The sequence below is a fragment of the Corynebacterium sp. HMSC064E07 genome, assembly GCF_001815745.1.
GTDB lineage: Bacteria > Actinomycetota > Actinomycetes > Mycobacteriales > Mycobacteriaceae > Corynebacterium > Corynebacterium jeikeium_D.
Genome location: NZ_KV821793.1, coordinates 172,754 through 219,507 on the forward strand (window position 1 = coordinate 172,754; position 46,754 = coordinate 219,507).

The window sequence follows — 46,754 nt, forward strand, 5'->3', positions numbered from 1 at the left end:
GTGACTTCGGCATGGCTGGCATAGCTGGTGGGGAAGATAAGGATGCCGCAGCTGCCAGGAATCTAGAGGACCTTGCTCCCGCGCATGTCGACGACCTCGTCGAAGCTAAGGAAACGCAATTCGTCGAGGATAATCCGCGCCCGGATTTCCAAGATTTTCGCAATACGTACCTACATCCGGCCTCCCGCGCAGCAAACAAGTTGCGTCAGAAAGTGAGGCCCCGCACGCGTTTCCTCCATGCGATTGACCGTGTGCGCTCCCGTTGGATGCTCATTGTCCAAGCCACGTTAGCCGCTGGGTTGGCCTACTGGTTCGCACTTGAGGTACTGGGGCACCCCAACCCGTTCTTCGCGCCGATGGCCGCTTTCATCAGCCTCAACGTGATGACCGCAGGTCCTCGCTTAAAGCACTCTGTGGAGTTGGTGCTCGGTGCCTCGTTGGGAGTCGGCATTGGTGATGTGATTATCTCCATCCTCGGCTCGGGTATCTGGCAGCTGACCGTCGGTGTGTTCGTCGCCATGGTCATCGGTGTGTTTGTCGGTCGAGGACCGCTTGTGGTCAACCAAGCGGCATCTTCAGCCGTGCTCATCGCCACCATTATTCCGCCGGGCACCGCTGGTTCTTATTACCGAATGATCGATGCTCTCGTCGGTGGTGTGGTGGGCATTATTGTGCTCATGATATTGCCGCGAAGCCCGCTGGCGGGTGCTCGCCGCAAGGTGGCCAAGGTCCTCGACATGGGTGCAGATGTACTTTATGACATCGGCATCGGCATGAAAGAGGGCGACACCGATCGCATCCGCACCGCACTGAGCGTGGTGCGCTCCATGCAGGCGCAAGTCTCGCTGATGGACCGCACTGTCGCCGACGCGGGCGAGCAGGTCCGTATCTCGCCGTTGCTCTGGCGCTCTCGGGATAGAATCCACTCGCTGTCGCGCATGGTACATCCCGTCGACAACGCCATGCGCAACATCCGTGTGCTCGCGCGTCGCGCTATCACCGCACGTGAGGATCACATCGACTTCTCGTCCGAACTGTGCGCACTTGTTCTCGGCGTGTCTGAAGGTACGCGCCTGGTCAGTCATGTGCTTGACGACGAAGCCGCCGTGCGCCGAATCCCAGAGTGGGGCGAGTTGCCTTTCGAATCCGGCGACATCGCTATCGCTCAGCTTTCCGAGGGATCCGGAGAGGTCAAGCTTGAAGACGTGGTTCGGTACTTGCGTCGTCTAGCGGCGAAAATGCACCCGCGCGTGATCGAGGACGCAACGCTGTCGGAACAGGTTGTGTTTGCGCAGTCCCGCTCCTTGGTGGTGGACCTGTTGCAGGTGTGTGGCCTGTCCAGACGTTCAGCTGTGGCAACGCTGCCGCCGACGACGCCGTTCCCAGCAATGCCGCCGGAGGTATGGGACGAGTAGCCGGTGAGACGTGGGCGAGTAGTGGCTCGCCAGGCGCACTTGCTACTGCAGCATGCTCTAGTGCGGTACGCGCTTGACCTCGACGCCACCGAAAGCGACGAAGCCGCGCACAATAATCTTCGGAGCCTGGCCTGCGCCAGGAGCTGGAAGGTGACGTCCCGGCTTTCCAGTAACATCCGTGCCGCCGAAGATGGGCAGCACGTCGACATCAACTTGGTAGTGGTCGGGGACAATGACGTCGACTCCACCGAAGGCGCAGCCAATGTTGACGACAGTGGTTTCCGCGGTCAGGATGGCCTCGCGGAAATCCAAGCCGGTCCCGCCGAAGGCCGCCACCGTGGTGTGCGTGGGAGCGCACGTCCAAGGGCCTCTCTTGTCGGTGCCGCCGAAGATGCCGATGGAGAGCTTCGAACCAGTTGCCGCGGCGGAGCTATCAATCCGAGCTGGTTGATGATTGTTGGCTGCATTCGGTGCCACCGAATGGTGCTCGTCCGGGACGCTGTGTAGGTTCGGGCGCAGGTTAGGGTTTGGGTGTGCATGTGGAGTCGGCTCGGCCAGGTTCGCGGGCAGCGACAAGTCTTGTGTCAATGCGGGCAACTCATCGATGTACGTCGCCTTTTGGGCTTTCTCGGTGCGCTCCTGCAATTCCGCAAAGTCAATCTGGCCATCGCGGAATGCCCATTCCAAGCGTTCCAGCGCAGTGTGGCGGGCTTGGTCGCCAGCGCGTAGCCGTGGGGTGTTGTCAGTCATGATGCTGTCCTATCGAGGCAGTGGCGGGCAGGGGCTTTAACACCCAAATGTTATCTGTACTCGAGCTATCGCGCAGGCCACTTTCGCGCAAGCCACTTTCTCACGGGCAGACCGTGGCTATTGCCCCGACGCAGTTAGTGCACAATCTGCAAGTCGCGAAGGTGTCGGTACAGAGTTGTTTTCTCGCGCGGCTTTCGCGACTCCACGCCATCGCGTACGTATCGAAAGCCCAGGCCACCAACTTGAACTGCCCGACCCGTCATCGGACGGTGCAGCTCGCGGGACGGGGCTTCTTTCGCTTTACGACGGCCACCGCGACCCAATCCGAGTCGGCTCAGCAGGCCTTTGTTGCCTCCATCCTCGTTACCGACTTCCGCGTCCGGCGCCGGAACTTCGGCCGCAACGATGCCCGGGGCGTCGGGGGTAGGGCGAATCTGCAGGCCGGTGGATGTGCCGGAGAACATCTGATGCTCGTCGACATAGACCTCGCCAGTAAACCCGTTTTCCGAGGACACTCCGGTAATTCCTGGCTCTGTCAGTAGGACGTAACCAACAATTGCGTGCCCGGTGTCATCGCGGATCAGCGGCACTGGCATCGTCGGGCGTGTGAGCGCGGCCGCCGCATCGAGCCCTTCTCCTCCTTCGATGCCCCAGTTTTTGGCCGCGGTCGAGGGTGCGGTGGGGACATGTGCCAGTTCAATCCACAGGAGGTTCTTGCGCATCAGGTAGGTTGCCACGGCAGCCAGTGCCGCGTCGGTGCCAACGACCACAATTCGCAACGGCTCGCTCGGCTTTTGCGGAGCGGGTTGCGGAGCACCTAAGTGGTCGACCTTTTTCTGCTTGGAGATTTCCTCCGGCGTCGGTGCTGTATCGACAGGCAGTACGTCCTTGGCCAGGTCATCGATGAAAGCCAGCTCCTTGCGGGCGGGGATCATCGCGACGTCGTGAAGCGCATAGGCGGGTGGTGCCGGAGTAGCCGGTGCTGATGGTGCGGACGGTGCTGATGTAGACCATGATTGGCGGAGCAATTGGGGAAACGCGGGTACATCGGGGCCACACTGCAGCACAACAATACGCATAGGACTACACTCTAATGCGTCGTCTGCAATCCCAGGAGTTGAAGTAGGACTATGGCCGCAATCATTATCGTCGGTGCCCAGTGGGGCGACGAGGGCAAGGGCAAAGCAACCGATATTCTCGGTGGCCGCGTCGACTACGTCGTCAAGCCCAACGGTGGCAATAACGCCGGCCACACCGTTGTCGTCGGCGGTGAGAAGTACGAGCTGAAGCTGCTTCCGGCGGGTGTGCTGTCGGAAAACGCTGTGCCGATTATCGGTAACGGCTGTGTGGTCAACCTCGAGGCGCTTTTCGACGAGATTGATGGCCTCGAAGCTCGCGGTGCAAAAGCCTCCCGCCTGCGCGTTTCCGGCAATGCCCACATGGTTGCTCCGTACCACCAGACGCTGGACCGCGTGACCGAGCGCTTCCTGGGTAAGCGCGCTATCGGCACCACTGGCCGCGGTATCGGCCCGACGTATGCCGACAAGGTCGGCCGTACGGGCTTGCGTGTCCAGGACATTCTGGATGAGTCGATTCTGCGCCAGAAGATTGAGTCTTCGCTGGCTCAGAAGAACCAGATTCTGGTCAAGCTGTACAACCGCCGCGCTATCGACCCGGATGAAGTCTTTGATTACTTCATGGGCTTCGCCGATCGTCTGCGCCCGATGATTATCGACTCGGAGTTTGAGCTCAATCAGGCTTTGGATGCCGGCAAGCACGTCCTCATGGAGGGCGGCCAGGCCACCATGCTCGACGTCGACCACGGCACCTACCCGTTCGTGACCTCCTCGAACCCAACCGCTGGTGGTGCCTGCGTGGGCACCGGCATCGGCCCGACGAAGATCACTTCGGTGCTGGGCATCATGAAGGCCTACACCACCCGCGTCGGTGCTGGCCCGTTCCCGACGGAGCTGTTCGACAAGTGGGGCGAGTACCTGCAGACCACCGGCGGTGAGGTCGGAGTCAACACCGGCCGTAAGCGCCGCTGTGGTTGGTACGACTCGGTGCTGGCTCGCTACGCCGCGCGCGTCAACGGTTTCACGGATCTGTTCATCACCAAGCTGGATGTCCTGACTGGTATCGGCGAGATTCCGATTTGTGTCGCTTACGACGTTGATGGCGTGCGTCACGACGAAATGCCACTCACCCAGTCGGAGTTCCACCACGCTGTCCCGATTTACGAGACCATGCCTGCATGGGACGAAGACATCACTGGCTGCCGCACCTTCGATGAGCTGCCGGACAAGGCCAAGGATTACCTGAACCGCCTGGAGGAGCTCTCCGGCGCTCGCATTTCCTACATCGGTGTTGGCCCGGGTCGTGACCAGACCATCGTTGTCCACGATGTGCTGGACAACTAGCGCTGGACACTTAGTCTGGGGACAGTGGCGAACTAGCCGGAAAATAGTCCGGCTTTCGACCCGACTTTATCGAACTGTTAGATAAAAAATCTTCGGTGTCGAAACCGCTGGCTGCTGTAAAAAAGAACATTTGCTAACCACGAGAAGGCTCTGGGAATTGTCAGTTGACACTGGCATCCCAGAGTCATTTTTGTATCGTAGGCCTCACCGCGTGGTCCAACGACAGAAGTCCAAACGACAGAAGGCGTGTGGTTTTCATGCAAAACACAGGACACCGAGTACAACGACTGGCAAGTTCCGCCGTACTTTCCGGCGCGATGATTTTCTCCGCAGTAGGTGGAGCCGTTGCAGCTCCTGCGGCTCAGGCGGAACCGGCCCCAGCACCGGCGCCGGCTCCGGCGAAGGCAGATAGCTGTACCCCGAACCCGGCAGCACCTGAAATCCAGGAGGCCCTGGATAAGGTCAACAGGGAGCGTCCGAACAACCATGATGGGTGGAAGTACACTGGCACCTCCAACTTCAGCCCGTGTAGCGATTTGAGCTTTGCTCTCGCAGATCAGGCCAAGCAGGGCAACGCTCAGTCCTCCACTGTGCTGTTGATGTTCCACAAGGGTGAGTTCATTGGTACGGACTCTGACCGGCCTCAGCACATCAACAAGGTGACGCCGACCCCTGATGGTAAGAACATCTCGGTCATCTACCACGACTGGGAGGCTCAGGAGGCCGCAGGTGCGCCGAACGCTGATGCGGCCAAATTCACCTCTAATGTTCACTTCTTCTGGAACGGAGATCACGTCGTCCACGAGGGCAAGATTCCCGGCGGCGCGAAGCCCGCTTCCTAAGGACTCCCGAGAATTTTCGAGAGCTTTCGAGAATTCTTGGACACTCTCGGGGGCTCTTGGGTTTTCCCAAGTAAACTCAATTCAGAGTCGGACATGAGAAAGTAATGCTCCGTCGTAGCGCAGTGCTTGAGAAAACTTGAGAGAACAGAAGAGGTTCCAGCCATGAGTGGTCATTCAGTTCGTCGCGGGTCGATGCTGGTTAGCGCGGCGGTCGCAGGTGTAGTGGCTTTGTCCGGTTGCTCCACTGATGAGACCGCAGCACCGACCTCTGCTTCTCAGGTAGATCAAGAAACGACGACCATCACTACGACCACCACTGTCGAGGATGACAGTGAAAGTGCAGATACCCCCAATCCGGATGTCGATGACAACGACCCCGATGGGGGTTCTTCTGCGCCAACCCAGGAAGAGGCTTTCGAAGAAGCGGTTGCCGACCTGAACTCAATGGAAGGTGGCAATGGCAGCGGTTGGACAGTCACGGACGATACGAACTGGGATACCACCAGCGAGTTGACCTTTGCCTCAGCAGTACAGAATGAAATTACGCATTCAACTACCGCTGGTGCAGTGCTGCTGTTTCATAAGGGCGAGTACGTGGGGACCGCCGGTGGTCCGCAGACAATCAACTCGGTCGAGGGTGATGGCAAAACTGTGACCGTCAATTTCTTCGATGTCAATAAAATGATCGAAGACGGCGGTGCCTTCGCCTTTAAAGACCAGTACAACGCTCCCGTTACGTACTCCTGGGATGGGGCAGAGGTTGCTCAAGAAGGCGAGATTCCAAAGGCAGAGGGGAATTAAACGCTCACCCCGCACTCTCTCCAGATGCGAGTGCTGTCAGGCCGTTTTAAAGTAGTGGCGCACCACACAGTTTTCACCCAGATTTCTGTGTTCCGTAAACCTCCGACGGTAGTTTGTCGACACTGTGTTGTCGGTACTATGCCGTCGCTATGAAGTCGCTAACACTACGCCCAAAGAGGAAAAATCACCGGCCATGTCTTCTCGCAACTCATCTGACTCCATGTTTGACGAACGGACCAAGCAGAGCGAGCAGCCTCAGAATTCACGCGTCCACGGCACGCGCCGCGCAATCGCGGCCATCGCTATGGGCGCGTTTGCTATTTCTCCTATTGCAGCCTGCAGCAATGATGCAGACAACGACGCGGCGTCGTCGTCAAGCAGTGCAAGCGCGGTCAGCACTACGTCGAGCGAAGAGAAGACCTTTGAAAAGCAGCAGGTCGCTGAGCTGAATGCGGCCGCGAATGTGCGGCCGGCTGCGATGGCTAAGCTGCCGGAGGGTTTTGATCTGCAGTCACACCGTGGTGGTCGCGGTGAGTGGACGGAGGAGTCCAAGCAGGCGATGATCAACTCGTTGGAGCTGGGCGTTACGACGTTGGAGCTGGACATCGTCCTGACGAAGGATGGCGTGCCTATGGTCTGGCACGATCCGGAAATCCAAGATGACAAGTGCTCGGACACCGAGCCAGTGACGGAGGGGGATCCGCAGTACCCGTACGTCGGCAAGCTCGTACATGATCTCACCTATGAGCAGGTACAAACCCTGGTCTGCGACAAGAAGCTCGAGGACTTCCCGGATGCGGAGCCAATCAAGGGCAATAGGATGATGACCCTGCCGGAGCTGTTCGAGCTGACTAAGGACAACCAGGACATCCACTTCAACATTGAGACCAAGATCGAGGGCGAAAAGCGCGCTGACTCGGCAGAACCGCAGGAGTTCGTCGATGTGATTCTCGACGAGATTGACCGCGCGGGTGTGGCTGATCGTGTGATGATTCAATCCTTCGATTGGCGCTCGTTGCCGCTGGTCGCGGAACGGAACCCGGAGATTCCGCTGGTCATGCTGTGGGACGAAACCACCTGGAAGAAGGATTCTCCTTGGATCGGCGATGTCAATTACGACGAGGTCGATGGCGACATCATCGAGGCCGCCAAGCAGCTCGGCGTGCAGGTGCTCTCACCGACGCACAGCATTCCTTACGGCAAGACACCGTCGGATTCTGACTACCACCCGGTCGCCACGCCGGAGCTGATTTCCCGCGCACACGAGGCCGGCATGAAGGTGGTGCCGTGGACGGTGAACGAAAAGGAGACCATGCGCGAGCAGATTGCCGCTGGTGTCGATGGCATCATCACCGACTACCCGACGCGACTGCGCGAGGTCTTGGCCGAGCTGAATATGCCGCTGCCAGAGCCCGCTCCGGTGGGTGATGCAGCGATGTCGACGAACTAGTAAACCCGGCTAGCACCAGCGAAAACTCGTCTGTATCCCTGTTTTGCCCGTGTTTAGCTCTGCGGGCTGAGCGTGTTTCGTGTCACACTTGACCTTATGACGCGTTTGAAAGTGCTTGCCGACGTTGACACGGGTATCGATGACAGTCTTGCTCTCGTCTACCTCGCAGGGTTACATACCGCAGGCGAGATCGAGCTGGTGGGTGTGACCTGCGCAGGTGGTAACACCACTGCGGCATGGTCCGCTCGCAACACCAAGTACATGTTGAATCTCTGCGGTTGCCCGGAGGTCCCGGTTGTCAGCGGTTTCGAGGGGCCCGCTGACCGTGAGCTGACTACCACGCCTGAGACTCATGGTCCGTACGGGCTGGGCTACAACCTGGCGCCACCGGCCGTCATCTACGAGCCGGGGCGCGGAGGGGCGGCGGATCCGCTGGCGCTGTGGCGCCAGGTCATCGAACAGGCGCGGTCGACGGGGGAGAAGGTGCACCTGCTGGTCACTGGCCCTATGACTACCTACGTGGCCGCTTTGAAGAAGTACCCAGAACTCATGCGGGAGCTCGACGGTGTGACCATTATGGGCGGTGCTGTGGAGTACCACGGTAACGTTACCGAGTTTGCGGAATGGAACTTCTGGGTCGACCCCACCGCGGTCACCGAGGTCTTCGGCACCGCGGGCGCTGTGGCCGTCGAGCGCCCGGAGGATGCCGTGCGCAGCATCGCCACCGCCGCAGGCGCGCCGGTGCCGACGCTGGTTCCGCTCAATGTCACCGAGACCATCACCATTAGTGATACTGAGATTGAATCCTGGCGAGATGCCGGTATGAACTCGGAGCTGCTGCGTGTTCTGCGCCGCTCGCTGAAGTTCTACTTTGAGTTCCACCAGGGAGTTGGAGTCGGTTACAAGGCGCAGGTTCATGACCTCTTCGCTGCGATGGTGGCCGTCGGTGCGGTGACCGGGGAAGTGGAGAAGATGCGCCTCGTGGGCGTCGATAGGCGAACTTTTGCAGATGAGCCTGCGCGGCGCGGACAGGTGGTGGAAGATCCTGCCGGTTCGGTGGCGAATGTTGTCCTGGCCGCTGACCGTGAGGTGGCGCTGGCTGAGTTCCAGCGGGTGTTCCCGCGCTAGGTTCCCCGCCCGTGCCCGCCGCGGTGAATCCGCTCGCTGTCGTATGCTGGAGACAATCAATTTCACAGCTGCTGGTTGTGCAGCGTACGTGCCGTAGACGAAAGCGAGTTTATCTCGATGTTCACCCCTGAAGTCACCGGAACCCCGTACCAGCCGGAAGCAACGCGAGTTCTGCTGCTCGGCTCTGGCGAGCTCGGCAAGGAGGTGACCATTGCTTTCCAACGTCTTGGCGTTGAGGTGCACGCTGCCGATCGCTACGAGCATGCACCGGCACACCAGGTCGCTCACCACGCCTACGTCTTGAATATGTCGGATTCCAGTGCACTGCGGGATCTGATTCTCCAGGTCAAGCCCCACTTCATCGTCCCCGAGATCGAGGCCCTGGCAACCGAGGTGCTGGAAGAGGTTGAGGAAGACGAGACGCTGGACGTCACCGTTATTCCAACCGCACGGGCGACTCAGCTGACCATGAACCGAGAGGGTATTCGCCGTCTGGCTGCGGAAGAGGTTGGGCTGCCGACTTCCCGCTATCACTTCGCCTCCAGCTTTGATGAATTCACCGCAGCTGTCGATGAGATTGGCTTCCCGTGTGTGGTCAAGCCGGTCATGAGTTCCTCGGGCAAGGGGCAGTCCACGCTGCGTTCGCCGGAGGATGTCCAGGCCGCGTGGGATTATGCCATGAGTGGCGGCCGCGTCGAGTCCGGCCGCGTCATTGTGGAGGGCTTCGTCGATTTCGACTACGAGATCACGCTGCTGACCGTGCGCTCCGTTGATCCGGAGACCGGCGAGGGGGCAACGTGGTTCTGTGAGCCCATTGGGCACCGTCAGCAGGACGGCGACTACGTTGAGTCATGGCAGCCGGCTGCCATGAGTGAAAACGCCCTGGACAATGCGCGCTCTGTCGCCGCGCGCATCACCAACGCGCTGGGCGGTCGCGGTATCTTCGGCGTCGAGCTGTTTGTCCGCGGCGATGAGGTGTGGTTCTCCGAGGTCAGCCCGCGTCCGCACGACACCGGCATGGTCACCATGGGCACCCAGCGTTTCTCTGAGTTCGAGCTGCACGCGCGTGCAGTGTTGGGTCTGCCTATCGACGTCACGCTGGTGTCCCCGGGAGCCTCCGCTGTGGTCTACGGCGGTGCTGACATCGAGCAGCCGGGTTACACCGGGCTGACGGAGGCCATGGCTATTCCGGAGACTGATATTCGTATCTTTGGTAAGCCGGTCGCTGGCCCGCGTCGCCGCATGGGCGTTGCTGTTTCAACCGCGGATTCTGTCGATGCTGCTCGTGAGCGTGCATCGGAGGCGGCATCAAAGATTAAGGTCGTCGAACTGGGCTAGTTCGACGACCTAGTGTGCGCTGCGGTACGGCCATAACCGGCCCCGCAGCGCACTTTTTTGTTTGCCCGCTATGGTGCGTAAGCTACTTGATCTACTTGGACTTCTGTACCGGTGGCTCGGCCGACCAGGGGAAGACGATCCAGTCATCGGTGTGCTTCCAGACATAGTCCGGTGCAATCTCCGAGCGGGACTTGCCGTAGAGCACAGCGGAGCGTACTTCCGCACCGTGGGTCTTAAGCAGATCGAGCACCAGGTGCAGCGTGCGACCGGAGTCTGCGACATCGTCAACGACCAGCAGACGGCGGTCGGAAATCGACTCGATGTCCAGCAGCGGTTCCAACAAAACCGGATCCGGTAGGGTCTCCGCCACGTCGGTGTAGAACTCGACGTTAATGGCGTCAGAGAGCTTGACGCCCATGGTGTAGCTGAGTGCACCTGCAGGTAGAAGACCACCGCGGGCCACGGCGATAATGATCTCCGGCTCGTAGCCCGAATCGACAATCTGCTGTGCCAGTTCACGGGAGGCGACGCCGAAGCCTTCCCAGGTCAGAACTTCCTTGACGTCCAGGTTGGATGAGTCTGCATGATAAGCCATGTATTAACTCTAATCCGAAGACCGACTGACGTGCACAATCAACTGCCCGGTTAGACCCGACGCGCTAGCTGGCGACAGTCTCCACAACCGCTTCGTGTACAGCTTCGGCCACGTCATCGGCATCTGGCTGCTTTGCGACGACCGTGGAGGCCGCAACCATGTCGGCCCACTCGACCAGCTTCTTGCGCTCGCGGCCTTCGGCTTCGCCCGCTGCACGTTCGGCGGCGTCGAGTGCGTGCCAGCCCTCCCAGGTGGTGACCTGGAGGCCCTTGTTGGCCAGGAACTCGTCGACGTCGTTATGCGTGGGCTTTGCAGGTGCGACCAGGCGGCCTGCCTCCCAGTCGGCGATGAGGTTGCCGACAGTTTCGTTGGCGTCGCCCTTGGTGTTACCGATTAGCCCGACCGGGCCACGGCGAATCCAGCCGGTGGTGTACAGACCCTGGATGTGGTTGCCGTCGACGTCGTCAAGCACGCGTCCGCCGGCATCTGGGATGGTGTGGGTGCCGGTGTCGAACGGTACGCCGGTGACTGCGTCGGAGCGGTAGCCGACTGCACGGTAGACCGCACCGACCGGCCATTCGGTGAACGTGCCGGTGCCACGGACGCCACCCTCGCCGTCGAGTTCAGTGCGTTCGGTGCGGATAGCGCTGACATGCTGTACTCCATCCTCACCGGTCTCGCCGATGATTTCGACCGGGGACTCGAAGAAGTGGATGAAGAGCTTGTGCGGGGCGCCCTTTGGCTCGCGGATGGCGTAGTTTTCCAGAATCGTACAGACCTGATCGGTGATCTTGGACTCGCGACGGGACGTTTCGGAGGCGGCATCGTACTGGATGTCCTCCGGATTCACGACAACCTCAATGGTGTCAGAGTGGTCCAGTTCCTTCAGCTCCAGTGGAGTGAACTTTGCCTGAGCCGGACCGCGACGGCCAAAGACATGGACTTCGCGGGCGGCATTCTTTGCCAGGCCGTCGTAGACGTTGTCGGCGATTTCGGTGACGTGCAGCTCATCGGCAGTCTTGGCGAGAATACGGGCGACGTCGAGGCCCACGTTACCGACGCCGATCACAGCGACCGACTCAGCAGAGAGGTCCCATTCGCGAGCAAACTCCGGGTGGGAGTCGTAGAAACCTACGAACTCACCGGCGCCGTAGTGCTCCGGCAGGTCCGAGCCCGGGATGTTCAGATCACGGTCGCCGGTCGCGCCAGTGGCGAAGATGATGGCGTCGTAGAACTGGCGCAGTTCATCAACGCTGACCTGCTTGCCGACGTCCACGTTGCCCAGTAGTCGAACCTGCGGCTTGTCCAGCACTCGGTGGAGGGACTTAATGATGCCCTTGATTCGCGGGTGGTCTGGCGCAACACCGTAGCGGATGAGGCCGAACGGCACTGGAAGGCGCTCGTAGAGGTCGATGGCGACATCGCGGCCGGACTTCATCAGCGCGTCGGAGGCGTAGATACCGGCCGGACCCGAGCCAACCACGGCTACACGCAGCGGCGTGGTGGAGTTGGCGAGATCGGGCAGTGAGGAAGCGGCCGTGTTCTGGGCTGCAGTCTGGTCGTTGGTCATTGGGTGGAATCCTTTTTCTACGTTTTCTTTGTCGCGATTGCTTATCGTAGACCAATCGGTCTATGCTTGCTGAAACAGAATATAGACAAACTGGTCTACAAAAAGCAAACACAAAACACCGCAAGAATCACTGCTTTGGCTTGAGAGGGTTTTGCTGCGTATTGCTTCTGCTGAACGAGGTCTAAAAGAGCTTGTCGTGCGGACGTCGTGGCAACGGCAGGCTCTGGTTGGGTAAGCGGGGAAGGGCTTGTCATGGAAAAACTCATAGTCTTCGTGCTAATCGGCCTTGGCGCGCAATTAGTCGATGGCACTCTGGGGATGGCTTTCGGTGTCACCGCTACTTCGCTGTTTATTGTCGCTGGTAGTAGTGCTGCCACTGCGTCGGCGGTGGTTCACGTAGCAGAGGTGGGTACGACACTGGCCTCCGGTATTTCACACTGGCGATTCGGCAATGTCGACTGGCGACGCGCGCTGAGTCTTGGCGTGCCGGGTGCTATCGGTGCCTTTATTGGTGCGACCTTTTTGGCGAATCTCGACGGTGATGCTGCGACGCCTGTGACCTCGACAATCTTGCTTTTCCTCGGTCTGTGGGTGATTATCCGCTTCGCCTTTTTGGCCAGTGTTAAGCGCAAGAAGAAGGCCTGGGGGCCGAAGAAGCTCGCTCCGCTGGGGCTCTTTGGTGGCCTGCTTGATTCCACTGGAGGTGGTGGTTGGGGGCCTGTTACCACCTCAACTTTGCTCGGCGCTGAGGCTGACCAGCCGCGCAAGATTATCGGTACTGTCTCTGCGGCGGAATTTCTCGTTGCCTCGGCGGCTGTACTGGGCTTTTTGCCCAAGCTGCGGGAGGAATTCACCCAGCATGCTGCACCGGTAATTGGTTTGTTGTGTGGTGGTGTGATTGCGGCCCCCTTGGCTGCGTACCTGGTGGGGCGCATTAATCCGCGGCTGCTTGGAATTGCGATCGGCGGCGTGTTGGTGGGGCTGAATATTCGCACTCTGTTTTCGTCGCTGGTTTCTGGGGGCGTGCTGGCAACGGTGCTGCTTGTGTGGGCTTTTGTTGTCGTCGCGCTGGTGCTGTGGGCGCGTTCGCACGACACTCTTCCGGGTTTTCGTCAGCGGATCCAGCTTGAGCCGACTTCTCAGTCTTCCTCGGCTGATGTGCCTAGTTCTGGATCTCCATCACCCGCTTCGGTTGATGCCGGGGCCGAGGATGCTTCTGAAGGTGTCAAAGTGGGTGCGAAAAACGGTGTCCGCGTGGGCGAAGCGGGGGTCCGCTAGGTATCCGAGCGTGTCCCGGCTTGCACTAGCCAGACTGGTCGGTCTAATGTTGCCTGCAATGCAACGTAGACCAAACGGTCTATAAAGATTAGAAACTAATTCGGTCAACGAGAACAAAACGAAAGTGATTCGGTAGATTCCCCATGAGCTCTCCTACGAAAACCGCCGAGCGTCCAGCTTCCGCAGCGGCTACCCGACGTAAGAAGCGCGCACCGAAGCCACAGGGGCAGTGGCTTATCGACGGCCGCGAGCCACTTAACGACGACGAGCGCATTAAGAAAGAAGATGCTGGCATCGCCGTTAAGCAGCGTGTTATCGACATCTACTCCAAGCAGGGGTTTGACTCCATCCCCGCGGAGGACCTAGCGCCTCGCTTTAAGTGGATTGGCCTCTACACCCAGCGCAAGCAGGGGCTTAGCGGTGAGCACACCGGCGTGAAGACCAACGCCGAGCTGCAGGACAAGTACTTTATGCTCCGCGTCCGCCTCGACGGTGGCCAGACCACCACCGAGGGCATTCGCACCATCGGCGAGATTTCCCGCGACTTCGCCCGCGACACTGCGGACTTCTCCGACCGCCAGAACGTCCAGCTGCACTGGATTCGCGTCGAAGATATGCCGGAGATCTGGGACCGCCTTGAGCGAGTTGGTCTCGACACCAACTTTGGCTGCGGCGACGTTCCCCGCGTTATTCTAGGCAGCCCGGTTGCCGGTGTTGCGGCCGATGAAATTGTCGACGGCACCAACGCCATCCGCCGCATCAAGGAGGAGTACCTCTCCGGCGACGAGTTCTCCAACCTACCGCGTAAGTTTAAGTCGGCAGTTTCCGGTTCCCCGCGTCTCGATGTCACCCACGAGGTCCAGGACGTTGCCTTCGTCGGTGTCAATCATCCAGAGCACGGCCCCGGTTTCGACGTTTGGGTCGGTGGTGGTCTCTCCACCAACCCGATGCTCGCCCAGCGTCTCGGCGCCTGGATCCCAGAGGACGAGGTTCCCGAGGTATGGGCGGGTGTGTGCCGCATCTTCCGGGACTACGGCTACCGTCGCCTGCGCAATCGTGCGCGTCTGAAGTTCCTCGTTGCCGAATGGGGCGCGGAGAAGTTCCGCCAGGTACTCGAAGACGACTACCTCAACCGCAAGCTTATCGACGGCCCCGCACCCGAACCTTTCGAGGGCGACCGGGACCACATCGGCGTGCACAAGCAGGCCGACGGTCTCAACTACGTCGGTGTTAAGCCCGCTGTTGGCCGTGTTCCGGGCTCTGACCTGGTCAAGCTCGCCGACATCGCCGAGCGCCACGGTGTTTCCCGCGTCCGCACCACCGTGATGAAGGAGCTCATTCTCCTCGACGTCGCCGACGACCAGGTCGACTCCCTGCTCGCAGAACTCGACGAAATTGGCCTGTCTGCCAAGCCTTCTGCTTTCCGACGGGGCATCCTGGCCTGCACCGGCCTAGAGTTCTGCAAGCTCGCACTTGTCACCACGCGCCAGCGCGCAATTGATTTGGTGGGCGACTTGGAGGAACGCCTCGGTGACCTCGACGTCCCAATCACCATTGCGCTCAATGGCTGCCCGAATGCCTGCGCCCGCACGCAGATTGCCGACATCGGACTCAAGGGGCAGATTGTCACCGACGACGAGGGCAACCGTGTCGAGGGTTTCCAGGTTCACCTCGGTGGTTCGCTGGGGCTCGATGCCAACTTCGGCCGCAAGGTTCGCGGACACAAGGTCACCTCGGCAGAACTGGGTGACTACATCGAGCGCGTCGTCAATCACTTCAAGGAGCAGCGCCACGAGGGTGAACAGTTCCGCGAGTGGATTGTCCGCGCTGATGAGGAGGACCTGAAGTGAGTGAATCTCCCAATGGGGTTCGGTCGCAGGGGCCGTCGTCAAGCGAAAAAGACGAGACGCCAGCGCGACTGGGGATCGGTGGCCGAAGCGCACACCCCAATCCGAACCGGGGTGCGGTGATGCATTGCCCTTACTGCGGCGGTGATGATCTGTGGCCCGACCTGGAAACCGATTACGCCTGGCAATGCCGCGAATGCTGCCGGGTATTCACAGTGAAACTGCACGGACATATCGATAGAAAGGTGGCGTCATGAGCACGGGACTGAAAACCGCTGAGGTCATTAAGACTCAGGAGGCGCTCGCGCGTGAAGACGCGCTGGACAACCCGGAAACTGCTCGCCGTCTGATTGAGCTCGCACTGGAGTGGGGCTCCAAGCTGGAGACTGCCACTGCTGGGGAAGTACTGGAATGGGGTGCGGAGCACCTGCACACGCCACTGGCCGTGACCCTGTCGATGCAGGACACAGTGTTGGCGGAACTGGCTGCTCGGCACGCGCCGGAGGCAGATCTGATTTTCCTGGATACCGGTTACCACTTCCCGGAGACCCTCGACGTGGCAGAGCAGGTCGCACAGCGTTACGACAACCGACTGCTGTCGATTGAGCCGAAGCGCACCCGCGCCGAGCAGGACGCCGAAGAGGGCGTTGATCTGTACAAGACCGACCCGACGCGATGCTGCGCATTGCGGAAGGTCGAGCCGCTGTCTGCCGTGAAGCGCCCCTACGAGGGCTGGGTCACAGGTCTGAAGCGCGTCGACGCGCCGACCCGCGCACACACGCCGGTACTGGAGATCGACAAGACTGGTCGCATCAAGCTCAACCCGTTGGCCACCTGGACAGATGAGGATGTTGCCCAGTACATCGAGGACAACGACCTCATTGTGCATCCGCTGACGCAACAGGGGTTCCCGTCGATTGGCTGCGCGACATGCACCGCGCGAGTGGCAGAGGGTGCGGATCCGCGCTCGGGTCGCTGGGCGGGCTCCGAGAAGACTGAGTGCGGATTGCACCTCTAGTTCGAGCGGCTAGCAGACAGCTACTTGCCGCCAGCCACTAGCCGCCCGCCGATAACCGATATCAGCTAAAACAGCGCAGTTACAACAGCCAACACAGCCCAACAGAAAGAACCCCCATGACTAGCTCAACCACCGTTTCCGTACAAAACCGCCTCGACCCGCGGCTTGCCGAGCTCGAAGCCGAGGCCATCGACATTATTCGCCAGACCGCCGGTCAGTTCGACCGTCCGGCACTACTTTTCTCCGGCGGAAAGGATTCCGTCGTCGTGCTCGAGCTGGCCAAGCGCGCCTTCGCACCGGCGGGTATCCCGCTGGAGCTGCTCCACGTCGACACCGGCCACAACTTCCCCGAAGTTATTGAATTCCGCGACAAGATTGCCGCTCAGCCGGGCATCAAGCTGCACGTAGCCAAGGTCCAAGACTGGATCGACAGCGGCGTGCTCACCGAGCGTGCCGACGGCACCCGTAACCCCTTGCAGACAGTGCCGCTGGTGGAGACCATTGCCAACCGTGGTTACGATGCCGTTCTCGGTGGCGCCCGCCGCGATGAGGAGAAGGCCCGCGCCAAGGAGCGCGTGTTCTCCGTCCGAGACTCCTTCGGTGGTTGGGATCCACGCCGTCAGCGCCCTGAGTTGTGGGGTCTCTACAACGGTCGCCACGCCGCCGGAGAGAACGTTCGCGTTTTCCCAATCTCGAACTGGACCGAGGCCGACGTCTGGGCCTACATCGAAGCCCGTGACATCGAACTGCCGCCCATCTACTTTGCCCACGAGCGTGAGGTGTTCAACCGCGGCGGTATGTGGTTGGCGCCGGGCGAGTGGGGTGGCCCCCGCGACGGCGAGACCCTCGAGGTTCGCACTGTCCGCTACCGCACTGTCGGTGACATGAGCTGCACCGGCGCTGTCGAATCGACTGCCACCACTATTGCGGAGGTCATGGAGGAACTTCGCACATCCAAGCTCACCGAGCGCGGCGCTACCCGCGCAGATGACAAGTTGTCCGAATCCTCCATGGAAGACCGCAAGAAGGAAGGTTACTTCTGATGAGCCAGCCAAATTCCCCAGCTACCCTGATTACCGCTGACCGCGCCACTCGCGCTCGTCGCACTCTTCGCCTGTGCACCGCTGGCTCCGTGGACGACGGTAAGTCCACCTTCGTCGGTCGCCTGCTGCACGACACGAAGAACATCCTCGCTGACCAGTACGAGGCCGTCGTCGCCTCCTCACAGGCGCGCGGTCAGGAAAACCCTGACCTGTCGCTGCTGGTCGACGGTCTGCGGGCCGAGCGCGAGCAGGGCATCACCATCGACGTCGCCTACCGCTACTTCGCCACCGACGTCCGCTCGTTCATCCTCGCTGACTGCCCTGGTCACGAGCAGTACACCCGAAACACCATCACTGGTATGTCCACCGCCGAGGCCGTCGTTTTGCTTATCGACGCGCGCAACGGCGTCGTGACGCAGACCAAGCGTCACGCAACGGTGGCCGGTCTGCTGGGTGTTCGCCACGTAATCTTTGCTGTCAACAAGATTGACTTGCTGGACTACAGCGAAGAGGCCTTCCGCAAGATTGAGTCGGATGTGGCAGCACTAGCAGAGCGCCTGGGTCTGCAGAACACCTTCGTTGTTCCAGTGTCGGCTCTGGTCGGCGACAACATTGTCGATTCTTCTGAGCACACTCCGTGGTACGAGGGTCCGACCGTGCTGGAGCTGCTGGAAAACCTCAACATCGGTGCCGACCTGGAAACCGATGCCGAGGCTGACCTGCGCCTGCCCATCGACTATGTCATTCGCGATCACGCCACTGAATACCGTGGTTACGCCGGCCGTATCGCCGCAGGTAGCTTGCGTGTGGGCGATGTTGTCTCCGTAGACGCCAACCGTCAGGCTACGGTCACGAAGATCACCGTGGCAGCTGAGGATGTCACTGAGGCCGTGGCCGGCCAGTCGGTGGCCATCAGCCTGGATGCCGAGTTCGACCTAGCCCGTGGCGACCTCATCAGTGGCACGCGCCCGGAAGACGTGCGCCGTTTCTCCGCCGTGGCCGTCCACCTTGCAGACAAGCCGTTGGCAGTCGGTCGCGTCGTAGAGGTGCGCTACGGTGCCGCGCTGGTGCGTGGTCGTATCGCTTCCGTCGATGCGCTCATCGACATCGAAACCGGTGAGCCCACCGGTGTGGCTGATCAGCTTGCAGTCAACGACGTCGCTGAGATCACCGTCGAGGTCGCACAGCCGCTGCCGGTCGATGTCTACCGCGTCGGTGGTCGTGTCGGTGCGTTCCTGCTCATCGAGCCGGGCACCGGTGACACCCTCACCGCAGGCCTCGTGCGTGGCGCTGCCCAGTAGAGCTGCCAGGTAGAGAAACCAGAAAGCACAGCTAGCGAGCCTGAGGAGACCATCGATGACCGCACTGATTCTGCTTGCGCACGGTTCTCGGCACTCAGAGACCAAACCGGTGCTCGAAGACGTGGTCGCGCTCGTGCGCGAGAAGATGCCGCTCACCCGTCTGGATGCGCCCTCTCAGATTCGCCTCGCCTGGCTGGACCTCGACGAGCCCTCACTGGATACCGTCTGTGCCGAGCTCGCCGCTGCCGGCGAGACTCAGGCACTGGCCGTACCGCTGCTGTTCACCGATGCGTTCCACTCGCGAGTCGACGTTCCCGAGCAGGTTCGACTCTGCGATCGGCATGGTGTTGACATCACAGTGGCTGAAGGACTCGGGCTTGGCGACGGCACGAAGCGCGCCGTCGTAAAGCGAATCATCGAAGCGGCGGAGAATGCATCTTTTTCCTGGCCGGTCGATGCGCTGGTGATGGGGGTCGGCTCCTCTGATGAGGATGCCAATGCGGCGGTGCACCAGTTTGCGGCAAACCTTGGCGGGATGCTGCCGGGACATGTGAGCGCGGCATTCGTGGTCGGTCCTGAGAAAATCAAGGGAGCCGATGCTGTGGCCGCGGCGCAGGAGCGCGCGGCCAAGCGCGGACGCGGACTCGTAGTGGTGCCGCTGTTTACCGCGCCGGGCCTATTGTGGGATCGAGTCATCGATGCAGGCGCTGCCGACGGTGCTGGTCAGGTGGCTTTTGGTGAGCCATTGGCCGAGCTGTTGGCGCCGATTGTGTGCTGCCGCTGGGACTCGCGCGCCGCGTACACGGACGTGAAGGTAGTGGCGTAGCCGACGCTTTTTATCCGTCCTAGTTACTCGCCGTTACTCGCCCTTGGAGTGGGTGACCATCTCATCCCACTCGACGTACTTCTTGCGTTCGCGACCCTCGGCCTCGCCGGCGGTGCGTTCGGCAGCATCGAGCTTGTGCCAACCTTCCCAGTCCAGGTAGTCGATACCCTTGGACTCCAGCAGCTCGTTGACAGCGGACAACTCCGGCTTCGACGGGTTGAATTTCTTGCCCTCGGCGGCATCGGCCAGCAGATTGGCTACGGCCTCGTTGGCATCGCCCTTGGTATTACCAATCAGGCCGACCGGTCCGCGGCGAACCCAACCGGTGGTGTAGAGGCCAGTGATGGCCTCGGCTGCTTCATCCTCGGTGTTATCGGATTCGATGACTCGACCACCGACGTTGGAAATGACATTCTTCACGTTGTCGAACGGGATACCCGGCAGCGCATCAGAGCGGTAGCCCACGGCGGAGTAGACAGCGCCGACCTTCCAGTCGGTGGTCTCGCCGGTCGGCCGCAGCCCGCCAGCACCGTCGTATTCCATGCGCTGAGTGCGCAAGCCTGTCACATGCTGCTGGCCGTCGGTACCCTCCTCGCTGAGGATTTCCACTGGCGACTCGAAGAAGTGAATGTAGAGCTTGTGCGGTGCGTTCTTTGGCTCACGGATGGCGTAGTTCTCCAGGATGGTGCAGACCTGGTCAGTGATCTTGGAGTTGCGACGCATAATCTCGGATGCGGAGTCGTAATCAATATCGCGCGGATCGACAACGACCTCGACGTTCGGTGAGTAGTCGAGCTCCTTGAGCTCCAGCGGAGTGAACTTTGCCTGTGCCGGGCCGCGGCGGCCGAAGACGTGGACTTCCTTGGCCTTATTTGTCTTCAGAACCTCGTAGACATTGTCCGGAATCTCTGTGACGTGCAGTTCCTCACCGGTCTTCGCCAGGATTCGAGAGACATCCAGCGCGACGTTGCCGACACCGACGACGGCCACGGACTCCGCCGAAAGGTCCCAGGTGCGCTCAAAGAGTGGATTGCCGTCGTAGAAGCCCACGAATTCACCAGCACCAAAGTGCTCCGGCAGATCCGCACCCGGCGTTGGCAGCGCGCGGTCGCCGACGGCACCGGTGGCGAAGATGACGGCGTCGTAATGCTCCTTTAATTCGTCGAGCGTGATGTCCTTGCCGAACTCAACGTTGGAAAACAGGCGCAGCTCCGGCTTTTCCATCACACGGTGTAAGGCCATAATGATGCCCTTGATACGTGGGTGGTCGGGGGCGACGCCGTAGCGGATTAGACCAAATGGAGCCGGCATCTTTTCAAACAGATCGACTTCCACGTCAGTACTGGATTTCATCAGTGCATCGGAAGCATAAACACCGGCCGGGCCAGAGCCAATTACGGCAACGCGGAGCGGGCGATTCATGAAGCGTGTCCTTCTTTCTCTAATGCTTTACGACGGCCACGAGACCGCGGCGTAAGTAGCTGCCAGCGGTGACCTCGTGGGGAAAGGAGTTATTGGTGAGCTATCGGTTTATTCGACATTCCCAATGGTAGCGCCCCCAATCGTAGCGATAACTTACGAAAAATCGAGAGGCGAGCATCACATCATCGGTGAGATGCTTTTGAAGGCGTACAAAACTAAATGTGACCTTAGTCACGTCCAATGTGGGAATTTGGGATAGTTCACTAGAAAAACCGCATAAAAGGCGCGATTGTGCGGGAAAATTGTTGGAATCTGTGGGGAAAAGTGTGGCTACCAGGGGTAACCAAAGGGGTTTGAGTCCGTCGTGAGATGTAAGGTGACTCACAATAAGATGAAAATAATGATTTGGGACTCAGCGGGATTGGAAGCTCAGCATGATCTTGAGCCTCCGGCAGTCCAATGGCTCGAGCCAAGTCAACGTTCAAATAAGTCAACGATTAAGCGCAGTGCGAGAAAGGAACGTCGGTGAGCGATAAGAACGCCCAAGCGTCCACCAACAACTCCGCAGTCCTGATTACTTCAGTGGACCGCGCAGACGATCTACAGGATGTCATTACGGCATTGTCTGAGGCACTGGGTGGGGCACGTTGCCTCCACACTGTCGGTGGGGCTCACGGCGCCACTGTGGATCAGGTTGTTGTGGATCCGGAATCCGCGCTTGACACCATCGTCAGTGCTGTTGAGGACGACCGCGCTGCTAACGAGGGGGCGGCTGTTCTGACCGGCTCCGGCAACCTCGATTTTGACTTCCGCATCGCCACCGTCGCCGGTGCCGGTGTCATCGTTGTCGCTGGTGGCGAGGGCTGTCACACAGAGGCCGCAAAGGCTCGCGTTCGTTTGGCGCTCAGCAGTGCAGCTCAGCGTCACAGCGAGGTACTCGCTGTTGTTCTCACAGGGGAGGAAGCAGTCGAGGCTGCTAAGACTCTCGATCTCGACGTTCCCGTTGTTGCCGTTGACGATGCTGAGGGGCTTCGCAAGGTCGTAAGCCGCGAGGTCACCGCAGTGATGACTCCACAGCGTTTCCAGTGGTGGCTGTTGCAGCGCGCCAAGACTGATAAGCGCCACATTGTGCTGCCAGAGGGGGATGATGACCGCATTCTTGAGGCCGCTGATTACCTCCTGCGCGAGGACATCTGTGAGCTTACTATCCTCGGTGACCCGGATGCTATGAAGGCGCGCGCCGCCGAACTGGGTTTTGACATCGACGCCGCCCATCTCTGGAACCCGCAGACCTCCGAATATGTTGAGCAGTTCGCGGAACAGTTCGCAGAGATGCGCAAGGCCAAGGGGGTCACGCTGGAGCAGGCCCGTGAGACGATGCGGGACATCTCCTACTTCGCGACGATGATGATTCACAACGGGCTTGTCGACGGCATGGTGTCCGGTGCAGCCCACACAACTGCGCACACCATTCGTCCGTCCTTGCAAATCATTAAGACCAAGCCGTCGGCTTCCACGGTGTCGTCGCTGTTCCTCATGGTTATGGACAACTCGCTGTGGGGTTTTGCGGACTGTGCGGTGCTGCCGAAGCCGGCTCCGGAACAGCTGGGTGAAATCGCGGTGGTATCCGCCGAGACTGCAGCTTCCTTCGGTATCGACGCCCGCGTCGCCATGCTGAGCTACTCCACTGGAGCATCCGGCACAGGTGAGGATGTTGACCGTGTGAAGGCGGGTCTGGCCAAGGCCAAGGAGCTGGCTCCGGAGCTCGCTGTCGATGGTCCGCTGCAGTTCGATGCCGCTATTGACCCGTCTGTGGCTGCGAAGAAGATGCCGGATTCCTCCGTTGCGGGTAAGGCAACTGTTTTCGTGTTCCCGGATCTGGACGCCGGTAACATCGGTTACAAGATTGCCCAGCGCTGTGGTGGTGCATTGGCAATCGGCCCGATTCTGCAGGGCTTGAACAAGCCGGTCAACGACCTCTCTCGTGGCGCCACGGTGCCGGACATCATCAACACGGTTGCAATTACCGCTATTCAGGCTGGAGGAAACTAATTATTATGTCCCGTCACGTACTTGTTTTGAACTCCGGTTCCTCCTCTATCAAGTTTCAGCTGGTAGATCCAGAGAAGGACTCAACGCAGCCGCCGTATGTCTCCGGTCTGGTGGAGCGCATTGGTGAAGAAGACGGCATTATTAATCTGAAGTTCTCCGGACAGAAGATTGAAATCACTGAGCCTATCGCTGACCATGCCAGTGGCCTTGACCGCGCGTTCGAGCTGATGGATGAGCACGGTGTTGGTCCGGAGTCGGTGGATATTGCCGCCGTCGGTCACCGCGTCGTTCACGGTGGTCGCCTGTTCTCTGGACCGGAGCTGATTACCGACGAGATCGTGGGCATGATCCGCGACCTTATTCCGCTGGCGCCGCTGCACAACCCGGCCAATATTGTAGGCATCGAAGAGTCTCGCAAGCTGCTTCCCGACGTGCCGCACGTCGCCGTCTTCGACACTGGTTTCTTCCACACCATGCCGCCAGCTGCTGCTCTGTACCCGCTAAATGCAGAGGTCGCATCGAAGTTTGATATCCGTCGTTACGGCTTCCACGGCACCTCGCATGAGTTTGTTTCCAAGCAGGTGCCGGACCTTCTGAATAAGCCGGCAGAGGAAATCAACCAGATTACGCTGCACCTGGGTAACGGTGCGTCGTGTGCGGCTATCCGAGGTGGCCAGGCGGTGGATACCTCGATGGGGCTGACTCCGCTGGCTGGTCTGATGATGGGCACTCGTACCGGTGACATTGACCCGGGCGTCATCTTCCACCTCTACCGCAACGGCATGAGCATCGATGAGATCGACAATCTGTGCAACCGCCAGTCTGGTTTGAAGGGTGTCTCTGGTGTCAATGACTTCCGAGTCCTGCAGGAGCGCATGGATGACCACGACCCGGATGCTTGGGCTGCATACCAGATGTATGTTCACCAGCTGCGCCGCTACATCGGCTCGTACATGCTGATTCTCGGTCGTCTCGATGCCATCACCTTCACCGCCGGTGTCGGTGAGAACCACGTCGGTATCCGCCGTGATTCGATGGCTGAGCTTGAGAACTTCGGTATCAAAATTGATGACGAGCTCAACTCCCAGCCGAATGACGGCCCACGTCTGATTTCGGCGGATGACTCGAAGGTCAAGGTCTTCGTGGTACCGACCAATGAGGAACTGGCCATTGCCCGCTACGCAATGAGCTTCGTGGACTAGTTCTTTGGACCGGAACCCTGACGAGTAGGCAGGGTTGCGGTAACCCGTAATCGACGGCTGCCGTGTACCTCACCTGTTGAATCCGCGACTGTAACTCAACAAAAACTCAACAAAAATGAGCTCGCCCCCACTGTCCTCCAAACTGGAAGACTCTAGTGGGGCGAGCTCATTTTTCACCGCCAGGGAAAACTGCGCCTATGCCTCAATAGGCTCAGTCACCTGGTCATTATTTCAACGCATCAGTGCAGGTAACTACCAGATGTAGACGCCGTCGCCGACCTGCAGAGTGTTGAAGTACATCACAGCATCATCGTGATTCAGATGAATGCAGCCGTGGGACATCTGATTGACCGAACCCTCGTGGAAAGCTTCGCCGTCGTTGGTGAAGTACACAGAGAACGGCATCGGACCGTTGTAAGGAACCGACCACTCATCGCGAACCTTGCGGGTAACGCTCAAGTGCCCACGGGTGGTTTCGTAACCTGGCATACCGGAGGACATGGGCACCGGGCCGTAGGTGATGTTGCCGTTTTCCTGCAGCCAGGTCTTCTGGTTAGCCAGGTCAACGCATGCGCGGGCGCTCGGCGGGCACGGGTTGTTTGGCTCTGGACGTGGTTCAGGGCGTGGCTTCTGCTCTGGCTGTGGAGCGGGGGCAGGCGCCGGCTCAGGCTGCGACGGCTTGTCTTGGCCCTCCAGCAAACCGAAAATCTCGTTGACGACGCGGGTGGCTTCGGCCTTCTGCGCAGCTGGCAGCGGCAGGCTGTCGATGGCGTTCAGCAGCTGAGTTTTGACCTTGTCCGCCACCTGCTTGTTGTTTTCAGCGAACCTGAAGTTTTCATTGATTAGGGCGACGACCGAATCCGGCAGCTTCACCGAAGAGGAATCCAGAACCTCAGAGAGCTCAGGAGCAAGGTCGCCCGGGTTCAGAGTCGAGATCTCCGGCAGCTTGAGGTCCCGAACACTCTGGCTGAGCGACTGCAGGTCTGGGGAAACTGGCAGGGCAACGGCAGTGCCGGCCCCAATACCAAAGGCGGTGGTGAGAGCTGCAGCGCTGATAATGACACGCTTAGCGCTGCGGAGAGAGGATTTCGAAGAGGCAAACATAGAGGATATCTTAAACCACGAACGGCAATTCTCTCTTTATTCACCAATTCTGGGGTGGCGCTCACGCCCACAACCGCATGTTTGACCAGGTTCAGTAAAGAGCTGGTACAGAGCTAACGCCAAGTTCGTGGCCGAATGAGATTTGCGATATCCACCAAGTTGTAGCGGTGTCGCGGAAACTGTGAAGAGCGCGCCAGCATCCGTAAGTCTTTTTCCAGTCCTTCACGCAGGCCAGCCACGGTAAAGGGCGCATCGAAAAGACCATTGGAGCTAGCTGCATGGTCGAGGTTCGAGCTGCGCAACCAGTTCAGCGCGGACGCCATCACGGCGATGCGCAGCTGCGGCATGCGCGGTTCATTTGTTGGTAGCTCCACCAGGCGACGCGCAGCACGGCGAATTCTCGATTCGGTCAACTCGGAGGGCATCCCGGAGGTGAGCATCAGAATCGTCGTCAAACGTGCCATGCGATGGTGGCGGGAGTTACCGGGAACGCGGTCAAGCTGGGAGATAGCCATTTCGTGTTGGCGCTCAGAGGCCAGCTGACGAGCTAGCCCGAAGGCGGAGGATACCGTCGTCGGGTTGGCCGCCCACACGACGGCGTAGAGACGCAGGGTGTTGAAACGAATCGTCTGAGGCGACAGGGACTCGCTGGCCCAGGCGGGGGAGAAGATTTCGGGCGTATCGGCAGCGACATTATCCAGCGCGCTGCTCAAGTTCGCGGCGGCGCGGGCGACAGAGGGCTCGAGGAGAGATGCGTTGGCGATGCCCAAGCGCTGTTGAATCAACTCGAGAGTTGCGGCCAGCGCCAGCTTTGGCGCGGGCTCGCCGGGCAGCATTGTCAGCACGTGGTGGAACGAGGTGAGGGCATCGTTGAATTGGTCGAGAAGCAAATAAGTCACGCCCTCGTACCAGTGGTAACGCCAATCGCGCTGCAAGCGTTCAGAGACATCGCAGAGGCTGTCGCGGGCCTCATCAATTAATCCGAGGTCCAGTTTCGCACGCACGATGCCCAGCGGAATTTCCACCGAAGAACCATACTCGGGTTCGGACAGCGCGTTGGTCAGTGTTTCGATTAGTTCGTTGGGTTCCGTAAACGACGAGGCGCTCAGGATGCGCGCACCCGGATCTGTCGGGTTAATCAGTGGCACAGGCAGCGCGAAGGTCACTTCTTGTGGAGTGATTTCCACGCCGCGGGTGATGCCGTCGACAAGCTGGTCGGTGCGGAACACCAGGTGCTTAGTGCCGTACGTGGAACGCTGCGGCGAGAAATTCGACACCGCCTGTGGGAATTGCACGCCGTCGCGCACCGCCAGAATCTCGCGCAATACGCCGATGAGCTGCACACTCATCTCTTCGGCAGAACCGAAGCGAGCCTCCGGGTTCTCGTGGCAAGCGCGTAGTAGGAAGCGGTAGAGCGAGTAAAAACGGCGGAATAGAGGCTCTTCGACAGGTGAGGGTAGCCCCGGGTCGTAGATGCCGTTGGTCGCCGGCAACTTCAGAATCAGCGAGGCCAGCGTGCGGCCGACTGTGTAGATATCGCTGGCAATCGTTGGTCCCGTCGTGGCAATCTCCGGCGCCTGGAAACCGGGCGTGCCGTAGATATGGCCGTAGGCGCCGATGCCGGTGACCGCGCCAACGTCGATAAGCGTGACGTGGTCTTCGCTGAGCAGCACGTTGTCCGGCTTCAAATCGTTGTAGACAACGCCGCGCGAGTGCAGGTAATCCAGCGCGGGGAGCAGCTCCAGGATGTAGCCAATCGCTAGGTCACAGGGCATGACGCCGTCTGGGTAGCTCCGTCGCTGCTTGCGTAACGACGGGCCGCCGACGTACTCCATCACAATGAAGCCGGTGGCGCTGTTGGCGTCCGTCTCATCGATGAAGTTGATGATCTTCACAATTCCCGGATGCGAGATTTCCGCGAGGAACTCGCGTTCCGCCTGGACTACGGCGAAATCCTTCTCGTTTTTCGCTGCCATCATGCCCTTGAGCACGACCCAACGATCCGAGACATTGTGGTCAATCGCCAGATAGATCCAGCCGAGACCACCGTGGGCAATCGGTCCCACAATCTCGTACTGATCCGCCACGATATCGCCGGCTTTCAGGCTCGGCGCTGGCTTATTCGTCGCTCGAATCTTCTCATCACTCATTACTGCATCGCGCGGATCCTGCGTTGTGATGTACGGCAGGTGTACCATGCCGTCGGCGACAGTGCGTCCGCGGTGTGCATTCGATCGCCTCCGGCGGAAGTCCTCCAACGCTTTCCGGTGCGAGGCCATCGACGGATCTGGCGTCTGGGTGCCGGGTTGGGTCGTCGCGCTTGACGACGAGCCCCCGCGCCCCAACAATTCGGCGATATCGAACTCTTCGTCATCGTCATCATCGTCCGCAAAAGGGTCGAAGGCGACAGCGGCAGTGCCGGGCTCTTGTTCGTCGTCTTCATCGGCGAATGGGTCGAAGGCGACGGCCTGAGTGGCAGCTGCCTCTGCCTCTGCGTGAGCATCCTCCTGGGGCTCCGGCGTGTACTGGGGATGCTGGGCTTGCTCGGAGTACTGGTTTTCGTCGCTCATCGGTTTTCCACCTCGCCTTCTGGAGCAGCTTCCGGTGTGGGGGAGATTCCAAGTATGTCTTCGTCGTCGCCGTACTGTGGCGATGGCTGTGTACCGCTTGGCAGGAAGGGGCCGAACCAAGTGTCGTAGAGGGACTGCCAGGTGCCGTCGCTCGCCATACGCTCCAGGGTCGCGTTGATTTGGCGAGCTAGGCCTGGGTTCCCCTTGGATACACCGGCCGCGTAGCTTTCCTCGTTCAAGCCCCGCTGGACAATGGCGGTGGCCGGATCTTGGTCGTTGATACCAGCGAGAATGGTGTCATCGGCAACGACAATCTCTGCCTGGCTGTTTTGAAGTGAAATGAGGCAATCCGACCAGTTACCGACCAACAGCAGCGTATTGTTCGGCGAGAGCCGTCGAATCAAATCCTCGGTAGTGGATCCCCGGGAAACGCAGATGCGACCGTCCTCGACGTCCTCGGGGGAAGCATCGCCACCCGGCGAAGAGACTAGAACTCCAGCTCGTGCTGTCAAATACGGTGCGGAGAACAGCACCCTTTCGCGCCGGGCATCGGTGACCGTCATAGTGCGCAAAACGACATCGACAGTGCCGTCTTCGAGTGCGGCAGTGCGTTCGTTGCTGTCGACGAACCGAAACTCGACAGCATCGGGATTGTCAAAGATGTCCCGGGCAATCTCTTGTGCCAGGGATACTTCAAACCCCGAGAGCTCTCCAGTGCTGAAGTCGCGGAAGCTGAGCAGGTTCAATGATTGGTCAACACCAACGATGATGCGGCCGCGCTGGTAAATCTCCGGGATTCGCTCTTCCGGTGTTTGGTCATCGGGGGCGAGTGTGGACAGATCTGGGGCGTTGGCTTCTGCCGCAGGCTTCCTCGAGGAGGCTTTGTCGTAGAACGCGCCCGGTGGCAGGGGGAAGTCACCGGTGGCCTCCAGGATTGTGCGCGAGTAGGGATCGTCGGCAAGCGAATCGGTCGCGCAGGCACTGACGGTGAGCCCGGCGATGGCGAGTGCACCAAGGACGGCCCTGCGCCGCCAACCGGCGAGACTGTGGAGCGACGGGGAGAACGAAACGATCATAGGTACTCCAGAAGCCGGTGTCGGAAGCCGAAAACAACCAGAACTGCCGCGATGACGGTCAGCGTAACCGTGGCGAGGGACAGTGCCGCGATAGCGCGACGGGATTGGTCGAGGTTCTCACGGGCGGTCAGGCGGGACTCGGCGATGGAATTCTGTAGCGACTCATCGACCTGGTTGAACGCAGTCGCCGACGAGCTGGCATTATCCACATCGGTCGCGATGCGAACCGCACCGGCGTAGTCTCCTGAACTCAAGTGCCCCATCATCAGGTTGTGGCCGGACTCCCAGCTGTAGATACCGTGGATGGCGGCTCTGACATCGTCGTCCGGCGCGTTGGCGTCCACTCTTTCCAGCTCGCCGACCAGGGTGCGCACCGACTGCGAGAAGGACTCCGCATCCGCGGGCTGACGGCGCACTAAGCCGAGGGTTTCGCTGGCGCGTAGCTGCTGGGCATCAATGCGTACTTGGGTTAGGGCATGAACGTCCGGGCGCTGCTCTCCGAAGAGGGAGTTAGACTGCCACGGCTGAGTGGTGGCGATTCCCACACCGACAAGTGCGATGGCCATCAGCATGGTTGCACCAAACAGGCCGACGTTGAATAGTCGACCGGTGCGGCGAGTCAGCCACCACTGTGTGATTAGCAGCATCAAAATTGCCGCTGCCAGGCCTGACATCGGGAAAAGAGGTGGTTTCGATAGTTCGCGCTGCTCCTCATTAGTGGTGGTACTGGTGCGTTCGTAGAGCGATTTTGCAGCTGGCAGAATCTGGACCTGCATCAAGTTTGAGGCAGAGGCGAGGTACGCGACACTGACGGGGTTGCCCTGGCGCGCATTCGCGCGAGCTGTCTCGACCATGCCGGTGTAGACCGGCAACAGTCGCTGTACAGTCGCGACATCCTTCATCTCTGGATCATCGACGTTTTCAATGCCCGTAGCTGCGCGGGTAGCGGACATGGATGCTTGTGCGATGACATCGTCGAAGTTGCTGACCAAGTCCTGGCTGCTGTTGAGCGTGCCGCGGGAAAAAGCGGTGTTGGCCGACGCATCGGCAATCGTCAGCGAGGCATAGAGATTCTGCGAGGCATTGGCCATCGGCTCGCTCAGTTGTGAAATTCGGGTGAGCTGCTGCTGGCGTTGCGAGGTTGTTTGCCACATGGATAGGCCGGCTGCCAGGATAGCGACGATGAGGATGAGGGCGACTATGGTCAATCGGCCCGGTGACGTTATCAAAAATGACGCTGACCGGCGCACATACGTGGCCGACGGGCCGAGTTTGTCGTAGAGGCGCTCACCGAGAAAACGTGTCAATCTCCGGTTGCGCGGGCCAATCTCCAGGGCATCCACGCGCAAGTCTGTATCGCGCGGAGAGTCTGCCAGGGCTGTTGGGGTTGCGGCCGTTGCTGGGGCATTAGCCGAGGACTCTGTAGTGTCCAGAGCAGTTGATGGTGCCGCGCTCTCGGGAGCCGGGGTGGAGGCGGGAGTATCTTTCGATTCCTTTGCCGCCTGAGCCGCAGTGTGTGTGTCTAAGCTTTCGCCGCCGGGAGTGGTGCGACCGCTGAAACGAGTTCGGCGTGGAGCGCGATTCTTGCGGTGGAATGGGTTTCGGCTTTTGTCGTGGGCGCGGGAATGAGGCGCACTTGAAGTGGTTTCACCCATGTGCACGTGTCCTTCCGACGTGACCGAAGTCGCCTGCGACAATCTCTCCGCTCAGAGCAACGTTAGTTCCTTGCAAATCTTAGTCGCTCGGGCTTGTGACGGAAAACACAAGGGTATCTGGCGTAGGGTGGAGACATGCTTCAGGATGGAAATGGTTGGGCAGCCGGCCCCAACGGTACGCGCTGCTGGGGACGCTTCGGAGCTGCAGGGCTGCTGATTGTGAGCCCTCAGCGCACGGTGCTTATGCAGTATCGAGCTGACTGGACATCGTTCCCCCTAACGTGGGGTGTTCCTGGTGGGGCTTGTGATTCTCATGAGACTCCTGAGGCGACCGCGCTGCGTGAAACGGCTGAGGAAACTGGGCTGCTGGAGCATCAGCTTCGCATCCTCGACACGCAGGTCACCACCGGCCCCTTCCCGGCCGATCCGGACCGCCCCGAGCTCGCCGGCGGCTGGAAGTACCACACGGTTTACGCACTAGCTGCCGAAGAGCTGGAGACGCATCCGAACGAAGAGTCTCTAGAGCTGCGCTGGATTCCGCTTGACGACGTCGACAGCCTCGATCTGCTGCCGCCTTTCGTGGAATCGTGGCCCCGGGTGCGCGCGCACCTCGAGAAATTGCTGGAGGCCCTTGACTAGGTGGCTAAGGTCTGAGGTTAACACCGACCATTGAGGCTGCACGCTGAGATTGGCACACCAAAGCCGCTCCCCGGTGTGACTTTTAAGTCGGGAGAGCGGCTTGTCTACTTGTTGCTTACTTGGAGTCGGCAACTGCTGCTGCGCCAGCAGCCAGCGCGGTGACGGTCAGGACGGACGGCCATGCGCCAATCTTCTTGGCCAGCGGGTGTGAGAGGCCGAAAGCGCCGAGGTAGGCGGCCACCAGACCAGTGGCTCCCAGGGCGCCGGTCTTTGCGTTCCAGGTGCGTGCTGCATATGCGCCGGCGGCGCCCAAGATGACGCCACCGAGCGGGCGAATGCCTGTTTCGCGAGCGGTGAGCCAGCCGCCGATGAGGCCGGTGGCCACCAATGGAGCGGTCTTTACGTTTTTTGCCTTCTTCAAAGTAATAGCCATGAGCATCATCGTACCTAGTAAGAAGGGTTTAGCGGCGCGCTTTTAGAACGGCTCCTGGCGGCGCTGGTGCTCCTCAACATAGCTTTCCGAGTGCTCCGCCAGCTTCAGCAGCGAAGGCAGTGCCTTAATTAGCGCACGCACGTCCTTTTGCGACATCGTCCGCACAATTTCGTACACCAGCGCACCCCAGTGGTCGATAAGTTGCTCCAGCAGGGTCTCGCCATCGCTGGAGACATAGAGGTTCTGCGCACGGCGATCCTTTGCATTGTTCTCGCGTTCAATCAGCCCGTTGTCGAGTAGACGGCGGACTGTTGCCGAAACGTTGGACGGGCGCAGGAAACGCAGGCGTGCAATGTCGGATACGCCGCAGCCCGGGTGGGTCGAAATAAAGTGCAGTACTTCCATTTCCGACTGGGAAATGTCCATCCTGGCATTCGGGCGCTCACCGAGGCGGCGAGTCGACGCAAGGAAGTCATACAGGCCGATGGAAATCTTCTGCACGCTTTCGCGCAGGGATTCATCGGACTCAGTTGAGTCATCCGCGGTGGGGAAGCCGCTCGCTGGCTCCGGGGTGGTGGTGCGCTGAGGGGAGCGTGCAGAAGTCATGATCTTCCTTCCCGACGTAATGAATTGATGTTCTGAATAAACACCTTATATCGTCGAAATAACTTTCTGTGGTGAAAATTTGTAGATTGAACAAAAAGTTAGACTCATAAGTGTTGTGCGGGTGCTTTATCGCACATTTCTGCCCCTGATTTTAGGGGCTGGCAGCAAGGACTCCGCTTTACGACGGCCCCAGCGACACCCCCTAGTAGGAACTAGGCCTACGCGCTTTTCCGCCGCGTTTATCTACACTTCGTAATCCACAATCACCGGAGCATGGTCGGATGCGCCTTTGCCCTGACGCTCTTCGATGTCGATGAATCCGGCGGACGCCTTTGCCGCGAGGGCGGGGGAGGCGAGCTGGAAGTCGATGCGCATGCCCTCATCCTTGAAAAAGCGGCCAGCCTTGTAATCCCAGTAGGTCCACTGGTTTGGAGTGAATTGGCGAGTTACTTCCTTCATACCCGCCTGCTCCAGCGCATAGAAAGCTGCGCGTTCAGGTGGTGTGACATGTGTTTTCCCCGCGAAGGCTGCCATTGACCAGACATCGCCGTCGGTCGGGGCGATGTTGAAGTCGCCGCCCATCATGAAGGTGGCCTCCGGGTCGTCGTCAAGCGTGGCGATGATGTGCTGACGGAGCCGCTCCAAAAATTCGAGCTTGTACTCGAAGTGCGGGTCGGTGATGTCGCGGCCGTTCGGGATGTAGAGGCTGTTGATGCGCACGCCACCGCAGGTAGCAGCGATATGGCGGGCCTCCAATGCGGGAGTTGCGTCGGGGTCCTTGTTGAAACCGGGCTGACCGGGGAACCCTGCCTGGATGTCCTCAAGGCCGACGCGGGAGATGATGGCAACGCCATTCCACTGATTCAGGCCGTGGTGGGCGACTTGGTATCCCAGCTCTTCAAAAGCAGCGGTGGGAAATTGGTCGTCCCTGCACTTGGTTTCCTGGACGGCCAGGACATCAATGTCATTCCGGCGCAGCATTTCCACCATTCGGTCGAGGCGGGTTCGAGCCGAATTGACGTTCCAGACACAGATTCGCATATCAACGATTGTAAAAGGGGAACGAAACGGCGGCCTCATGCGTTGAATAAAGCAGTGACAAAATAGGCGGACAAAAGCGGACTAGATGGGCGGAAGCCCGGTAGGAAAGGGAGTTTCGAGGTTGGCTAACTGGGACGATCGCCGTTACGGCGGCGAGTACAGTCCGGCGGATTACCTGAGTAGTAGCGGCAGGAATGCTTATCGGGAGCACGACACATATGCGGCGTACGGTGCGGCAATGCCGTATCAGGAAGTGCCATATCCGGTAGCAAACATTCCGGTCGGCTATGAAAGCGGGTACCCCGCTAGCTACGGGGTGTCTTCCTTCGGTGAGCTCAGCACTAACCCCAAAGTTGCACCGCTGACCGCTCAAATGGCAGTACACCTGGGCTTCGACCCCAATCTGGCCAATGCCCCTGTGGTGCGTCGTGGTGGTGCGCTGCTGGTGGATTCTGTCATCTACACTGCGTTGATTGCCTCTATTGCAGTTCTCGCTAGCATCGCGGGGACATCCGACAGCGGCGTAATGGTGATGCTGATCAGCCTCTTCCTCGGTCCCGGTGGTTTTTACCTCTACCGCGTGGCGGGAGACTCCATCTTCGACGGTTCTCCGGGTAAGCACGCCATGGGCATGAAAATTGAAGGTGCACACGGGATGCCAGTTTCAGCCCGCGATGGTTTTGTGCGCAATGCCTGGATTCTGCCGTCGATGATTCCGGTCGCCGGTTGGTTTGTCTCTGCGGGCCTGGCTGGCTGGATTGCGATGGCTGCCTCACGCGATCCGCTGGGGAGAGGTCGTCATGAACTCTCGGTTCGCACTCGAGTGGTGGAAAAGCCGGAGACGCGCGAGCTGCAGCGCGGACAGCGCCGCATGGACAATCGCATGGGCAGCAAAGAGCAGCAGGGCAACCAGCTGAAGCGGACTAAACGGGTTAAGCGCGGGAAGTAGCGCGATCATCAGGGTGAGCGGGGAAGGGGCGAAACGTGAGCCCCCGGCCCCTAAGCCCCTGTCAGCTCCGCGTAGCGGTGCCGGTGGTGCTCGGTAAAACCGAGCGTCCGGTACAGCGCAATGCCAGCCTCATTCGAGCCCAATACCTGCAGATATGCAGAATCTGCCCCGTGCTGCGCACCCCAGTGCATCATCTGAATTCCCAGTAGGGTGCCAAGTCCTCGGCGGCGCATATCGGCTGCGACTTCCACGGCAGAGAATCCGAGCCACACGCGGCCGTCCTCCGATTCGGTCAGCGTGCCGCGTGTAATAGCTACTGTGCGCATACCCTCAGACGCACTGTCATCAGGGACTTGGAGCCGGCCGAAACACATGCGGCCATCAATTTCATTGCGCAGGAACTGCAGCGCATGCTCGGGCAGCGTAGTGCCGCGGAAGTGGTAGAGCTCCAGCCAATCGTCGTCAGGCTGATCAGCGATGTCCACCTGCACGTCTGCCAGCTCGGCGCTGTTCGTTTCAGTTGCCAATTCAACGGGCGGCAAGTCCCCATCGAGGGAGCGCGTCATAACCACAATGTCCGGCCCGACCGTCCACTCTGACCCAGCGACCAGTGCCTGTGCAGGCTTGGCGATCCGATCCGGAACCGCAATCCGCACCGGCAAATCGTGGGAATCGTAAAACGACTTAATCTTCTCCAGCGGCACCGGCTGAGTGCTGGCTCCGGGCTCGAGCGGCAGCGCGGAGTTGGAACGCTCTGTAATACCATCGCCCGCACGCAGCAGCCAGCCCGACTCCACCACGTGCGCGATACCCGGGAAGGCCTTCGCTGTCGCAGTTTCCACGGCGCGAATGTCCGAATTGCGCACCGGATGATCCGGCAGGGCCTTCACAATCAAAATGTGCTTATCGCTAAAGTCCACCGCTGCCACGGATTCGTCGGCACGCACGCCAGCACGAACCTGTGGACGCACGACGAACGGATCCATGCTGAGCACATGCCCAATGACGTCCGTAGTCTTCTTGCCGCTGGCCAATGCTTCTTCATCGGTCAGCGCGCGCCGCACAATGACACGACGTCCCACCGCCACTTCACCGACGCCCCAGCGGGAAATCGGTAGCTTCTGTGCTGCATTTTCGCTTGCCGACGACTCCAATTGCCTATCCGCCACGATCTAATCCTCGTGGCCGAACGGATCCGGATCCACGCCCGGCATCCAGGTCAGGCCGCCCTCGGTCCAACCGGCGCGCTTGATTTCCTTCTTGGCCATGCGCTTCCAACGACCGGTGAGGCAATCGGTATAGAGGAACCCATCTAGATGGCCGACCTCGTGCTGCATGCAGCGAGCGAGGAAACCGGTGGCCTCGATGCGGACCTCTTCGCCGTTTTCATCCAGGCCGGTGACGACAGCCTTCTCCGCGCGGTTGGTGGGGAAGGACAGGCCGGGTACAGAGAGGCAGCCTTCGTCATCGGAACCGTCGTCATTAGGCATGGTCTTCGGGATTTCACTGGTGGTCAGCACCGGATTGATGACGCAGCCGCGGTGCCAGACGTCGTCATCATCGGGGCAGTTGTAGACGAACAGACGCTTGCCGACGCCCACCTGGTTGGCAGCCAGCCCCACACCGTGGGCGCGGTCCATGGTTTCGTACATGTCCTCGATGAGCTCACGCAGCTCGGAGATGTCCTCGGTTACCGGCTGGGTAGGAGTGTGGAGAACGGGGTCTCCGGCAATCACAATGGGACGGATAGTCATGTCGCTGATTCTACTCGGCGTCCATGTTTTCTATATCGCCTGGTGATGTCAGGGGTCTTGGAGACGTTGGGCGATGTCGGAAGTGGTATGTAGGGCTGGGCGGCTGGGCCTTACCATGTATCTTCGCTAAGTATCTGCATAGGCAGTGTTGTGCAGAATAGAAAATCAGGGCGAGTGGGAAGGAAAGCGGGGTGCGGAAAATGGTGAGCAAGAAACCCATAGGCGGCAGCCACGAACCTGAGACTGAGCTGCGGCCTGACTCATCCGAGCATCCCGGACTCGCGGGCGATACCGGCGGCATTGAGCCCATTTTGGCGCAGAAAATGCTGGATTTTGAGAAGGAATGGCTGAAAGTTGCCCGCCGTGGGCCGCGTATGGCCGGTGCGCGGCAGGAGGCAATTCGGCGTCGCTTTGCCGAGGACTTCGGCAACAACACAATCCGTTACCACCAGGTACTTTCGCGACTTCTCGATTCTCCGGCAGCCGAAGCGGCCGAACCCGTGTTGGTTCATCGGCTGCGCGCCGTGCGGGACAACCAAGACGCATAAGGTTCAAGTTTCACTTCACGGTTCGGCGGCAGAACATATAGGATGTGGGATGTGTCTGACCAACTAAACCCTCAGAATTCGCCGCGTCCGGGCCGTCATCGACTCGATGACGACTTCGACGACTTCGATGAGTACAGCGATTACGCGGAGGCTCCCGCCGCTGGCGGCGCCCATGCGTACTCCGAGCCGTCGGATGCTCAACACACAGCGCCAAAATCTGCGGCTCCCGCCGCTGGTGCAGCTGCTGCTGGTGCCACCGCCGCCTCGACCGGTGCCAGCGCTGGGGCTGCTAGCAATTCCGCAGCTGCTGATGGTGTTGATGACGGCGACATCGGCGACGGTGCCGGTGATGGCCGCTACATGCGCGTTCTCGCTATCGTGCTGCTCGCTATCGGCGTGTGCCTGGTCGCCTACGGTGCCTATGCACTCAGCACACGTGGCGACGATGCCGAGAACACCGGCCAGAATGACACCTCGGCATCCGCTCCGGTTGACTCTGGTGCGCCTGCTGACTCGGCCAACGGCAGTGATCCGGCAAAGGATGGTGCTGTTGGAGATGGTGACGGCGAGGTTCCGCCGCCGCCACCGGCAAATGAGCCAGGCAAACCGGTTCCTCCCGCTGAGAATCCGCCGGCACAGGATGAGGCCAACGAAGCGCCCCAGATTGACCGCAAGACTGTCAAGGTCAGTGTCCTGAATAACTCTGAGGTCGTGGGCCTCGCCGATGACCTGTCCAAGCAGATGGGCGAGCAGGGCTGGGGCGCCGGCGAGACCGGCAATGCTCCTGAAGAGAAGATGGGTGTGTGGGAGAAGACCACCGTCTACTTCGACCCGAGGAACGAAGAGGAAAAGGCCGCCGCTGAGCAGATCGCGCATGACAACGGTTGGGAAGCCGCACCTCGCGATGACCGCCTCCGGGACGCTCCGGCGGGAATCGTCGTGGTCGCCACTGACCCGGCTCACTAGACTCCCGGCCCACCAGGCTTTGGTCTCTCACTAAGGTTTGCGGCCTAAGTCTCAAAACCTGCCGCCGTGGTGCGAAGCCCCATAGCTTTCCAAGTCCCGCGTAAGCCACACATTTCATGGCCTACGCGGGGCTTTTGCATATTTTGCAGTCTCAAACAGATCACGGCTGAAAAAGGGGTACTAGTATTCTGCTAGTAGCCAGTGAGGTCTGTGAGGTTTTTATGTTCGCCGTAAAGCGTCGTCGTGTTGCTGTCGCCACCGCGTTGGGTTGTGCTGCAACACTGTTGGTGTCCTGCTCGGGGGTTGAATCCAGCAGCGACAAGGACGGGAACGCAGGCGCGTCGACAAGCACTGCGCCAGTGAGCGTAGATCCGGCTGCACCGAAGCTGACCGAGCGAGTCAGCGCCTATAACTTCATCCGAACAAACGACGACGGATCAATGAAAATGCTGGCAACTGTACAGGTCATGAGCGCCAAGGGATGGATGGGACTGTCCGACGAAAAAGGTCAGTTCACTACCTTGGATAAGGGCAAGTACACAGTGCAGGCGCGCGGTGCATCTGGCTGCAGTGGCATCGGCAGCCCCGCAACCGAAGGGTTGGGTGTCATCGGCGAAGTGCACGTCGATGACAAACGGAATGCAGATGTCTGGAACGTTCCGTCCAAGGTGGATGAAGACAGTTTCACCACAGTTGCGCTTGTCGATTCCAACGGTGACCTTGCCTCCTGCGCAAAAACCGTCACCTGGACGGAGCCAACTGAGGAAAACGACTCCTAGTGTGAAAAAATAGCGGTATGACTGAGCAATTTTCCGGATCGGCGCAGCCATCACTGGGAGTAGAATGGGAAGTGGCGTTCGTTGACCGACGAACGCGCGACACCGCCCCCGCTGCCGCCGAGGTGCTCGACATCATCGATGCGGAGCATCCCGGACATGGGCTCCAGCGAGAGTTCCTCGCCAACACCGTAGAGCTCGTCACCGGTGTGCACACGAACGTGCCCGATGCCGTAGCGGAGCTCCAAAGCCAGCTGGACATGGTTCTCGATGCCGCTGACCGCGTTGGGGTGGATGTGTGGTCATCGGGCTCGCATCCGTTCGCCCGCGGTACTGCTCAGCAGGTCAGCGCCAAGGGGCACTACTCCGAAATCATCAACCGCACTCAGTGGTGGGGCAACCAGATGATCATCTGGGGAGTCCACGTCCACGTTGGCATTAAGGATTCCGAACGCGTTTGGCCGATCATTCAGGCCCTGGCAACGCAGCTGCCGCACATGTTGGCGTTGTCTGCCTCCTCACCGGCCTGGAACGGCGAGGACATGGGTTACGCTTCCAACCGAAGCCTGCTCTACCAGCAGCTTCCCACCGCTGGTCAGCCGCCGGCGATTTACACGTGGTCCGAGTGGGAGTCCTACATGCACGACCAGTCCCGCTCCGGCGTCATCAACCACACCGGCTCGATGCACTTGGACATTCGCCCAGCATCAAAGTACGGCACCATTGAGATTCGTGTCGCTGACGCTACCTCTAACCTGCAGGAACTCGCCGCTATCGTGGCATTGACGCACTGTCTGACGGTTTACTACGACCGCATGTGGGAGGCTGGCGAGGAACTACCGTCGCTACAGTCCTGGCACATCGCCGAAAACAAGTGGCGCGCCGCTCGCTACGGCATGGACGCGCTGGTCATCGTCAATCGCGATACCGACGAGCGGTGGGTTCGCGACGAACTTCGTGAACTTGTGGTTCAACTCGCCCCGCTTGCCGACGAACTGGGTTGCCGAGCCGAACTGGAATTCGTCAACAACATCGTGGAAATGGGCGCGGCATACGAGCGGCAGCGCACTGTGGCGGATGCGGCCGGGGCGCTGCCGTCCATGGCTACCGAGGACGACGTACGGGCGAACGAAGAGCGCATTGGCCACACCCCGTGGCGTGCCGCCGTGGATCTTGCGGTGCAGGAACTGCGCGCCGGGCATCCGATAGCGCCTGCAGATTTCCACGAGCAAGTAGACGACTAGCCGTCGTTAAGCGGTGTGTGCGCCTAGCCACTAACTGAAGAAAGGCGCCCCCCCCTGGGCGGCCCCGGTCGAACCCGGTTCCGCTCCAGGTCGGGTCGAATCTTGACGGGGAGTGTCCTCTCGTTATTCCCGGCTGTCATCGCGGGCGAGGCTGTCCTCGTCGACGAGCCTCTCTTTGAACGCCTCGTGGCCAACGCGGTTACTAACAATTGGCGATGTACCCAGAGCAAACAGGATAATCAGGGTCAACAGAGCCAAGTCACTACTAGTAGTTGTGTGAGCTGACGCGTGCGTGGCGACGTGCAAAAGCGAACCCGACAGCGTCAGAATTAGCCCCAGCGTTTGTGGCTTGGAGGATGCGTGCATGCGACTGATGGTGTCGCGGAAGCGTATTAATCCCACGGACGCTGCAACGCACAGTAGCATTCCGGTGATAATGAGTGCGATGGCGATAATGTCTGCCACGAGAATCATTTGGGCTCTCCCTTCACTGTTTTCGGAGCTGCTGTCGGTGTTGCCTTAGGCGCTGCTTTCTGTGCGGTTTTCTTTGTGGCGACCTTTCCGGCTGCTTTCGCCACACCCTTTCGGGAGCCCTTCGCGGGCTGCTTTCCGTCATCCGGAACACGGAACTTGGCGACTGCCAGCGAAGACAGGAAACCGAGCAGCGCAATGATGAGCATTGGGTAGACCACCGAAGTGTCCAAACTCCATGCCATGAACGCAGCGAGCATGCCCTGCAACATTGCAGTCATGGACTCCAGCGCCACCAGGCGGTCCAGCGAGTTTGGTCCTGCGATCATGTGCCCGAGGGTAATCATCACCGCAATGAAATAGCCTGCAGCAGCTACGCCGAGCAGAATGTTAAAAACTTCCGGGTTCATCGGCTGCTCCTTTCTCCCCTTTTTCGCTGCTCGTTTCGCCTTGCTCGCCGCTTTTCGCACTGCTCGGCTGCTCTTCGCCAGAGCCTGGCTTAGTCGGTTGCTCATGTACATCGCGGTTCTCAAACGCGCGAATCACCCGTCGCTCGATTCGGGTCAACTGGTTGATTTGTTCAGCTACCTTGCCTGTCGACGAAGCGTCGAGAAGATGCATGGTCAGCGTCTTTTTTCGCTTATCGATGTCCACGATGATGCCGCCCGGCTGCAGATTAATTAGTGCCATTGCAGTCGTGAGCGAAATATCGTCATTGGTCCGCATGGGGACCTTGATAATGGCAGTCGGTGGCGGATCATCTCGTCGGATGGCCAGCCAGGCGACACTGATAGAGGCCTTCACGAAGTCGATTGTCCAAGAACCGAACAGTCGCACCATGCCACCGAAGTTGATATCCAGCGCGCTGTTTGGCGGGATAGGCATGGCGAGGTTCAGCAACGTGGCTACAAGGATTCCCGAGAGCACATTGGCAAATGTCACCTCGCCCCACAGCATGACCCAAATAATCACTGTGAATAAGAAGAGCAGGATTGAAATACGTGGTGGTCGCTTTGCAGCCACCTTGGCGCGCGCTTTACTCATCAGCTTTCACCTGCTCCTTCCAGCGTGCTGGTGGCACGTTCGGTCGCTGAATCCGACTTCCATGGGCTCTTGGTGCGGCCTGGGTTTTCCAGCTGCTCCAGGCCCTTGTCATCGGCCGAGTCGATACCGAGGACCGCTGCGCGGTACTCATCAACATTCGCGACGTTGCTTGCCGCTTCGGTAGCCACATTGGACAGTGGCCCGGCCAGAACGGTAACCCCCACAGAGGCAATCACCAGCAGGGCCGTCGGCATCACCATGCCGAGTGGCATCTTGCCGACGTCGTCACGCTCTGCGATAGCAACCATCTGAGTCCTTTCCCGGAGCGCGGCTGGCTGCGCAAGCACGGTGTCGCCCTCGGGGGCGTCGGAACGGTCGCGCCAGAAGGCCTTCGACCAGACGAGAATCATGGTGTAGAGGGTCAGCAGGCTGGTGATGATAGATCCCGCAACCAGAATCCATGCGGTGGCGGATCCGTTCTGTGCGCCGGCCTCGATGAGCATGACCTTGCCCAGGAAGCCTGAGAACGGTGGGATACCACCGAGGTTGAGCGCGGGCACGAGGTATAGCAACGCCAGCAGCGGCGACGTCTTGGCCAGGCTACCGAGGCTGCGCAGGGAGGACGAGCCCGCCTGGCGCTCGATAAGCCCGACCACCAGGAACAATGCCGTCTGCACCAGAATGTGGTGGACGATGTAGAAAATCGCGCCGCCGAGTCCCAGCGTATTGCCGACGGCAATACCGAAGATCATGTATCCGATGTGGGATACCAGCGTAAAAGACAAGAGACGTTTAATGTCATTTTGGGCCATGGCACCGAGAATGCCCATGAGCATTGTCGCTAGGCCAGCCCACATCAGGACGTCGTCAAGCCTGCCGTCTGGGAAAACGACACTGCGCGTGCGGATGATCGCGTAGACACCCACCTTCGTCAGCAGCCCCGCGAAGACCGCGGTAACCATCGACGGTGCGGTGGGGTAGGAGTCTGGCAACCACGCCGACAGCGGGAACACCGCCGCCTTCACTGCGAAGGCGACGAGCAGCACTGCGAAGATCGCGGTGCGGGTGCCATCGGGGATGTCCTCCATGCGCAGGGAAATGTGTGCGAAGTTCACCGTGCCGACCGCTTGATAAACCAGGCCAATCGCCAGCAGGAACACCATCGAGGACAACATGTTGACCATCACATACGACACGCCTGCGCGAATGCGTGACGACGATGCCCCCAGCGTGAGCAACACGTAGGAGGCTACGAGCAGAACCTCGAAGCCGACGTACATGTTGAACAGATCGCCGGCCAGGAAGGCCATGGAGACGCCCATGTTGAGCAGCATGTACGTCGGAACGAAGACGGAGATCGGCTCATCTTCGTCACCATCGCTAATACCCTGGCCGATGCCGAACCACATCACGGCAAAGAGGACCAGCTGAGAGACGGTGATCATCAACACTGCGAGGTTGTCGGCTACGAGCGTGATGCCGATTGGTGCGTCCCAGCCGCCCACCTGGACCGTGTGGACGCCGTGCGCGTAGATGAGATACACCAAGGCGCTGGCGACTCCCAGCAGGCTGCCGAGCGAGATTAGCGCGATCGCCTGCTGTGCTTTGGGAAAACGTGCCAGCAGCAGAGCAATTGCGGCGGTGGCGGCGGGGACGATGATAGGCAGCGGAATTAGTGCCAGAATTATTTGCTCAGTCGTCATCGTCGTCACCTCCTGGGGAGTTTGATGGCGGGGTCACGGGCTTTTCGAAACTGGCCGGACCGAAGCTATCGCCGGCCTCTGTGGGACGACCGGTGGTGGGATCGTCGGACTTGTCGTGGTCCGGAGCAGCTGATGGGTCGCTGGCCCGACGCATTGCCAGGCTGCGGTCCTCGTGGTCATCTTGCACGTGATCGCCGATGCGGTAGCGGTGCTGGCGATAGAGCAGAGCCAACAGGAATGCGGTCATGCCCATGGAAATAACAATTGCGGTGAGGATAAAGGCCTGGGGCAGTGAGTCTGCCTGAGCATCGCTGACCAGCGATTCCCTATCCCAAATTGGTGGCCGTCCCGGCGAACCAGAGCCAAGCAGGATGAGCAGGTTGATACCGTTGCCCATCAGCAACAGTCCCATGAGCATCCTGGTCAACGAACGATCGAGGAACAGGTACACCCCTGTAGCAATCAGCGTGCCGACAGTTGCTAGCAGAACAAAATTGAGAATCACGGGTGTGTGTCCTTTCCTTCGGTCCTAGCTGGGGCTGTCGGTTCTGAAGCCTCTGAGGTGGCTGTGTTGGCAGAGTCTGCGGGTTTAGTGCCGGCAGGTTTAACGCTTGCGGGATTAGCGCCTGCGGACTTAACACCTGCGGGCTTAGCCGCCGCCAACTTGCTGCGCAGCTGGCGGGACTGGCCGAGTGCGGCTCGATTCACACGACGTGAACGATCACGCTCAGCGCGAAGGTTTATCTGAGCGTCGATGCCACCGCCCAAACTGCGCAGGATGTAGACAATCGTGCTAACCACGATCATGTATACGCCCAGGTCAAAGAGCATCGGGGAGACAACAGTGACATCTCCGAGCAGCGGAATTTCCCGCGAGCCATACGTAGAAGTTAGCGGTGCCCACCCCACAAACAGTGGCCACAACGCGCTGAGTGCCGACACCAGCAAACCGCCGCCGAGAAGCATCTCGTTAGGAATCGGCAGAGTTGCCGCCAACTCACGACGACCACCGATGAGATAACGCATGGTCAGTGCCAGCGCAGCCACGAGACCACCGGCGAAGCCACCGCCGACATCGTTATGGCCGGCAAAAAAGAGATAGAAGGAAACCACCATCATGGCGGGGAAGAGCACGCGCGATGCCACCAGCACCATGATCGGGTAGCGCAACCGCTCGGCTTCACCGGACTCATCGAGAGTGTTCAACCAACGGTTGGTGCGGCGAGCTCGATTCCGCTGCGGCTTAATCTTTGAACGCATATGCATGGTATGCGTGCGGAAGACCAGTGAGGTAATCCCCAGAGCCACCATCACCAGCACGGTGATTTCACCGAAGGTGTCCCAGGCGCGGATGTCGACAAGCAGTACGTTGACTGCATTCTGGCCGTGTCCAATATCGTGCGCCAGCGGCGGAATGTCGCCCGAGATTGGCTCAGTACGACGGGAGCCCATGGCGTAGGCGGCCAACACGGGAACCGTGACACCGACTGCAATGGCCAACCAAGCACGGTGTCGTGTCCACCTCGGGTTCGATGCCGGTGCCCGCGGGGAGAGCGTACGCAACACCAACACGAAAATAATCATTGAGACCGTCTCGACCAGCAGCTGCGTCAGGGCCAAGTCAGGAGCGCCGTACATGGCGAAAATAATGGCCAAGCCGTAGCCTGTCACGCCTACCAGGATGACCCCGGAAAGCCTGTTCTTCTGCCGGGTAGCGGCCAGCGCCGCGATAATCATGATGAGCGCAACTGCACCCTGCGGAGCAGAGTCCCACAGTTCCATTCGCAGCTCATCGCGCTCGCCGAGCAACAACGCACCGATGGACAGCACGATGAGGGTCAGCAAAATGACCGCTTCATTCAACGGGAGGGAACCACGCTGGGTCGCAGCAGTGACACGGAGAGAAAGACGGCGGGCCAAGTCCAGGATTCCGTCGTAAAGCGCATCGGCACTACCGAGAGCCGGCTGATCAAACTGCAGCTGACGCACCAGATTACGCTGCCAATGCATGATGGCACCCACGAGTAGAATTGTGGCCGTCAGTGCCAGCGGAAGGGTGAATCCGTGCCAGAGCGCCAGGTGCGTTTCTGCTTCCGTATTCGGGAATGCGCTGGTGAGGTAGGGCGAGATAATCGAGTCGAGGACGCGGGGAACCAGGCCGAAAACCAAACCTGCCAGCGCCAACAGCCAAGCCGGGCCAATCTGATCCCACGTCGGGGAATCCATCTCTGCCACGGCAGGGGAAGTGCCACCGCCGCTGGCGTGGGTGCTGGACTTGGTCGCAAACGCGGCGCGCAGCAGGTACAGCGAGTACGCTACGGTCAGAATCGAACCCACGACGAGGCCAATGGTGGTAAACACCGACGGCATCCCATGCAGCGGATCAGCATTGAGCGTGGCCTCCAGCGCAGCTTCCTTGGCGACGAAGCCGAAGAACGGCGGCACACCCATCATCGATGCAGCGGCGAGAATCGAAATCACCAGCAACTGCGGCGACTTTCTACCGAGCCCAGAGAGCTCACGGATATCGCGCGTACCAGTCAGCCTGTCAATTGTGCCCGCGACCATAAACAGCGCGGCCTTGAACATGGCATGGCCGAGCGTCAGTGCCAGGGCTGCCAGCATCGTCGCACGCGTGCCTATCGACGCGACTGTGATGATGAATCCCAACTGGCTGACAGTGCCATACGCCATAATCAGCTTGAGATCCTTCTGGCGCAGGGCCATCCAGCCGGCCATGATCATGGTCAAGAGGCCGAGCGGGATGATGATTGGCTGCCACGCGTTGGTGTCATTGAAGGTCGGCGCGAGCCGGGCAACCAGGAACACACCGGCTTTGACCATCGCTGCCGAATGCAGGAAGGAAGAAACCGGGGTAGGGGCGGCCATTGCACCGGGTAGCCAGAAGTGGAAGGGCGCGATAGCGGACTTCGACAGCGCACCAACGACCAGCAGGATTGCGGCCGTGGATACTGCCGTGGAGTCCAGCTGTGCCGCTGTCAGAGCGCCAGGCGCGGTGAGTTCGGAGAAGTTCCAGAAACCGGTGGTCACTCCCATCAGAACGATACCGACCAGCATGATGAGGCCACCCAGCGTCGTGACCAGGAGCGCCTGGCCTGCTGCGCGACGGGAGGAGGCGCGCTCGGCGTAGTAGCCCACCAGGAGGAAGGACAGAACCGAGGTAATTTCCCAGAAGACGAACATCAGCATGATGCTGTCGCTGATGACCAGGCCGTACATCGCCGCAGCGAAGGCGATCATTTGGGCTGCGAAGGAACCTACGCGGCGACGTTTGCCGAGTGGCGGGTTGATGAAGTAACCGGAGCAGTACACCAGTACGAGAAAGCCGATGGTCAAAACCAGCGTGCCGAAGAGCGATTCAATAGGACCTAATCGCAGGTTTACATCCAAGTGGATAATGGGCATCCACGAAAAATGCGTGACGGCGGGTTGCGTGAGTGCGGAAGTTTCCCCGTTGCCATTGTCTAGAGCTAAGCGAACGAGATGGGTGCCGGTGTAGATGGCACCGCCTGCCAGCGGGAGGCTGAGTACGAGGAACCCGCGGGTTCCGAGCCACTTAATCGTCCATGGTGCAAGCGCTGCCGTAACGAACAGGATGCACAGGAGAGAAGTCACTATTCCATAATGATTGGAACACGCCAGTTCATGCAACCCCGTTTTAGGGACTTAAGCATTTGAAGCGGTGTTAACCGAGTGTGTGAAAACGGTCAATTGTTTCTGGGAAAGTGAAAATTTGGGGGTGAGTTGTGGGGGGGGCGGAAGTTGGGCATTTTTTGGGGCTTGAGCGGCTGACTGCTCAAGCCCCAAATCAGTGCCATTACTGCCCGTTACCTTGTGAGTGTCCCCGATAATGGGG

General features: G+C 59.8%; 42 protein-coding genes. 21 read left to right on the plus strand and 21 right to left on the minus strand.

The window, feature by feature from the left end:
• Window positions 1-11 precede the first annotated feature (11 nt).
• Entirely contained in the window at window positions 12-1,415 is a 1,404-nt protein-coding gene (locus HMPREF3053_RS00715; RefSeq protein ID WP_005510217.1) for an FUSC family protein, read from the plus strand.
• Window positions 1,416-1,472: 57 nt separating this feature from the next.
• Here the strand turns inward: HMPREF3053_RS00715 and HMPREF3053_RS00720 are convergent, their stop codons facing one another.
• Both HMPREF3053_RS00720 and HMPREF3053_RS00725 read right to left on the minus strand, forming a co-directional pair.
• On the minus strand, window positions 1,473-2,165 hold the full coding sequence (locus HMPREF3053_RS00720) for a DUF1707 SHOCT-like domain-containing protein (RefSeq protein WP_070601033.1): 693 nt from the start codon (window positions 2,163-2,165) through the stop codon (window positions 1,473-1,475).
• Between the two features lie 134 nt (window positions 2,166-2,299).
• Window positions 2,300-3,244 carry a hypothetical protein gene (locus tag HMPREF3053_RS00725; protein WP_246819352.1) on the minus strand — a complete coding sequence of 315 codons (945 nt, stop codon included), beginning with the start codon at window positions 3,242-3,244 and terminating at the stop codon, window positions 2,300-2,302.
• Window positions 3,245-3,295: 51 nt separating this feature from the next.
• On the opposite strand from HMPREF3053_RS00725, the gene HMPREF3053_RS00730 reads away from it, so the two are divergent.
• The 6 genes from HMPREF3053_RS00730 (at window position 3,296) to purT (ending at window position 10,144) form a co-directional block, all read left to right on the plus strand.
• Window positions 3,296-4,585, plus strand: coding sequence for an adenylosuccinate synthase (locus HMPREF3053_RS00730; protein WP_016421542.1), 1,290 nt, complete (start codon window positions 3,296-3,298; stop codon window positions 4,583-4,585).
• 257 nt (window positions 4,586-4,842) lie between these two features.
• Window positions 4,843-5,427 carry an LppP/LprE family lipoprotein gene (locus HMPREF3053_RS00735; protein ID WP_070767128.1) on the plus strand — a complete coding sequence of 195 codons (585 nt, stop codon included), beginning with the start codon at window positions 4,843-4,845 and terminating at the stop codon, window positions 5,425-5,427.
• 162 nt (window positions 5,428-5,589) lie between these two features.
• Complete coding sequence (locus HMPREF3053_RS00740; RefSeq protein ID WP_016421540.1) at window positions 5,590-6,228, plus strand: LppP/LprE family lipoprotein; 639 nt, start codon at window positions 5,590-5,592, stop codon at window positions 6,226-6,228.
• 193 nt (window positions 6,229-6,421) lie between these two features.
• On the plus strand, window positions 6,422-7,678 hold the full coding sequence (locus tag HMPREF3053_RS00745; protein ID WP_016421539.1) for a glycerophosphodiester phosphodiesterase family protein: 1,257 nt from the start codon (window positions 6,422-6,424) through the stop codon (window positions 7,676-7,678).
• A gap of 96 nt (window positions 7,679-7,774) precedes the next feature.
• Window positions 7,775-8,806 carry a nucleoside hydrolase gene (locus HMPREF3053_RS00750; protein ID WP_070546043.1) on the plus strand — a complete coding sequence of 344 codons (1,032 nt, stop codon included), beginning with the start codon at window positions 7,775-7,777 and terminating at the stop codon, window positions 8,804-8,806.
• Between the two features lie 117 nt (window positions 8,807-8,923).
• Complete coding sequence (gene purT / locus HMPREF3053_RS00755) at window positions 8,924-10,144, plus strand: formate-dependent phosphoribosylglycinamide formyltransferase (RefSeq protein ID WP_049169873.1); 1,221 nt, start codon at window positions 8,924-8,926, stop codon at window positions 10,142-10,144.
• 91 nt (window positions 10,145-10,235) lie between these two features.
• Here the strand turns inward: purT and HMPREF3053_RS00760 are convergent, their stop codons facing one another.
• A complete protein-coding gene (locus HMPREF3053_RS00760; RefSeq protein ID WP_016421536.1) occupies window positions 10,236-10,739 on the minus strand; it encodes a phosphoribosyltransferase in 504 nt (167 codons plus the stop codon).
• A gap of 64 nt (window positions 10,740-10,803) precedes the next feature.
• Window positions 10,804-12,309: an FAD-dependent oxidoreductase gene (locus tag HMPREF3053_RS00765; RefSeq protein ID WP_049169875.1), complete on the minus strand. Its 1,506-nt coding sequence runs from the start codon at window positions 12,307-12,309 to the stop codon at window positions 10,804-10,806.
• A gap of 252 nt (window positions 12,310-12,561) precedes the next feature.
• Between HMPREF3053_RS00765 and HMPREF3053_RS00770 the strand changes: the two genes are divergently transcribed.
• The 6 genes from HMPREF3053_RS00770 (at window position 12,562) to HMPREF3053_RS00795 (ending at window position 19,622) form a co-directional block, all read left to right on the plus strand.
• Window positions 12,562-13,587 (plus strand): sulfite exporter TauE/SafE family protein, encoded by a 1,026-nt coding sequence (locus HMPREF3053_RS00770; protein ID WP_049169877.1) that lies wholly within the window; start codon window positions 12,562-12,564, stop codon window positions 13,585-13,587.
• 143 nt (window positions 13,588-13,730) lie between these two features.
• Complete coding sequence (locus HMPREF3053_RS00775) at window positions 13,731-15,437, plus strand: nitrite/sulfite reductase (RefSeq protein WP_016421533.1); 1,707 nt, start codon at window positions 13,731-13,733, stop codon at window positions 15,435-15,437.
• A 250-nt stretch (window positions 15,438-15,687) separates the two neighbouring features.
• Window positions 15,688-16,452: a phosphoadenylyl-sulfate reductase gene (locus tag HMPREF3053_RS00780; RefSeq protein WP_048734528.1), complete on the plus strand. Its 765-nt coding sequence runs from the start codon at window positions 15,688-15,690 to the stop codon at window positions 16,450-16,452.
• A 116-nt stretch (window positions 16,453-16,568) separates the two neighbouring features.
• Window positions 16,569-17,495 carry a sulfate adenylyltransferase subunit CysD gene (gene cysD / locus HMPREF3053_RS00785; RefSeq protein ID WP_038626730.1) on the plus strand — a complete coding sequence of 309 codons (927 nt, stop codon included), beginning with the start codon at window positions 16,569-16,571 and terminating at the stop codon, window positions 17,493-17,495.
• Complete coding sequence (locus tag HMPREF3053_RS00790) at window positions 17,495-18,796, plus strand: sulfate adenylyltransferase subunit 1 (RefSeq protein WP_070767118.1); 1,302 nt, start codon at window positions 17,495-17,497, stop codon at window positions 18,794-18,796. The genes cysD and HMPREF3053_RS00790 overlap by 1 nt, the downstream gene beginning before the upstream one ends.
• A gap of 55 nt (window positions 18,797-18,851) precedes the next feature.
• Window positions 18,852-19,622 (plus strand): sirohydrochlorin chelatase, encoded by a 771-nt coding sequence (locus tag HMPREF3053_RS00795; RefSeq protein WP_049169883.1) that lies wholly within the window; start codon window positions 18,852-18,854, stop codon window positions 19,620-19,622.
• 33 nt (window positions 19,623-19,655) lie between these two features.
• On the opposite strand, the gene HMPREF3053_RS00800 is transcribed toward HMPREF3053_RS00795, so the two are convergent.
• Window positions 19,656-21,044 (minus strand): FAD-dependent oxidoreductase, encoded by a 1,389-nt coding sequence (locus tag HMPREF3053_RS00800; RefSeq protein WP_049169886.1) that lies wholly within the window; start codon window positions 21,042-21,044, stop codon window positions 19,656-19,658.
• A gap of 726 nt (window positions 21,045-21,770) precedes the next feature.
• Here HMPREF3053_RS00800 and pta point away from each other — a divergent pair.
• The gene (gene pta / locus HMPREF3053_RS00805; protein WP_246819354.1) at window positions 21,771-23,096 is read left to right on the plus strand and encodes a phosphate acetyltransferase; all 1,326 of its coding nucleotides are present in this window, start codon (window positions 21,771-21,773) and stop codon (window positions 23,094-23,096) included.
• A 5-nt stretch (window positions 23,097-23,101) separates the two neighbouring features.
• Window positions 23,102-24,298 carry an acetate kinase gene (locus HMPREF3053_RS00810; RefSeq protein WP_049193781.1) on the plus strand — a complete coding sequence of 399 codons (1,197 nt, stop codon included), beginning with the start codon at window positions 23,102-23,104 and terminating at the stop codon, window positions 24,296-24,298.
• 252 nt (window positions 24,299-24,550) lie between these two features.
• Here the strand turns inward: HMPREF3053_RS00810 and HMPREF3053_RS00815 are convergent, their stop codons facing one another.
• The 4 genes from HMPREF3053_RS00815 to HMPREF3053_RS00830 all read right to left on the minus strand — a co-directional run bounded on the left by HMPREF3053_RS00815 (window position 24,551) and on the right by HMPREF3053_RS00830 (window position 30,703).
• On the minus strand, window positions 24,551-25,402 hold the full coding sequence (locus HMPREF3053_RS00815) for a L,D-transpeptidase (RefSeq protein ID WP_049193782.1): 852 nt from the start codon (window positions 25,400-25,402) through the stop codon (window positions 24,551-24,553).
• A 113-nt stretch (window positions 25,403-25,515) separates the two neighbouring features.
• Window positions 25,516-27,972, minus strand: a complete 2,457-nt coding sequence (locus HMPREF3053_RS00820; protein WP_070767120.1) for a serine/threonine protein kinase — start codon at window positions 27,970-27,972, stop codon at window positions 25,516-25,518.
• The gene (locus HMPREF3053_RS00825) at window positions 27,969-29,048 is read right to left on the minus strand and encodes a glutamate ABC transporter substrate-binding protein (RefSeq protein WP_070767121.1); all 1,080 of its coding nucleotides are present in this window, start codon (window positions 29,046-29,048) and stop codon (window positions 27,969-27,971) included. Before HMPREF3053_RS00825 ends, HMPREF3053_RS00820 begins: the two co-directional genes overlap by 4 nt.
• Window positions 29,045-30,703: a hypothetical protein gene (locus HMPREF3053_RS00830; protein WP_070595449.1), complete on the minus strand. Its 1,659-nt coding sequence runs from the start codon at window positions 30,701-30,703 to the stop codon at window positions 29,045-29,047. Before HMPREF3053_RS00830 ends, HMPREF3053_RS00825 begins: the two co-directional genes overlap by 4 nt.
• 135 nt (window positions 30,704-30,838) lie before the next feature.
• Between HMPREF3053_RS00830 and HMPREF3053_RS00835 the strand changes: the two genes are divergently transcribed.
• The gene (locus tag HMPREF3053_RS00835; protein ID WP_070595447.1) at window positions 30,839-31,342 is read left to right on the plus strand and encodes an NUDIX domain-containing protein; all 504 of its coding nucleotides are present in this window, start codon (window positions 30,839-30,841) and stop codon (window positions 31,340-31,342) included.
• A 115-nt stretch (window positions 31,343-31,457) separates the two neighbouring features.
• On the opposite strand, the gene HMPREF3053_RS00840 is transcribed toward HMPREF3053_RS00835, so the two are convergent.
• From HMPREF3053_RS00840 to HMPREF3053_RS00850, 3 genes are all read right to left on the minus strand, one after another.
• Window positions 31,458-31,775: a hypothetical protein gene (locus tag HMPREF3053_RS00840; RefSeq protein WP_180950649.1), complete on the minus strand. Its 318-nt coding sequence runs from the start codon at window positions 31,773-31,775 to the stop codon at window positions 31,458-31,460.
• Window positions 31,776-31,817: 42 nt separating this feature from the next.
• On the minus strand, window positions 31,818-32,381 hold the full coding sequence (locus tag HMPREF3053_RS00845; protein WP_016421518.1) for a MarR family winged helix-turn-helix transcriptional regulator: 564 nt from the start codon (window positions 32,379-32,381) through the stop codon (window positions 31,818-31,820).
• Between the two features lie 243 nt (window positions 32,382-32,624).
• Window positions 32,625-33,422 carry an exodeoxyribonuclease III gene (locus tag HMPREF3053_RS00850; RefSeq protein WP_049189484.1) on the minus strand — a complete coding sequence of 266 codons (798 nt, stop codon included), beginning with the start codon at window positions 33,420-33,422 and terminating at the stop codon, window positions 32,625-32,627.
• Between the two features lie 121 nt (window positions 33,423-33,543).
• Here HMPREF3053_RS00850 and HMPREF3053_RS00855 point away from each other — a divergent pair, with 121 nt between their 5' ends.
• Window positions 33,544-34,371 (plus strand): RDD family protein, encoded by an 828-nt coding sequence (locus HMPREF3053_RS00855; RefSeq protein ID WP_246819353.1) that lies wholly within the window; start codon window positions 33,544-33,546, stop codon window positions 34,369-34,371.
• A gap of 50 nt (window positions 34,372-34,421) precedes the next feature.
• Here HMPREF3053_RS00855 and HMPREF3053_RS00860 read toward each other — a convergent pair whose 3' ends face one another.
• Together HMPREF3053_RS00860 and HMPREF3053_RS00865 are read right to left on the minus strand one after the other, a co-directional pair.
• The gene (locus HMPREF3053_RS00860; RefSeq protein WP_083317197.1) at window positions 34,422-35,540 is read right to left on the minus strand and encodes an N-acetylglutamate synthase, CG3035 family; all 1,119 of its coding nucleotides are present in this window, start codon (window positions 35,538-35,540) and stop codon (window positions 34,422-34,424) included.
• Between the two features lie 3 nt (window positions 35,541-35,543).
• On the minus strand, window positions 35,544-36,125 hold the full coding sequence (locus HMPREF3053_RS00865; RefSeq protein ID WP_049169904.1) for a peptide deformylase: 582 nt from the start codon (window positions 36,123-36,125) through the stop codon (window positions 35,544-35,546).
• 200 nt (window positions 36,126-36,325) lie between these two features.
• On the opposite strand from HMPREF3053_RS00865, the gene HMPREF3053_RS00870 reads away from it, so the two are divergent.
• From HMPREF3053_RS00870 to HMPREF3053_RS00885, 4 genes are all read left to right on the plus strand, one after another.
• Window positions 36,326-36,673, plus strand: coding sequence for a DUF3263 domain-containing protein (locus HMPREF3053_RS00870; RefSeq protein ID WP_016421513.1), 348 nt, complete (start codon window positions 36,326-36,328; stop codon window positions 36,671-36,673).
• A gap of 42 nt (window positions 36,674-36,715) precedes the next feature.
• Entirely contained in the window at window positions 36,716-37,639 is a 924-nt protein-coding gene (locus HMPREF3053_RS00875; RefSeq protein WP_222865186.1) for a LytR C-terminal domain-containing protein, read from the plus strand.
• A gap of 221 nt (window positions 37,640-37,860) precedes the next feature.
• On the plus strand, window positions 37,861-38,418 hold the full coding sequence (locus HMPREF3053_RS00880; RefSeq protein ID WP_049169906.1) for a hypothetical protein: 558 nt from the start codon (window positions 37,861-37,863) through the stop codon (window positions 38,416-38,418).
• Window positions 38,419-38,435: 17 nt separating this feature from the next.
• Complete coding sequence (locus tag HMPREF3053_RS00885; protein ID WP_049169908.1) at window positions 38,436-39,659, plus strand: glutamate--cysteine ligase; 1,224 nt, start codon at window positions 38,436-38,438, stop codon at window positions 39,657-39,659.
• 123 nt (window positions 39,660-39,782) lie between these two features.
• Here the strand turns inward: HMPREF3053_RS00885 and HMPREF3053_RS00890 are convergent, their stop codons facing one another.
• The 7 genes from HMPREF3053_RS00890 to HMPREF3053_RS11135 form a co-directional block, all read right to left on the minus strand.
• A complete protein-coding gene (locus HMPREF3053_RS00890; protein WP_038626688.1) occupies window positions 39,783-40,133 on the minus strand; it encodes a monovalent cation/H(+) antiporter subunit G in 351 nt (116 codons plus the stop codon).
• Window positions 40,130-40,540: a monovalent cation/H+ antiporter complex subunit F gene (locus HMPREF3053_RS00895; protein WP_049193795.1), complete on the minus strand. Its 411-nt coding sequence runs from the start codon at window positions 40,538-40,540 to the stop codon at window positions 40,130-40,132. Before HMPREF3053_RS00895 ends, HMPREF3053_RS00890 begins: the two co-directional genes overlap by 4 nt.
• Window positions 40,521-41,174 (minus strand): Na+/H+ antiporter subunit E, encoded by a 654-nt coding sequence (locus HMPREF3053_RS00900; protein ID WP_049193796.1) that lies wholly within the window; start codon window positions 41,172-41,174, stop codon window positions 40,521-40,523. The genes HMPREF3053_RS00895 and HMPREF3053_RS00900 overlap by 20 nt, the downstream gene beginning before the upstream one ends.
• A complete protein-coding gene (locus HMPREF3053_RS00905) occupies window positions 41,174-42,877 on the minus strand; it encodes a Na+/H+ antiporter subunit D (RefSeq protein WP_049193797.1) in 1,704 nt (567 codons plus the stop codon). Before HMPREF3053_RS00905 ends, HMPREF3053_RS00900 begins: the two co-directional genes overlap by 1 nt.
• Window positions 42,867-43,382 carry a Na(+)/H(+) antiporter subunit C gene (locus tag HMPREF3053_RS00910; RefSeq protein WP_048760372.1) on the minus strand — a complete coding sequence of 172 codons (516 nt, stop codon included), beginning with the start codon at window positions 43,380-43,382 and terminating at the stop codon, window positions 42,867-42,869. Before HMPREF3053_RS00910 ends, HMPREF3053_RS00905 begins: the two co-directional genes overlap by 11 nt.
• A complete protein-coding gene (locus HMPREF3053_RS00915) occupies window positions 43,379-46,516 on the minus strand; it encodes a Na+/H+ antiporter subunit A (protein ID WP_049193803.1) in 3,138 nt (1,045 codons plus the stop codon). Before HMPREF3053_RS00915 ends, HMPREF3053_RS00910 begins: the two co-directional genes overlap by 4 nt.
• Window positions 46,517-46,564: 48 nt before the next feature.
• A partial coding sequence (locus HMPREF3053_RS11135) for a hypothetical protein (protein ID WP_210400030.1) occupies window positions 46,565-46,754 on the minus strand: 190 nt, incomplete at its 5' end.

Bases quoted from the DNA above. Each gene is read 5' to 3' on its own strand.
- purT (WP_049169873.1), top strand. From the start codon at position 8,924: ATGTTCACCCCTGAAGTCACCGGAACCCCGTACCAGCCGGAAGCAACG.
- HMPREF3053_RS00775 (WP_016421533.1), top strand. From the start codon at position 13,731: ATGAGCTCTCCTACGAAAACCGCCGAGCGTCCAGCTTCCGCAGCGGCT.
- HMPREF3053_RS00800 (WP_049169886.1), bottom strand. From the start codon at position 21,044: ATGAATCGCCCGCTCCGCGTTGCCGTAATTGGCTCTGGCCCGGCCGGT.
- HMPREF3053_RS00900 (WP_049193796.1), bottom strand. From the start codon at position 41,174: ATGAGTAAAGCGCGCGCCAAGGTGGCTGCAAAGCGACCACCACGTATT.
- HMPREF3053_RS00815 (WP_049193782.1), bottom strand. From the start codon at position 25,402: ATGTTTGCCTCTTCGAAATCCTCTCTCCGCAGCGCTAAGCGTGTCATT.
- HMPREF3053_RS00865 (WP_049169904.1), bottom strand. From the start codon at position 36,125: ATGACTATCCGTCCCATTGTGATTGCCGGAGACCCCGTTCTCCACACT.
- HMPREF3053_RS00845 (WP_016421518.1), bottom strand. From the start codon at position 32,381: ATGACTTCTGCACGCTCCCCTCAGCGCACCACCACCCCGGAGCCAGCG.
- HMPREF3053_RS00880 (WP_049169906.1), top strand. From the start codon at position 37,861: ATGTTCGCCGTAAAGCGTCGTCGTGTTGCTGTCGCCACCGCGTTGGGT.
- HMPREF3053_RS00735 (WP_070767128.1), top strand. From the start codon at position 4,843: ATGCAAAACACAGGACACCGAGTACAACGACTGGCAAGTTCCGCCGTA.
- HMPREF3053_RS00825 (WP_070767121.1), bottom strand. From the start codon at position 29,048: ATGATCGTTTCGTTCTCCCCGTCGCTCCACAGTCTCGCCGGTTGGCGG.
- HMPREF3053_RS00750 (WP_070546043.1), top strand. From the start codon at position 7,775: ATGACGCGTTTGAAAGTGCTTGCCGACGTTGACACGGGTATCGATGAC.
- HMPREF3053_RS00890 (WP_038626688.1), bottom strand. From the start codon at position 40,133: ATGATTCTCGTGGCAGACATTATCGCCATCGCACTCATTATCACCGGA.
- HMPREF3053_RS00840 (WP_180950649.1), bottom strand. From the start codon at position 31,775: ATGGCTATTACTTTGAAGAAGGCAAAAAACGTAAAGACCGCTCCATTG.
- HMPREF3053_RS00795 (WP_049169883.1), top strand. From the start codon at position 18,852: ATGACCGCACTGATTCTGCTTGCGCACGGTTCTCGGCACTCAGAGACC.
- HMPREF3053_RS00765 (WP_049169875.1), bottom strand. From the start codon at position 12,309: ATGACCAACGACCAGACTGCAGCCCAGAACACGGCCGCTTCCTCACTG.
- HMPREF3053_RS00730 (WP_016421542.1), top strand. From the start codon at position 3,296: ATGGCCGCAATCATTATCGTCGGTGCCCAGTGGGGCGACGAGGGCAAG.
- HMPREF3053_RS00790 (WP_070767118.1), top strand. From the start codon at position 17,495: ATGAGCCAGCCAAATTCCCCAGCTACCCTGATTACCGCTGACCGCGCC.
- HMPREF3053_RS00770 (WP_049169877.1), top strand. From the start codon at position 12,562: ATGGAAAAACTCATAGTCTTCGTGCTAATCGGCCTTGGCGCGCAATTA.
- HMPREF3053_RS00875 (WP_222865186.1), top strand. From the start codon at position 36,716: ATGTGGGATGTGTCTGACCAACTAAACCCTCAGAATTCGCCGCGTCCG.
- HMPREF3053_RS00745 (WP_016421539.1), top strand. From the start codon at position 6,422: ATGTCTTCTCGCAACTCATCTGACTCCATGTTTGACGAACGGACCAAG.
- HMPREF3053_RS00835 (WP_070595447.1), top strand. From the start codon at position 30,839: ATGCTTCAGGATGGAAATGGTTGGGCAGCCGGCCCCAACGGTACGCGC.
- HMPREF3053_RS00905 (WP_049193797.1), bottom strand. From the start codon at position 42,877: ATGACGACTGAGCAAATAATTCTGGCACTAATTCCGCTGCCTATCATC.
- HMPREF3053_RS00725 (WP_246819352.1), bottom strand. From the start codon at position 3,244: ATGCGTATTGTTGTGCTGCAGTGTGGCCCCGATGTACCCGCGTTTCCC.
- HMPREF3053_RS00820 (WP_070767120.1), bottom strand. From the start codon at position 27,972: ATGAGCGACGAAAACCAGTACTCCGAGCAAGCCCAGCATCCCCAGTAC.
- HMPREF3053_RS00720 (WP_070601033.1), bottom strand. From the start codon at position 2,165: ATGACTGACAACACCCCACGGCTACGCGCTGGCGACCAAGCCCGCCAC.
- HMPREF3053_RS00740 (WP_016421540.1), top strand. From the start codon at position 5,590: ATGAGTGGTCATTCAGTTCGTCGCGGGTCGATGCTGGTTAGCGCGGCG.
- HMPREF3053_RS00760 (WP_016421536.1), bottom strand. From the start codon at position 10,739: ATGGCTTATCATGCAGACTCATCCAACCTGGACGTCAAGGAAGTTCTG.
- HMPREF3053_RS00780 (WP_048734528.1), top strand. From the start codon at position 15,688: ATGAGCACGGGACTGAAAACCGCTGAGGTCATTAAGACTCAGGAGGCG.
- cysD (WP_038626730.1), top strand. From the start codon at position 16,569: ATGACTAGCTCAACCACCGTTTCCGTACAAAACCGCCTCGACCCGCGG.
- HMPREF3053_RS00885 (WP_049169908.1), top strand. From the start codon at position 38,436: ATGACTGAGCAATTTTCCGGATCGGCGCAGCCATCACTGGGAGTAGAA.
- HMPREF3053_RS00870 (WP_016421513.1), top strand. From the start codon at position 36,326: ATGGTGAGCAAGAAACCCATAGGCGGCAGCCACGAACCTGAGACTGAG.
- HMPREF3053_RS00830 (WP_070595449.1), bottom strand. From the start codon at position 30,703: ATGGGTGAAACCACTTCAAGTGCGCCTCATTCCCGCGCCCACGACAAA.
- HMPREF3053_RS00895 (WP_049193795.1), bottom strand. From the start codon at position 40,540: ATGAACCCGGAAGTTTTTAACATTCTGCTCGGCGTAGCTGCTGCAGGC.
- HMPREF3053_RS00715 (WP_005510217.1), top strand. From the start codon at position 12: ATGGCTGGCATAGCTGGTGGGGAAGATAAGGATGCCGCAGCTGCCAGG.
- HMPREF3053_RS00810 (WP_049193781.1), top strand. From the start codon at position 23,102: ATGTCCCGTCACGTACTTGTTTTGAACTCCGGTTCCTCCTCTATCAAG.
- HMPREF3053_RS00850 (WP_049189484.1), bottom strand. From the start codon at position 33,422: ATGCGAATCTGTGTCTGGAACGTCAATTCGGCTCGAACCCGCCTCGAC.